Origin of the sequence: Pseudomonas sp. NFACC37-1 (genome assembly GCF_900101575.1) — a bacterium.
GTDB lineage: Bacteria > Pseudomonadota > Gammaproteobacteria > Pseudomonadales > Pseudomonadaceae > Aquipseudomonas > Aquipseudomonas fluorescens_AA.
Window position 1 is genome coordinate 111833 of record NZ_FMUZ01000008.1, and the last position, 56891, is coordinate 168723.

At 60.4% G+C, this 56891-nt stretch carries 53 protein-coding genes (2 of these 53 running past the window's edge); 26 read left to right on the plus strand and 27 right to left on the minus strand.

Features of this window, described 5'->3' with window-relative positions:
• Both BLP82_RS12095 and BLP82_RS12100 read left to right on the plus strand, forming a co-directional pair.
• Positions 1-493: the 3' portion of an MlaD family protein gene (locus BLP82_RS12095; protein WP_092167824.1), read on the plus strand. The gene continues 446 nt to the left of window position 1, outside the view; only the last 493 of its 939 coding nucleotides appear in the window; its start codon lies beyond the left edge, outside the window; it ends in the stop codon at positions 491-493.
• Entirely contained in the window at positions 490-1122 is a 633-nt protein-coding gene (locus tag BLP82_RS12100) for an ABC-type transport auxiliary lipoprotein family protein (protein ID WP_092167828.1), read from the plus strand. Before BLP82_RS12095 ends, BLP82_RS12100 begins: the two co-directional genes overlap by 4 nt.
• A gap of 5 nt (positions 1123-1127) precedes the next feature.
• Here the strand turns inward: BLP82_RS12100 and BLP82_RS12105 are convergent, their stop codons facing one another.
• From BLP82_RS12105 to BLP82_RS12125, 5 genes are all read right to left on the minus strand, one after another.
• The gene (locus BLP82_RS12105) at positions 1128-2357 is read right to left on the minus strand and encodes a nucleoside recognition domain-containing protein (RefSeq protein ID WP_092167832.1); all 1230 of its coding nucleotides are present in this window, start codon (positions 2355-2357) and stop codon (positions 1128-1130) included.
• A gap of 203 nt (positions 2358-2560) precedes the next feature.
• Positions 2561-3892: a glutamate/aspartate:proton symporter GltP gene (gene gltP, locus BLP82_RS12110; RefSeq protein ID WP_092167836.1), complete on the minus strand. Its 1332-nt coding sequence runs from the start codon at positions 3890-3892 to the stop codon at positions 2561-2563.
• Between the two features lie 703 nt (positions 3893-4595).
• Positions 4596-5060, minus strand: coding sequence for an inhibitor of vertebrate lysozyme family protein (locus tag BLP82_RS12115; RefSeq protein ID WP_092167840.1), 465 nt, complete (start codon positions 5058-5060; stop codon positions 4596-4598).
• A 2-nt stretch (positions 5061-5062) separates the two neighbouring features.
• Entirely contained in the window at positions 5063-5227 is a 165-nt protein-coding gene (locus tag BLP82_RS12120) for a DUF1328 domain-containing protein (protein WP_003177151.1), read from the minus strand.
• An 80-nt stretch (positions 5228-5307) separates the two neighbouring features.
• Positions 5308-5592 (minus strand): hypothetical protein, encoded by a 285-nt coding sequence (locus BLP82_RS12125; RefSeq protein WP_092167844.1) that lies wholly within the window; start codon positions 5590-5592, stop codon positions 5308-5310.
• Between the two features lie 436 nt (positions 5593-6028).
• Here BLP82_RS12125 and algB point away from each other — a divergent pair, with 436 nt between their 5' ends.
• Positions 6029-7375 carry a sigma-54-dependent response regulator transcription factor AlgB gene (gene algB, locus BLP82_RS12130; RefSeq protein ID WP_053126909.1) on the plus strand — a complete coding sequence of 449 codons (1347 nt, stop codon included), beginning with the start codon at positions 6029-6031 and terminating at the stop codon, positions 7373-7375.
• Positions 7376-7385: 10 nt separating this feature from the next.
• Positions 7386-9176, plus strand: a complete 1791-nt coding sequence (locus tag BLP82_RS12135; protein WP_092167849.1) for an ATP-binding protein — start codon at positions 7386-7388, stop codon at positions 9174-9176.
• 19 nt (positions 9177-9195) lie between these two features.
• Here BLP82_RS12135 and BLP82_RS12140 read toward each other — a convergent pair whose 3' ends face one another.
• The 7 genes from BLP82_RS12140 to BLP82_RS12170 all read right to left on the minus strand — a co-directional run bounded on the left by BLP82_RS12140 (position 9196) and on the right by BLP82_RS12170 (position 16498).
• A complete protein-coding gene (locus tag BLP82_RS12140; protein ID WP_092168011.1) occupies positions 9196-10809 on the minus strand; it encodes an EAL domain-containing protein in 1614 nt (537 codons plus the stop codon).
• A gap of 75 nt (positions 10810-10884) precedes the next feature.
• Entirely contained in the window at positions 10885-11664 is a 780-nt protein-coding gene (locus tag BLP82_RS12145; RefSeq protein WP_092167853.1) for an N-acetylmuramoyl-L-alanine amidase, read from the minus strand.
• A 103-nt stretch (positions 11665-11767) separates the two neighbouring features.
• Positions 11768-13831 carry a GGDEF domain-containing protein gene (locus BLP82_RS12150; RefSeq protein ID WP_092167858.1) on the minus strand — a complete coding sequence of 688 codons (2064 nt, stop codon included), beginning with the start codon at positions 13829-13831 and terminating at the stop codon, positions 11768-11770.
• Entirely contained in the window at positions 13828-14706 is an 879-nt protein-coding gene (locus tag BLP82_RS12155) for an endonuclease/exonuclease/phosphatase family protein (RefSeq protein ID WP_092167863.1), read from the minus strand. The genes BLP82_RS12150 and BLP82_RS12155 overlap by 4 nt, the downstream gene beginning before the upstream one ends.
• A 15-nt stretch (positions 14707-14721) precedes the next feature.
• Positions 14722-15363: a thiol:disulfide interchange protein DsbA/DsbL gene (locus BLP82_RS12160; RefSeq protein ID WP_092167867.1), complete on the minus strand. Its 642-nt coding sequence runs from the start codon at positions 15361-15363 to the stop codon at positions 14722-14724.
• A gap of 186 nt (positions 15364-15549) precedes the next feature.
• Positions 15550-16161 (minus strand): c-type cytochrome, encoded by a 612-nt coding sequence (locus BLP82_RS12165; RefSeq protein WP_060739880.1) that lies wholly within the window; start codon positions 16159-16161, stop codon positions 15550-15552.
• 46 nt (positions 16162-16207) lie between these two features.
• A complete protein-coding gene (locus BLP82_RS12170) occupies positions 16208-16498 on the minus strand; it encodes a c-type cytochrome (RefSeq protein WP_003196231.1) in 291 nt (96 codons plus the stop codon).
• 191 nt (positions 16499-16689) lie between these two features.
• Between BLP82_RS12170 and yihA the strand changes: the two genes are divergently transcribed.
• Complete coding sequence (yihA, locus tag BLP82_RS12175) at positions 16690-17331, plus strand: ribosome biogenesis GTP-binding protein YihA/YsxC (protein WP_003196227.1); 642 nt, start codon at positions 16690-16692, stop codon at positions 17329-17331.
• 424 nt (positions 17332-17755) lie between these two features.
• Here yihA and polA read toward each other — a convergent pair whose 3' ends face one another.
• Positions 17756-20524 carry a DNA polymerase I gene (gene polA / locus BLP82_RS12180; RefSeq protein ID WP_092167871.1) on the minus strand — a complete coding sequence of 923 codons (2769 nt, stop codon included), beginning with the start codon at positions 20522-20524 and terminating at the stop codon, positions 17756-17758.
• Between the two features lie 74 nt (positions 20525-20598).
• Here polA and BLP82_RS12185 point away from each other — a divergent pair, with 74 nt between their 5' ends.
• On the plus strand, positions 20599-20886 hold the full coding sequence (locus BLP82_RS12185) for a DUF2782 domain-containing protein (RefSeq protein WP_018602771.1): 288 nt from the start codon (positions 20599-20601) through the stop codon (positions 20884-20886).
• A gap of 59 nt (positions 20887-20945) precedes the next feature.
• Positions 20946-21896, plus strand: a complete 951-nt coding sequence (locus BLP82_RS12190; protein WP_092167876.1) for a homoserine kinase — start codon at positions 20946-20948, stop codon at positions 21894-21896.
• Positions 21897-22070: 174 nt separating this feature from the next.
• On the opposite strand, the gene znuA is transcribed toward BLP82_RS12190, so the two are convergent.
• On the minus strand, positions 22071-23000 hold the full coding sequence (gene znuA / locus BLP82_RS12195; RefSeq protein WP_092167880.1) for a zinc ABC transporter substrate-binding protein ZnuA: 930 nt from the start codon (positions 22998-23000) through the stop codon (positions 22071-22073).
• Positions 23001-23066: 66 nt separating this feature from the next.
• Here znuA and zur point away from each other — a divergent pair, with 66 nt between their 5' ends.
• The 4 genes from zur to BLP82_RS12215 are packed head-to-tail and all read left to right on the plus strand — an operon-like array spanning position 23067 to position 25863.
• Positions 23067-23549 carry a zinc uptake transcriptional repressor Zur gene (gene zur / locus BLP82_RS12200; protein WP_058544822.1) on the plus strand — a complete coding sequence of 161 codons (483 nt, stop codon included), beginning with the start codon at positions 23067-23069 and terminating at the stop codon, positions 23547-23549.
• Positions 23549-24331: a zinc ABC transporter ATP-binding protein ZnuC gene (gene znuC / locus BLP82_RS12205; protein WP_060739886.1), complete on the plus strand. Its 783-nt coding sequence runs from the start codon at positions 23549-23551 to the stop codon at positions 24329-24331. Before zur ends, znuC begins: the two co-directional genes overlap by 1 nt.
• Positions 24324-25112 carry a zinc ABC transporter permease subunit ZnuB gene (znuB, locus tag BLP82_RS12210; protein WP_092167885.1) on the plus strand — a complete coding sequence of 263 codons (789 nt, stop codon included), beginning with the start codon at positions 24324-24326 and terminating at the stop codon, positions 25110-25112. The genes znuC and znuB overlap by 8 nt, the downstream gene beginning before the upstream one ends.
• A gap of 37 nt (positions 25113-25149) precedes the next feature.
• On the plus strand, positions 25150-25863 hold the full coding sequence (locus tag BLP82_RS12215) for a PA5502 family lipoprotein (protein WP_092167889.1): 714 nt from the start codon (positions 25150-25152) through the stop codon (positions 25861-25863).
• A 147-nt stretch (positions 25864-26010) separates the two neighbouring features.
• On the opposite strand, the gene katE is transcribed toward BLP82_RS12215, so the two are convergent.
• A complete protein-coding gene (gene katE, locus BLP82_RS12220) occupies positions 26011-28149 on the minus strand; it encodes a catalase HPII (protein WP_092167893.1) in 2139 nt (712 codons plus the stop codon).
• 262 nt (positions 28150-28411) lie between these two features.
• Here katE and BLP82_RS12225 point away from each other — a divergent pair, with 262 nt between their 5' ends.
• The 3 genes from BLP82_RS12225 to BLP82_RS12235 all read left to right on the plus strand — a co-directional run bounded on the left by BLP82_RS12225 (position 28412) and on the right by BLP82_RS12235 (position 30946).
• Entirely contained in the window at positions 28412-29419 is a 1008-nt protein-coding gene (locus tag BLP82_RS12225; RefSeq protein ID WP_092167897.1) for a methionine ABC transporter ATP-binding protein, read from the plus strand.
• Complete coding sequence (locus tag BLP82_RS12230; RefSeq protein WP_003196204.1) at positions 29419-30093, plus strand: methionine ABC transporter permease; 675 nt, start codon at positions 29419-29421, stop codon at positions 30091-30093. The genes BLP82_RS12225 and BLP82_RS12230 overlap by 1 nt, the downstream gene beginning before the upstream one ends.
• 79 nt (positions 30094-30172) lie before the next feature.
• Positions 30173-30946 carry a MetQ/NlpA family ABC transporter substrate-binding protein gene (locus BLP82_RS12235; protein WP_092167902.1) on the plus strand — a complete coding sequence of 258 codons (774 nt, stop codon included), beginning with the start codon at positions 30173-30175 and terminating at the stop codon, positions 30944-30946.
• 493 nt (positions 30947-31439) lie between these two features.
• Here the strand turns inward: BLP82_RS12235 and BLP82_RS12240 are convergent, their stop codons facing one another.
• Positions 31440-31799, minus strand: a complete 360-nt coding sequence (locus BLP82_RS12240; protein ID WP_092167907.1) for a DUF6124 family protein — start codon at positions 31797-31799, stop codon at positions 31440-31442.
• 660 nt (positions 31800-32459) lie between these two features.
• Here BLP82_RS12240 and BLP82_RS12245 point away from each other — a divergent pair.
• The gene (locus BLP82_RS12245; RefSeq protein ID WP_092148941.1) at positions 32460-32834 is read left to right on the plus strand and encodes a lysozyme inhibitor LprI family protein; all 375 of its coding nucleotides are present in this window, start codon (positions 32460-32462) and stop codon (positions 32832-32834) included.
• Positions 32835-32918: 84 nt separating this feature from the next.
• Here BLP82_RS12245 and BLP82_RS12250 read toward each other — a convergent pair whose 3' ends face one another.
• The gene (locus BLP82_RS12250) at positions 32919-33614 is read right to left on the minus strand and encodes a glutathione S-transferase (RefSeq protein WP_092167910.1); all 696 of its coding nucleotides are present in this window, start codon (positions 33612-33614) and stop codon (positions 32919-32921) included.
• Between the two features lie 150 nt (positions 33615-33764).
• On the opposite strand from BLP82_RS12250, the gene BLP82_RS12255 reads away from it, so the two are divergent.
• The 4 genes from BLP82_RS12255 to BLP82_RS12270 all read left to right on the plus strand — a co-directional run bounded on the left by BLP82_RS12255 (position 33765) and on the right by BLP82_RS12270 (position 37012).
• On the plus strand, positions 33765-34328 hold the full coding sequence (locus BLP82_RS12255) for a TetR/AcrR family transcriptional regulator (RefSeq protein WP_092167914.1): 564 nt from the start codon (positions 33765-33767) through the stop codon (positions 34326-34328).
• 185 nt (positions 34329-34513) lie between these two features.
• Positions 34514-35638 carry a GGDEF domain-containing protein gene (locus BLP82_RS12260; protein ID WP_092167917.1) on the plus strand — a complete coding sequence of 375 codons (1125 nt, stop codon included), beginning with the start codon at positions 34514-34516 and terminating at the stop codon, positions 35636-35638.
• A gap of 398 nt (positions 35639-36036) precedes the next feature.
• Entirely contained in the window at positions 36037-36456 is a 420-nt protein-coding gene (locus BLP82_RS12265; RefSeq protein WP_003196182.1) for an organic hydroperoxide resistance protein, read from the plus strand.
• Between the two features lie 31 nt (positions 36457-36487).
• Positions 36488-37012, plus strand: a complete 525-nt coding sequence (locus BLP82_RS12270; RefSeq protein WP_092167922.1) for a phage infection protein — start codon at positions 36488-36490, stop codon at positions 37010-37012.
• A 115-nt stretch (positions 37013-37127) separates the two neighbouring features.
• Here the strand turns inward: BLP82_RS12270 and BLP82_RS12275 are convergent, their stop codons facing one another.
• The 4 genes from BLP82_RS12275 to BLP82_RS12290 all read right to left on the minus strand — a co-directional run bounded on the left by BLP82_RS12275 (position 37128) and on the right by BLP82_RS12290 (position 40581).
• Complete coding sequence (locus BLP82_RS12275; protein ID WP_092167925.1) at positions 37128-37916, minus strand: SDR family NAD(P)-dependent oxidoreductase; 789 nt, start codon at positions 37914-37916, stop codon at positions 37128-37130.
• Between the two features lie 271 nt (positions 37917-38187).
• Positions 38188-38913, minus strand: coding sequence for a hypothetical protein (locus BLP82_RS12280; protein WP_092167928.1), 726 nt, complete (start codon positions 38911-38913; stop codon positions 38188-38190).
• A 179-nt stretch (positions 38914-39092) separates the two neighbouring features.
• Entirely contained in the window at positions 39093-39980 is an 888-nt protein-coding gene (locus BLP82_RS12285; RefSeq protein ID WP_092167931.1) for a lysophospholipid acyltransferase, read from the minus strand.
• A gap of 43 nt (positions 39981-40023) precedes the next feature.
• Positions 40024-40581, minus strand: coding sequence for a DNA-3-methyladenine glycosylase I (locus BLP82_RS12290; protein WP_060739899.1), 558 nt, complete (start codon positions 40579-40581; stop codon positions 40024-40026).
• 81 nt (positions 40582-40662) lie between these two features.
• On the opposite strand from BLP82_RS12290, the gene glyQ reads away from it, so the two are divergent.
• From glyQ to BLP82_RS12310, 4 genes are all read left to right on the plus strand, one after another.
• Entirely contained in the window at positions 40663-41616 is a 954-nt protein-coding gene (gene glyQ, locus BLP82_RS12295; protein WP_003177094.1) for a glycine--tRNA ligase subunit alpha, read from the plus strand.
• A complete protein-coding gene (gene glyS / locus BLP82_RS12300; RefSeq protein ID WP_060739900.1) occupies positions 41613-43667 on the plus strand; it encodes a glycine--tRNA ligase subunit beta in 2055 nt (684 codons plus the stop codon). The genes glyQ and glyS overlap by 4 nt, the downstream gene beginning before the upstream one ends.
• 3 nt (positions 43668-43670) lie before the next feature.
• Positions 43671-44204, plus strand: a complete 534-nt coding sequence (gmhB, locus tag BLP82_RS12305; protein WP_060739901.1) for a D-glycero-beta-D-manno-heptose 1,7-bisphosphate 7-phosphatase — start codon at positions 43671-43673, stop codon at positions 44202-44204.
• Between the two features lie 80 nt (positions 44205-44284).
• Complete coding sequence (locus BLP82_RS12310) at positions 44285-45064, plus strand: lysophospholipid acyltransferase family protein (protein ID WP_092167935.1); 780 nt, start codon at positions 44285-44287, stop codon at positions 45062-45064.
• A gap of 190 nt (positions 45065-45254) precedes the next feature.
• Here the strand turns inward: BLP82_RS12310 and BLP82_RS12315 are convergent, their stop codons facing one another.
• On the minus strand, positions 45255-46769 hold the full coding sequence (locus tag BLP82_RS12315; protein ID WP_092167939.1) for a sensor histidine kinase: 1515 nt from the start codon (positions 46767-46769) through the stop codon (positions 45255-45257).
• Between the two features lie 233 nt (positions 46770-47002).
• Between BLP82_RS12315 and BLP82_RS12320 the strand changes: the two genes are divergently transcribed.
• Complete coding sequence (locus BLP82_RS12320; protein ID WP_092167944.1) at positions 47003-47737, plus strand: response regulator transcription factor; 735 nt, start codon at positions 47003-47005, stop codon at positions 47735-47737.
• Positions 47738-47892: 155 nt separating this feature from the next.
• Here the strand turns inward: BLP82_RS12320 and gabP are convergent, their stop codons facing one another.
• From gabP to dnaA, 5 genes are all read right to left on the minus strand, one after another.
• A complete protein-coding gene (gabP, locus tag BLP82_RS12325; protein ID WP_092167949.1) occupies positions 47893-49287 on the minus strand; it encodes a GABA permease in 1395 nt (464 codons plus the stop codon).
• Positions 49288-49585: 298 nt separating this feature from the next.
• Positions 49586-52003, minus strand: a complete 2418-nt coding sequence (gyrB, locus tag BLP82_RS12330; protein WP_060739906.1) for a DNA topoisomerase (ATP-hydrolyzing) subunit B — start codon at positions 52001-52003, stop codon at positions 49586-49588.
• 5 nt (positions 52004-52008) lie between these two features.
• Positions 52009-53112 (minus strand): DNA replication/repair protein RecF, encoded by a 1104-nt coding sequence (gene recF / locus BLP82_RS12335; RefSeq protein ID WP_092167953.1) that lies wholly within the window; start codon positions 53110-53112, stop codon positions 52009-52011.
• 20 nt (positions 53113-53132) lie between these two features.
• Complete coding sequence (dnaN, locus tag BLP82_RS12340) at positions 53133-54236, minus strand: DNA polymerase III subunit beta (protein WP_003196145.1); 1104 nt, start codon at positions 54234-54236, stop codon at positions 53133-53135.
• A 39-nt stretch (positions 54237-54275) separates the two neighbouring features.
• Positions 54276-55811 carry a chromosomal replication initiator protein DnaA gene (gene dnaA / locus BLP82_RS12345; protein ID WP_092167957.1) on the minus strand — a complete coding sequence of 512 codons (1536 nt, stop codon included), beginning with the start codon at positions 55809-55811 and terminating at the stop codon, positions 54276-54278.
• A 567-nt stretch (positions 55812-56378) separates the two neighbouring features.
• Between dnaA and rpmH the strand changes: the two genes are divergently transcribed.
• Together rpmH and rnpA are read left to right on the plus strand one after the other, a co-directional pair.
• Positions 56379-56513, plus strand: coding sequence for a 50S ribosomal protein L34 (gene rpmH / locus BLP82_RS12350; RefSeq protein ID WP_003213577.1), 135 nt, complete (start codon positions 56379-56381; stop codon positions 56511-56513).
• Between the two features lie 16 nt (positions 56514-56529).
• Positions 56530-56891, plus strand: partial view of a ribonuclease P protein component gene (gene rnpA, locus BLP82_RS12355; RefSeq protein WP_003207107.1) — the 5' portion only. 40 nt of this gene lie beyond the right edge of the window; only the first 362 of its 402 coding nucleotides appear in the window; it begins with the start codon at positions 56530-56532; the stop codon falls past the right edge of the window.

Consider the following 56891-nt stretch of genomic DNA (forward strand, 5'->3'; position numbering starts at 1 on the left):
CGTGATGACCAGCATCAACCTGCTGCTGCACAACGCCAACGAGGTGTTTTCCTCGGACAACGTCCAGCGCCTGAGCAATACCCTCGATCACCTGGAGCAAACCACCGGGGTCATCGCCGATCAACGTGGCGATATTCGCCAGGCCATGCAGCAATTGGCGGCCGTCGGCAAACAGGCCAGCGCCACGCTGGAACAGACCACGGCGTTGATGCGCAATGCCAATGGGCTGCTCAACGACCAAGGCAAACAGGCCTTCGGCAGTGCCGGCCAGGCCATGGACTCTCTGGCCCGCAGCACCGCGACCCTCGACAAACTGCTGAACGACAACCGCGACTCGCTGAACAACGGCATGCAGGGCCTCAACGCCCTGGCGCCAGCCGTGCGCGAGCTGCGCGAAACCCTGAGTGCCCTGCGCGGTATATCCCGACGCCTGGATGCCAACCCCAGCGGCTACTTGCTGGGCAATGACAAGGACAAGGAATTCACGCCATGAAACCGTTCCATCGATTCGTCTGTCCGGGCCTGGTGCTGGCGGGGTTTATCCTGTTGGCCGGTTGTTCGATCCTGCCCAAGGCCGAGCCTTCGGATATCTATCGCCTGCCCGCCGCCCAGGCACCGGCCTCCGCCGGCACGCCGGTGAGCTGGTCGTTGCGCCTGGCCAGCCCGCAGGCCAGCGAAGTGCTCAACAGCCCGAAAATCGCGGTCATTCCCCAAGGTAATCTGTTCAGCAGCTACGCCGCCTCGCGCTGGAGCGACCCTGCCCCGGTGTTACTGCGCAACCGCCTACTCGACGGCTTTGCCCAGGACGGACGGGTCAAACTGCTGAGTGTCGCCGACAGCAACCTGCAAGCAGACCTGGAGCTGGGCGGGCAATTGCAGGCCTTCCAGACCGAGTACCAAGGCAGCGCCGCCAGCGTGGTGGTCCGCCTGGACGCGTTGCTGGTGCGAGGGTTCGACCAGCGCATCCTGGCCAGCCGCCGTTTCGAAGTGCGCCAGCCATTGAACGATGTGAAGGTGCCGGCGGTGGTGGACGGCTTCGGCCGGGCCAGTGACCGGTTGACCGCCGAGGTGGTGAACTGGACGTTGGAGCAGGGCCAGCGTTTTGCAACGCCGGCCCCCTGAAGGCCTCAGCCAAAGAACCAGTAGCAGACCCCGATCGCCGACAGGACCCCCGCCAGTTCGGCCAACAGCGCGCAACCCACGGCGTGGCGCGCCCGCTGGATGCCGACGGCGCCGAAGTACACCGCCAGCACGTAGAACGTGGTCTCGGTGCTGCCCTGGATAGTCGCCGCCACCAGGGCCGGGAAGCTGTCCACGCCGGACGTCTTCATGGTCTCGATCAGCATCGCCCGGGCGGCGCTGCCGGAGAACGGCTTGACCATGGCGGTCGGCAAGGCATCGACGAACCGCGTATCCCAGCCGGCCCATTGCACCAGGTGGCGGATGCCGTCCAGGCCGAAATCCAGCGCCCCCGACGCCCGCAGCACGCCGACGGCGCAGAGCATCGCCACCAGGTACGGCAGCAGGTTCTTGGCAACGTCGAACCCTTCTTTCGCGCCTTCGACGAAGGCCTCGTACACCTTGACCTTGCGCAGCGCGCCCACCACCAGGAACAGGATGATCAGGCCAAACAGGGTCAGGTTGCCCAGGATCGATGACAACCCCGCCAGGGCCGTGGCCGAGAGCGTCGCCAACAACGCCATGAAGCCGCCCAGCGCCAGCGCCCCCGGGATCAGATAGGCCAGCACCACCGGGTCCCAGAGGCGCAGGCGCTGCATGAATGCCACGGACAACAACCCCATCAGGGTCGAGCCGCTGGTGGCGATCAGGATTGGCAGGAACACCAGGGTCGGGTCCGGCGCGCCTTGTTGGGCGCGGTACATGAAGATGGTCACCGGCAGCAGCGTCAGCGACGAGGCGTTGAGCACCAGGAACAGAATCTGCGCATTGCTGGCGATGGTCGGGCTGGGGTTGAGGTCTTGCAGGGCACGCATGGCCTTGAGGCCGATGGGGGTGGCCGCGTTGTCCAGCCCCAGGCCGTTGGCGGCGAAGTTGAGGGTGATCAGGCCGATCGCCGGATGGCCGGCGGGCACTTCCGGCATCAAGCGCAAGAACAGCGGGCCGAGGGCCTTGGCCAGCCAGTCGACGATGCCGGCCTTTTCGGCGATACGCAGGAAGCCCAGCCAGAGGGTCAGGGTGCCGAACAGCAGGACCATGACCTCCACCGACAGCTTGGCCATGGCGAAAATACTTTCCACCATGGCCGCGAAGATTCCGGCATTGCCACCGATCAGCCACTGCGCCAGCGCCGACACGGCTGCCACGATAAAGAAGCCAAGCCACAGGCCATTGAGCATCGGTTAAATCCCCCGGAAGATGCCGCGAATGATAGCGGGGCTGGCAGAAACGACAAACCCCGGATTTCTCCGGGGTTTGGTAGTCACTGTGCAGGCCTCCTGTGGGAGCGAGCTTGCTCGCGATGGCGTCGGCCCAGTCAGCATTGATGTTGGCTGATACACCGCCATCGCGAGCAAGCTCGCTCCCACAGAGGAGGTACGCATCAGCGGCTGGAGGTTTCTCCTACCGGCAACGGCTCCTTGCTGCGCCAGTGCGGCAGGGAGTTCCAGTAGCGCTGGCCCTTGGCATCGTCGTACATGCCTTCCCAGCGGGCGATGACCAGCACGGCCAGGGCGTTGCCGATGACGTTCAGCGCGGTACGGGCCATGTCCATGATCCGGTCAACACCGGCGATAAAGGCCAGGCCTTCCAGGGGAATGCCCACGCTGCCCAGGGTGGCCAGCAGCACCACGAACGACACGCCCGGTACGCCGGCGATGCCTTTGGAGGTGACCATCAGGGTCAGTACCAGCAGCAATTGTTGGCTGATGGACAGGTCGATGCCGTACAACTGGGCGATGAAAATCGCCGCGATGCTCTGGTACAGGGTCGAGCCGTCAAGGTTGAACGAATAACCGGTGGGCACCACGAAACTGCAGATGGCCTTCGGCGCGCCGTAGGCTTCCATCTTCTCGATCACCCGCGGCAGCACGGTTTCGGAGCTGGCGGTGGAGTAGGCCAGCACCAGCTCATCCTTGAAGATGCGCATCAGCTTGAGCACCGAGAAGCCGAACAGGCGGGCGATCAGGCCCAGCACCACGAAGGCGAAGAAGGCGATGGCGACGTAAACCAGGATCACCAGTTTCGCCAACGGCAGCAGGGATGCGAAGCCGAAGTTGGCGACCGTCACCGCGATCAGGGCGAACACACCGATTGGCGCGTATTGCATGATCATGTGGGTGACCTTGAACATGCTTTCCGACACGCCCTGGAACATCTTCACCAGCGGTTCGCGCAGGTCCGATTGCAGACTGGACAGACCCAGGCCGAACAATACGGAGAAGAAGATGATCGGCAGCATCTCGCCACGGGCGACCGCTGCGAAGATGTTCGACGGGATCAGGTTGAGAATGGTCTCGATGAACGCATGCTCATGCTGGACTTCAGCGGCGGTGGCCTGGTACTTGGAAATATCCACCGTGCCCAGGGTGCTCATGTCGATGCCGCTGCCCGGCTGGAAGAAATTGGCCAGCAGCAGGCCGACGACGATGGCGATGGTGGTGACGATTTCGAAGTAAAGGATGGTCTTGAGGCCGATACGCCCGAGCTTCTTGGCATCACCGACCCCGGCAATGCCGACGATCAGCGAGGAAATCACGATCGGGATCACGATCATCTTGATCAGACGGATAAAGATGTCGCCCGCCGGTTGCAGCACATTGCTGATCCACCAGGCTTTTTCGGCACTGAAATGGTTGAGCAGCGCGCCCAATGCAATGCCGAGCACCAGACCGATGAGGATCTGCCAGGCGAGGCTTAGTCGTGCCTTCTTCATATCGTTACCCTTACTTCAGTTGGACTCGGGCAGTGGCGCGAGCAGGCTCGTCGATGACGAAAAACGTTCGCGCCCCTGCCCCCGTATAAGGTCACCCCGAGCGCATTAGCGGCTTACTGGCAGGCGAAAAAAGGCGCAACTATTGCGATGCCAGGGGGGCTCGTCTAATGCCGTAAACGCCTACCCCATGCCGAATCGGCATGAGATTTTCCAAACGAAAGCCGCGTTGCAAGCGGTTCGAATGCGACATTTTTGCAGGCATAAGTGCCGTGAGCCGGCCATTTCAGCGTAGCTGGGCTTTTTCTTCCAAGCGTGAGGAATAGTTGAAACGGCAACGGATCGAGACGGGACCTTCGAGAGAAATCGTCTCGCTATTCTCCGATATACGGTCAGGGAAAGGGCAATAAATTGGCCGGAGGAGACAAAATGCCGCATCGCGGCCTGCTTGCGACGCCAGAATCGAGTAACCGCTCTGGCCCACGCAAGGTGCGACACGAAGCTCTACGCAAGTTCGCCAAGCCGTGAAGGCTTTGCGAACTTGCGTCACAGCTTTTACCTGACCCGGCCCTTTCGCAGGCACCCCTTGTGCCCGTAGGTCACTCCGACGCTCATCCGCCAGAGCATCCCGGCCCCCTGGTCATGCACCGGCCCTCCTCGGGCTGTGCAGCAGAGAAAAGCAGGGCTGCTTTTCTCGTTTTCAGAATCAGTACCAGTTCGGATCTTTCTTGAGTTGTTCCATTAACAGCTTTTGCATACCTTCATCGGGATCACCGAGGAAACGGTAGTCGGCATGGCGGGTCGGCGACTTGTCGGCCGGCAGTCCGGCAGGGACTTCCACCAACATGGCGTAGGCCTCGTCCTTGTCGAAACTGAAGGCGACGATAAGGCGCTTGCTGCGACACGTGGCCTGGGTTTCACACAGCGGTCCCACCAGGTACTTGTCGCCGTCCTCCTCGACAGCATTCATCTGTTCCGAATCGCCTGACAGGTTCATCACCCATTCGGGCAGGCGTTCTTCTTTTTTGACGACATGCTGCCAAGTCTCGCGGTATTGCGGGTCCGCCTCCAGCAACTGGTTGGCGCGCATCTGTCCGTCATTGGCAGCCATTGCCACGGCACTGCCGCCCAACAACAGGGCGGCGGCCAGTCCTTTGAATGAAACGTTCATGGTCAGCCTCGGCCACGACGGCCAAAGAAGAAGGAGGCGATGAACATCACCAGGAACACGACAAAGAGAATCTTGGCGATGCCCGTGGCGGTGCCTGCGATACCACCGAAGCCCAGTACGGCGGCGATGATGGCAATGATCAGGAAGGTAATTGCCCAGCTCAACATGGTGATTCTCCTTACGCTTTTCTATTTAGTGAGGGTCTCGCGGTGATGGTTCCGGCACAGTGGACGACCGGTACATCGGGTTAAAACACCCAGCGCTCTTCACGCGGCATGTCGGTCACTGGCTGAGCCTGATCGACATCCATCATGCGCATGGAAGCGGAAGCTTCTGCGACGCTGACGGCTTTGAAATGGGTTTGTGGGGCGCGGGAAATGGACACCTGTGGCGCTTCTGGCTGTTGACGCTCGTGCCAGAGCAACCATTGCTGGCCGATCACGAGCGTGACCAGCAATGCCAGGGCAGCCCATAAGCCCTGCTGAATGTTCAAGGAAGAGAGTCGAAACTGCGCGGCACATTGACGATTCATCCTGAAATTCCTCCCACCCGGGTGTGGTGATCTGGTTGAGGCGCTCTTACGCCACGTTGACCAGATCATTGCAGCCGGCGTGCCAGGATTTTTTGAGAGTTAAATCTCTTTAAAATCAATTAGTTAGTAAATGATTGCGAGGCGTGGGGAACGCATCCTGCACGATGACCCACGCGCACGTCGTGCGTATTGCACGAATGGGAAGGAAAAGGCGTAAGGTTGTTTTGGAATTTCCTGTCAGAGGCAGCCGTCAGAATCAGCGATGCGAACCGTCCGACCCTTACGAACAAGAAAAAAAGGAACTCAAATCAGTCTTTTAGGAGTCAGACGTCCACAGAGGCAGGTTCGGTGGGTAATATCCCCTCAGAATCGACCATGCAACTTGCCCGATTTTTCTGACACTAACCAACATCATTCATTAAGGAGCGTAGGAAAAATGGAATCCGCCACTGAGCACCAAGGCCGCATTCTGCTGGTAGACGATGAGTCCGCCATCCTGCGTACGTTCCGTTACTGCCTGGAAGACGAAGGCTATACCGTCGCCACCGCCAACAGCGCCGCCCAGGCCGACACACTGCTGCAACGCCAGGTGTTTGACTTGTGTTTCCTCGACCTGCGCCTGGGGGAGGACAACGGCCTGGATGTCCTGGCACAAATGCGTATTCAGGCGCCCTGGATGCGGGTCGTCATCGTCACCGCTCACTCGGCCGTCGACACCGCAGTCGATGCGATCCAGGCCGGGGCCGCCGACTACCTGGTCAAGCCTTGCAGCCCGGATCAACTGCGCCTGGCCACCGCCAAGCAATTGGAAGTGCGCCAGCTGTCGGCAAGGCTCGAAGCCCTGGAAGGGGAAGTGCGCAAACCCAAGGACGGCCTCGACTCCCATAGCCCGGCGATGAAGGTCGTCCTGGAGACCGCCCGCCAGGTCGCCAGCACCGACGCCAATATCCTGATCCTCGGCGAATCCGGTACCGGTAAAGGTGAGCTGGCCCGGGCGATCCATGGCTGGAGCAAGCGGGCGAAAAAGTCCTGCGTCACCATCAATTGCCCGTCGCTGACCGCCGAATTGATGGAAAGCGAATTGTTTGGCCACAGCCGCGGAGCCTTCACCGGCGCCAGCGAAAGCACCCTGGGACGGGTCAACCAAGCCGACGGCGGTACGCTGTTTCTCGACGAGATCGGCGATTTTCCCCTGACGTTGCAACCCAAGTTGTTGCGGTTCATCCAGGACAAGGAATATGAGCGGGTAGGGGACCCGGTCACCCGCCGCGCCGACGTGCGGATTCTCGCCGCCACCAACCTCAACCTCGAGGACATGGTGCGCGACGGGCGCTTTCGCGAAGACCTGCTGTATCGCCTGAATGTCATCACCCTGCATCTGCCACCGTTGCGTGAGCGCGCCGAAGACATCCTTACCCTGGCCGACCGCTTCCTGGCCCGCTTTGTCAAGGAGTACGCACGTCCGGCCCGGGGCTTCAGCGACGAGGCTCGCGAAGCGCTGCTAGGCTACCGATGGCCTGGCAACATTCGTGAACTGCGCAACGTGGTCGAGCGCGCCAGCATCATCTGCCCGCAGGAAAAAGTCGAAATCAGTCATCTGGGCATGGCCGAGCAGCCAGTCAACAATGCACCGCGCATCGGTGCCGCACTGAGCCTCGACGAGTTGGAAAAGGCCCACATCGGAGCAGTACTGGCCACGGCTGACACCCTCGACCAGGCGGCCAAGACCTTGGGTATCGATGCCTCCACGCTGTATCGCAAACGCAAGCAGTACAACCTGTGAGCGACACCTTATGAAACTGGCGATGAAGCTGCGCACACGGCTGTTTCTCAGTATCTCGGCCCTGATCACCGTGGCATTGCTGGGATTGGTGCTTGGCTTGGTCAGCGTCATGCAAATGGCCAACACCCAGGAACAATCGGTACGCGACAACTTCATCCTGCTGGACCTGGGCCTCAAGCTGCGCCAGACCCTCGGCGATCAGTTGATCATCATGCTCGACGACAAGCCCGACCTGGCCGCTCTGGAGGCATCCGAGCAGCAATACCTGGCGTTGATCGACCAAGGAATCGCCCACGAAAGAAAGCTGGACAACACGGCCGCCAGCTTCAGCAGGGCCAAAGCCGACTACGTTGAATTTCTCGAGGCCTTCACCGCGTCTCGCCAGCAACCGAGACAGCTCACGGGCATCAAGGACCTCACCGAAAAATTCAACGTGCTGCGCAATGGACTGATCGAAGGTTATCGCCAGGCCCTGACCAAGATCGGTGAAACCCAGGACCGCGCGCGCGAACGCGCCTTGTGGATTTCCGGGCTGCTGGGGCTGGTGGGGTTTGCGGTCCTGGTCATCGGTTTTATCACGGCCCATGGCCTTGCCCGGCGTTTCGGCGCACCGATCGAGGCGCTGGCCGCAGCGGCGGATGACATCGGCCAGGGCAATTTCGAGGTCACGCTGCCCGTTTCTTCCGCCGCCGAGTTGAATTTGCTGACCCGTCGTTTCGGGGTCATGGCCCAGGCACTGCGCGAACATCAGGCCACCAATGTCGATGAACTGCTCGCCGGCCAGCAGCGTTTGCAAGCGGTGCTCGACAGCATCGACGACGGCTTGCTGATGATCGATCGCCAAGGCCATCTGGAGCACCTCAATCCGGTGGCCCAGCGTCAACTGGGCTGGGATGAGGCGCGCCTGGGCCAGGGGCTCGGCGAGGCGCTGGGACGCCTGGAGCTGGATGAAGAATTGCACCTGGTACTGCGCGGTGGAACCCTTGAGCGGGCACCGGAAGACCTGAGCATCGAGGTCGACGGCGAGTCGCGGGTGCTGACCTACAGCCTCACGCCGGTCAGCCACACTCAGGGCCACATCCTTGGCGCGGTCATGGTGCTGCATGACGTCACCGAACAGCGCGCCTTCGAACGGGTGCGCAGCGAGTTCGTCTTGCGTGCTTCCCATGAGCTGCGCACGCCAGTGACGGGCATGCACATGGCATTCGGCCTGTTGCAGGAGCGGCTGCACTTCCCACCGGAGTCCCGCGAGGCGGACCTGCTCAACACCGTCACAGAAGAAATGCAGCGGCTGATGCAGCTGATCAATGACCTGCTGAATTTCTCTCGCTACCAGAATGGCCTGCAAAAGCTGACCCTGGCGCCTTGTTCCATCGACGACCTGTTGGAAGAGGCCCGCCTACGGTTCGCCGAACAGGCCCAAGCCAAGGGTATCGAGCTGCTCGTGGCGATCCAGGGCCCATTGCCACGGCTGCATGCCGACGCTGCGCAGTTGGAACGCGTGCTCGATAACCTGATCGACAACGCCATGCGCCACACCGGCGAAGACGGCCAGATCCGCTTGCAGGCCCGACGCCACGGCGAGCGGGTGATCATCAGTGTCGAAGACAACGGTGAAGGCATTGCCTACGGCCAACAGGGACGAATCTTCGAGCCTTTCGTCCAGGTCGGACGCAAGAAGGGCGGCGCCGGTCTCGGTCTGGCCCTGTGCAAGGAGATCGTCCAGCTCCACGGCGGACGCATGGGCGTTTACTCAAGGCCGGGGCAGGGCACGCAGTTCTACATGGCGCTGACGGTTTGAGCGCACGGCCTGGGGAGACCTAGGCTTCATCATCAAGACGACGTCCACGCAGGCGTCGGCCACGGGTAATCAATTCGATGAGCTGGACCGCGCTGAGGGCATGGGCGAACAGCCAGCCCTGGCCAAACCTCACCCCTTCGCTGCTCAAATAAGAGGCCTGGGCTTCATGCTCGATGCCTTCGGCGATCACCTTGAGCTGCAGCGCGTGGGCCATGCGGATGATGTGCGGGGCGACGCCGCTGCTAGCGGCATCGTGGCCCAAGGCGTCGATGAAGGCCTTGTCGATTTTCAGGCAGTCCACCGGCAGGGTTTGCAGGTAGGCCAGGCTGCAATAACCGGTTCCGAAATCGTCGATCAGCACCTGATGCCCCACGTCGCGCAGCGATTGCAGGTTATCCCGGGCAACCAACACGTCGATCAGCCCGCGCTCGGTCACTTCGAAGGCGATCTGGTGCGCCGAGACCCGATGCAACGCCAGCAGGCGAGCGATCACTTCGCCAATACGCGGCACCATCACATCGCAGGCCGCCAGGTTGACCGAGATGTACAGCTGCGGATTGGCTCGCAACAGCTGGCCCAATTGATCGAACAGCCGCTGCAGCACGAAGTCGGTGATCTGGCGGATCTGCCCGGTGTTCTCGGCCATCGGGATAAACAAGTCCGGGCTGGTCAGGGTGCCGTCCGGTCGGCGCCAACGCAGCAAGGCTTCGGCACCGACGCAGTTGCGGCTGTCCAGGTCGAAAATCGGCTGGTACAGCACCTGCAATTCACCGCGCCGGATGGCCCCGTGCAGTTCGGCGTCCATGGACTGGCGATGGCGCGCCAGCAGAAACACCTGGAAACCAATCCCCAGGCCCAGCACCAGGCTGATGGGCAGCATCCACCAGGCATTGGCCGGGATCTTGAAACCGTTGCGCTGGGCGATCAGCACCAGTTGATATTCCGGGCTGTCGGTGGGCATCCGATAAATCAGCCGGGTCTGCGTCACCTGCAAGGCATTCTGGCTTTTCGGTGGCCAAGGCTCTGTGGGCGGCCAGTATTGTTGGGTGCCCAACACGGGAATGGCCCGCGTGCCGTGGTCCAGGACCACCAGCAGGCTGCTGCCCGGTGGCAGGTCGACCACGTCGGCCAAGTGCCCCCGGGAGGTGGCGACTCGGAAATTGCCACGGCCCAGCATCAACGCAGCGCGGTCTTCGTTGGGTTCGGTGGTGGTATTGAGCCAATAGCTGTAGGTCGGGCCTCGAAGATCGGGCGGACGGGCCACCGACAACCCGCTTTGGCGCGGACGATTGGAACAGATGCCGCTGCCATCGATGTACACCGCTTCATAAACGAAACGGTAATTGAAGCTGACCTCTCGCAAGGTCGCGATCATGTCATCGTCGCAACCGCGCAACGGCTGGTTTTGCAGGTCGTCGAGGCTTTCCCGCAATTGCCCGAAAAGCTGTTCCAGCCGTTGCAGGAAGCGCTCGCCCTGGGCATTCATCTGATCACTTTCACGCTGCTGGATCTGCTGCACGACCACGAACAGACTGCCCGTCAGCAGTAGGAAGGTACTCAGGGCAGCCGCCATCATCGCCAGGAACAGGGGGCGATGGAGCCAGCTCTGTAAGGTTTCGCGGGCAGCCGTCATCATCGGTAATCCGAAAGTTACCAATGAGTTATAGCTTCTGATTTGAATTTGGCCCGATTCGTCGGACGGGCGTCATTATTTTGTCTGGTTGAGCACCTGCAGAATCGCCGCGCTTTGCGGGTCCGGCATGCCATCGAAGCGGGTCGGCCGGTAGTGCATCTGAAAAGCGGCCAGCACGTGGTGGGTGGCTACGTCCCATTCCCCGGTCTGGGGCGTCGGGTAGCCCAGGCGGGCCAGCTCGGCCTGGAACCAACTGGCAGGCGGTAGCTGCGTTGCGAAGAAAACCTGCTGGCGTGCGACGGCCTGCTCATCCGGCCACACCCCCAAGCCCGCTTGCGCCAGACGCTTCCAGGGGAACAGCGGCCCCGGATCGAGCTTGCGCAGGGGCGCGATGTCGCTGTGGCCGATGATGCTGCGCGGGCTGATCCCGTTGCGCTGGATGATGTCCTTGAGCAAGACGGTCAAGGCCTGGACCTGAGCTTCGCTGTAGGGATACCAGAGGCGCCCGGTGGGCGTGTCGACGAAACCCGGATTGACGATTTCGATACCGATGGAACTGGAATTGAGCCAGGTCCGGCCTTCCCATTCACTTTCCCCGGCGTGCCAGGCACGCCGGCTTTCGTCCACCAGCTTGTAGATGGTCGCGTCTTTATCGTCGCCAATCAGGTAATGGGCACTGACTTCGCCATGGGTCAGCAGGGCCAGTGAACGCTCCAGGGACGCCGAGGTGTAATGCACCACCACGAATTGGATGCGGTTGTCATGGTTGACGGAGGGGTGACTGGTGTCGAACCGAGGGCCGCTGGTGCAGCCGGCCAGGATAAATAAAGAAACAATGAGCGAGAAAAATTTCATGGCGGAGGGCATTACGCGCTGGAAGTAATGCAACAGTGTAACGTATCGCCCCGCGATGATCCGGTGCGCGGGACGATATTAAACAAATTGGAACAATTAGCCCTCAGCCCAGCTCTACCCGGTTGCGTCCGGCATTTTTGGCCCGGTAGAGCGCCTGATCGGCTCTTTTAAGCACCGAATCGCTGTGTTCGCCCGGCTTGAAAGCCGTCATGCCCACCGATACCGTTACCGTCACCGGTTCGCCCTTGAAATGAAACGGGCAGGCTTCGATAGCCAGACGCAGCGCCTCGGCCAGCTTGGCCCCAGCCGCCAGGGGGGTATCCGGCACCAGCAGGACAAACTCCTCGCCACCAAAACGCGCAATGAAATCGCCGCCACGCAGGCGTTTGCGCAGGACCGACGCGATCAGTTTCAACACCCGGTCACCGGCCAGATGGCCGTAGTTGTCATTGATGCGCTTGAAATGATCGAGATCGAGCATGGCCAGCAGCAAGCTGTTGCCGTGCTGTTGCCACTGGACGACTTCATGCTCCAGACGCTCGGACCAGGCGGCGCGATTGGGCAACCCGGTGAGCGGATCGACCAGTGCCTTTTGCCGCTGTTCCTCGAGATTTTCCCGCACGACCTGGGCGTCCTGCTCCATCAGCGCGACGCGATCGGCCAGGCTTTTGAGGCGCGCCGAGACCTCCTGCTCGCGTTGATCTCGTTGCCGGCGATGCTTGTCCATTGTCCCGAGCAAGCCTTCGAGGTGATTCTCGAGCACCTGCTTGAGGCCTTCCAAGTCATCGGCTTGTTGCACGCTGCTTTGCAGGCCGTCCACCTGTTCGCGAATCTGGGTGTCCATTTCCCGGGAGGCCGAGAGGTTGTCGGCGTGGTCTTCACTGGCGGCCTGCAGGCTGCTCTGGAAGGACTCGAGACGATCATTGAGGCGCTGCAGGTACGCTTCGAATTCATGCTGGCCGGTGTCGGTGATGGCCAGCATCAACACCGCCAGATCATCGAGGATCGGCAGCAATTCGTACCAGTTCAAGCCATTTCGCAGCCGCTCACCCATGGCTTCGGCTTGTGGCCGATGACGCTCGGGCAAGGTCAGGTCGCCCAACAGGCCCAGCAAAGTGTCTTCGATGTGCTTGGCGACCGAGCTGTAGGACGGTTCCGGCGAGTCGGGCAGGGCGTATTGGGCGTCAGCCAAGTCGGCGGCGGCCAAAGGCTCGTCTGGCTCGGCTTCAGCTGGAGGCGGCGAGGGGTCGGGGAGGGCCTTTGGCACCTCTTCGGACATCAGCTCATCGGGATTTTCCAGGGCGGGTGCCGCTACAGGGATTTCGTCGACGACCACCGCTTGCAAGGGGGCTGGCTCGGCGGCTTCGCCCGGCTCGCTGATCGGCTGAGCCACTTCGGCTGCTGGTGCCGGAGCGGGCGTCGGCGCGGGATCGGTCTGCGGTGTAATCTGGTCGACCGGTTCGGGCGTTGCCTCCAACGTGGGTGCTTGCTCCGCTACCGATGGTGCTGGTGCTGGTGCTGGTGCTGGTGCGACGGATGCTGTGTGGACTGCCGGCTCAACGACTACTGGCAAGGCCGTGTCTGCCGGGGGCGCCACGTTGGCCTGGGCTGGCTCGTGAGGCTGGGGCGGCACGCCCTCATGGCCTTGGCCACCAAACAGCCGTTGCAGCAATCCGGGGCGGCTCGGTTCGACAGGAGCGTCCAGGACCCTCAGTGCCTTGCCTTGCAAACCGCTCAATTCGCTGAGCAGCAGCGGAATCTCCCGGGCCTGGCCGACCCGCTCTTCCAACTGCTTGGAAAACTTCTTCAGGGGCCGGCTGACTTCTTTCGGCAGCGGCAGGCTTTGCAACTGGGCCACCAGGGCCGTCAATGCAGTGCTCATCTGCTCAATCCGGGTTTCGCGGCGCTGCTCGGAATCGAGTACGGCTTTCTCCAGGCGCGGCAGCAGGGCGGCGAGGCCGGCGTCAATGTCATCGGTGCGCACCACCTCGCGCATCTCTTTCATGCATTGGTCGACGACCCGATCAGTGCCCTCGGCGGCCAGGGTGCTGCGCACCAGGCCACGACGCAACAAGTCGAGCCGAGCATCCCAACGGCGCTCGAGCTTTTCCTGCTGTTCGATGCTCTTGAAGTATTTCTCTCTCCAGCGTTCGGCGTCGTCGCTCATTCATCGGATCCGCGAGGGGCAGTACTCAGCGTGGGGAGAGCATCGGCCGTGAGCGAACCCGGCAAACGAATTTCTACCGCGACCGGCAGGTGATCGGAAATGGGTTGGGCCAACACCTCGACGCGTTCGAGGGTCAGGGTCGGGCTCAACAGGATATGGTCCAGGCAGCGCTGGGGGCGCCAGCTGGGGAATGTCGCTTCCAGTTGTGGTGCGAGCAGACCGAGATCGCGCAGGGGCGAGGTCTGCAACAGGTCGGTGGCGTGGGTGTTCATGTCACCCATCAGTATCTGGTGCTTGTAGCCGCCGATCAGCTCGCGAATGTACGCCAGCTGCATCGTCCGGGTCCGCGCCCCGAGCGCCAGGTGCATCATGACCACGACCAGCGCTTCCGGACCTTCGCCGAAACGCGCAAGAATCGCCCCGCGCCCCTTGGGGCCCGGCAGCGGATGGTCCTCGATCGCCCAGGGACGCAAACGACTCAATACGCCATTGCTGTGCTGGCCGAGACGTCCGAGGTTGCGATTGAGTTGTTGGTACCAGTAGGGGAAGGCGCCCAATTGGGCCAGGTGTTCCACCTGATTGACGTAGCCTGACCGCAGGCTCCCGCCGTCGGCCTCTTGCAGGGCCACCAGGTCGAAGTCCTTGAGCAGGTCGCCGATTTTCTGCAGGTTGCCGGCACGCCCGGTATGCGGCAGCAGATGTTGCCAGCCGCGGGTCAGGTAATGCCGATAGCGTTCGGTGCTGATGCCCACCTGGATATTGAAGCTGAGCAGCCGCAAGCGGCTGTCGCCAGGCAGGCCCGTGGACGTGACATGATGCTCGTTGACCCGAGGTTCATGCAGGCCAACGATGCGTTCGGTACTCCAGCGGGCCATGGGCGTGGGCCGCGCTTAGTTGGCGGCAGCCTTGGTGGCCGCTCGCTCTTTGGCAATCAGTTGGTCGGCCAGTTGCAGCGCTTGTTCAGCACCGCCGGCAGAGCCGATGTCAAAGCGATACTTACCGTTGACGATCATGGTCGGTACGCCCGTGATCTCGTATTTCTTCGCCAGCTCACGGGCCTTCTTGATCTGGCCCTGGATGGCAAAGGAGTCGAAGGTGGCCAGGAACTTGTCCTTGTCTACGCCTTGGGTCGCCAGGAAGTCCGCCATGTCTTCTTTCTTGACCAGTTTCTTGCCTTCTTTCTGGATCGCGTTGAAAACGGCAGCGTGAACCTTGTGCTCGACGCCCATGGCTTCGAGGGTCAGGAACATCTGGCCGTGGGCGTCCCACGGGCCACCGAACATGGCGGGGATGCGCACGAAGTTGACGTCAGATGGCAGTTTCTCGACCCATGGGTTGATGACCGGCTCGAAAGCGTAGCAATGCGGGCAGCCGTACCAGAACAACTCCACGACTTCGATCTTGCCAGGCGCCGCCACCGCAACGGGGTTGGTCAATTCGACATAGGGTGCGGCGGGCTTTTCAGCCGCTTGGGCAGTCATGCCGAACAGGCTGGCGGCGACGAGCGCGGCGCTGATGATCAGATTACGCATGCTTTACTCCTGGACAATGAGGGGGCCTCGCAAGACCTGTTTCTAAGACAGACCGTGGCGGGTTCAAGTTCTCTAGTGTAACGGCAGCGGCCACAAAAAAGGGCGGCCAAAGCCACCCTTTTGATGCTCGCATCGACAGATTAATCGAGCGTTAACGTTGCAAGAGGTGTATCCCCCCCAACGGCCTTAGTGCAAGCCCTGGATGTAGGCGGAGACTGCCGCGATATCTTCGTCGCTCAGCTTCTTGGCAATGCTCTGCATGGGCTTGGTGTCGCCATCGTTGGTCCGGCCGCCTTCTTCTTTGCGGAAGTCGGCCAGTTGCTTGCCGACGTACTGGGCATGCTGGCCGCCCAGGTGTGGGAAACCGGCAGCGGCGTTGCCTTTGCCATCCGGGGAGTGGCAACCGGTGCAGGCTGGCAAGCCTTTGTCGAGGTTGCCGCCGCGGAACAGCGCTTCACCGCGAGCCACGAGTTTTGGATCGGCAGCACCGACGCTACCCTTCTGGCTGGCGAAATAGGCCGCGATGTCCGCCAGGTCCTGATCGCTCAGGTTGGTCAGCAGGCCGGTCATTTCCAGCACCGTGCGCTTGCCGGACTTGATGTCGTGCAGTTGCTTGTTCAGGTAACGCTCGCCCTGGCCCGCCAGTTTCGGAAAGTTGGGCGCCATGCTATTGCCATCCGGGCCGTGGCAGGCCCCGCATACGGCGGCCTTCGCCTGACCGGCAGCGGCATCGCCAGCGGCGTGGGCTACGCCGGATATCCCCAAGGTCAACAGCAGACTCACGATCAGTTTGTTCATCAGCTAATCCAACTACGGCTAAGGGTTAAAGAGTTATGGACCGGGTTTACTCGCTCATCCACTGGATGATGGCTCGGTAATCCTCGGCACTGCAGTCCATGCACAAACCACGCGGCGGCATCGCCTTGAAACCCTGGGTCACGTGTTGCACCAGCGTCTCCATACCTTTCGCCAACCTCGGCGTCCAAGCTTCCTGATCGCCCTTGCGGGGCGCCATGGGGAGTTGGCCGGAATGACAGGCACCACAAACACGGTTGTACACAGCTTCCGGATCCTGTGTAGCCTGAGCGCTGTAAAGCGGCATCAAGACACCGGCAGCTAGCAGCCATTTCGTCATAAAACGACCTTTTCAGGGTTGGGAACGAGCTGCGTTCTAATGCGCAATTTCGGTCGGTCGCTCCCGTGAGCTTCATCCTACGCTGGGACAAAGCGCACACAAAATCTGCGGCATTATATACTGGCGTCACTGAAACGGAAACGACACAGCTTGCCGCGTCCATTCCCGACGCCGCCCACATCGGAAATCCCATGCAACTGAAGAACCCCATCCTTGGCCTGTGCCAACAGTCCACCTTCATGCTCAGCGCCGCCAAAGTCGATCAATGCCCAGACGACGAAGGCTTCGAAGTGGCTTTTGCCGGGCGTTCCAACGCCGGCAAATCCAGCGCGCTGAACACCTTGACCCATGCGAGCCTGGCACGCACCTCGAAAACCCCGGGTCGCACGCAGCTCTTGAACTTCTTCAAGCTAGACGATGAACGGCGTTTGGTCGACCTGCCCGGCTACGGCTACGCCAAGGTCCCGATCCCGCTCAAGCAACACTGGCAGCGCCACCTGGAAGCGTACCTGGGCAGCCGCGAGAGTTTGAAAGGCCTGATCCTGATGATGGACATTCGCCATCCGATGACCGACTTCGACCTGTTGATGCTCGATTGGGCGGTCGCCAGCGGCATGCCGATGCACATCCTGCTGACCAAGGCCGACAAGCTCACCTACGGCGCGGCGAAAAATACCTTGCTCAAAGTGCAGTCGGAAATTCGCAAGGGCTGGGGCGACGCGATCACCATCCAACTGTTCTCGGCGCCCAAGCGCATGGGCCTGGAAGAAGCCTACACGGTGCTGGCCGACTGGATGGAATTGGCGGACAAGGGCAGCGAAGAGGCCGAATAAGCCAAATCGCAGGCAAAAAAAACCCCGGACTTCTTATGGGGAGGGGGAAGTTCGGGGTCCAAGTTCCGGACCGCTAGGGCGGGGTCCAGATATCTGCCAACACTTAACACAACATAGGAGCATTGAAGGGCTTCACCAGCCATTCAGAATCTCTGAGTGGCGATTCACGGGTTTAGTTCAGATTATTTTTGGAAATAGCCTTAGGAATTTTCCGAACTAACGAACCGGATGATCCGATGCGGCGAGGGAATTTATCCCCGTTGGGCTGCGCAGCAGCCCCAAAAAGGCTGAAAGCAATCAGCCTGACACACCACGGCCACGGGTCTTAGGGCCGCTGCGCAGCCCAGCGGGGATAAATCCCCTCGCCACAGGGTTCAACCTGTCCCCGCTCCAAACAGGTCCGTTCAATTCCAGTTGTTACGACTCAGTGCGCCTCATCCCAGTTATTGCCCACGCCCACTTCCACCAACAGCGGCACGTCCAGCGTGGCCGCGGTGCTCATGTGCTGGCGGATTTCTTCGCGTACCTGATCGACCAGGTCTTCACGTACTTCCAGCACCAGTTCGTCGTGGACCTGCAGGATGACCTTCGCATCCAGCCCGGACGTCGTCAGCCAACGATCCACAGCCACCATGGCTTTCTTGATGATGTCAGCCGCCGTGCCCTGCATCGGCGCGTTGATGGCGGTGCGCTCGGCACCTTTGCGCAGGGCCGGGTTTTTCGCGTTGATGTCCGGCAGGTACAACCGGCGACCGAAAATGGTTTCGACAAAACCTTGCTCGGCCGCCTGGGCGCGAGTGCGCTCCATGTATGCCAGCACACCCGGGTAGCGAGTGAAGTAGCGGTCGATGTAGGCCTGGGACTGCTTGCGATCGACGCCGATCTGCTTGGCCAGGCCGAACGCGCTCATGCCGTAGATCAAACCGAAGTTGATCGCCTTGGCGCTGCGGCGCTGGTCATGGGTAACCGCGTCCAAATCGACGCCGAACACCTCGGCGGCTGTGGCCCGGTGCACGTCCAGGTCATTACGAAATGCATGAAGCAACCCTTCGTCCTTGGCCAGGTGCGCCATGATCCGCAGTTCGATTTGCGAATAGTCCGCCGCCAGCAGCTTGTAGCCTTTCGGCGCGACGAACGCCTGGCGGATGCGTCGGCCTTCGGCCGTGCGAATCGGGATGTTCTGCAGGTTCGGGTCGATGGATGACAGGCGCCCGGTCGCGGCGACGGCCTGCTGGTAATTGGTGTGGACGCGGCCGGTGCGGCTGTTGATCTGTTCCGGCAGGCGATCGGTGTAGGTGCTCTTGAGCTTGCTCAGGGAGCGATACTGCATCAATACCTTGGGCAGCGGGTAATCCTGCTCCGCCAGCTCGGCAAGCACCGCTTCGGCGGTGGACGCCTGGCCCTTGGCGGTTTTGCTGAGCACCGGCAAGCCGAGCTTTTCGTACAGGATCACGCCCAATTGCTTCGGCGAACCCAGGTTGAATTCCTCGCCGGCGATGGCAAACGCCTCACGCTCCAGTGCCACCAGTTTTTCCCCCAGCTCGACACTCTGTACACCCAGCAGGTTGGCATCGACCAACGCCCCCTGGCGCTCGATGCGCGCCAGGACCGGCATCAGCGGCATTTCGATGTCGTTGAGCACCGTGCCCAGGCTTGGCGTGGCCGCCAGTTTTTCCTGCAGGGCCTGGTGCAGGCGGAAGGTCACGTCGGCGTCTTCGGCGGCGTAAGGGCCGGCCAGTTCCAGGGAGATCTGGTCGAAGGTCAGTTGCTTGACCCCTTTGCCAGCGATGTCCTGGAAATCGGTCTTGCTCTGGCCCAGGTACTTGAGCGCCAGGCTGTCCATGTCGTGGCGGGTCGCGGTGGAGTCCAGCACGTAGGATTCGAGCATGGTGTCGAAGGCGATGCCCTGGACCAGGATGCCGTTATTCTGATCGCCACCGATGGCGCAGTTGGCCAGGATGTTGGTTTCGAACTTGGCGTGCTGGCCGATCTTGAGCTTGTTCGGGTTTTCCAACAGCGGTTTGAGCGCCGTGAGCACCGTGTCGCGGTCCAGTTGTTCCGGCACGCCCATGTAGGAGTGGGTCAGCGGGATGTAGGCCGCTTCAAACGGGGCAACGGCGAACGACAAGCCCACCAGTTGCGAATGCTGGGCATCGCCGCCGTTGGTTTCGGTGACGAAGGCAAACAGCGGTGCCTTGTCCAGTTTCGCCAGCAACGCCTCGAAGCGCGCCTGATCGAGGATGACCTCGTACTTGGCCTCGGCCGCGCCAGGCTGTTCTTCGGCCACTTCGACGATCTCCTGGCCGGCACGCTTGGCGTCCCGCTGGTTTTCCTCGAACCAGCTCTTGAACTCCAGCAGGGTGTACAGCTCGGCGAGTTTCTCGTGATCCGGCGCGCCCATCTGCAGGTCGTCGAGACCGACATCCAACGGCACGTCGGTCTTGATGGTCGCCAGCTCGTAGGAAAGAAACGCCATTTCCTTGTGCTCTTCAAGCTTGGCGGCCAGGGTCTTGGCGCCACGGATCGGCAAGGTGGCGACGATGTCCAGTTGCGCGTACAGCTCGGTCAGGCCGCCATTGACGCCCACCAGCAGGCCGGAAGCGGTCTTCGGTCCGATACCCGGAACACCCGGGATGTTGTCGGACGAATCGCCCATCAGCGCCAGATAATCGATGATCTGCTCTGGAGCGACGCCAAACTTCTCCTTCACGCCAGCCACGTCCAGGGCGCTACCGGTCATGGTATTGACCAAGGTAATGTGCCCGTCGACCAACTGCGCCATGTCCTTGTCACCGGTGGAAATCACCACCGGACGGTCGGCCGCCGCGCTGCTGCGGGCCAGAGTGCCGATCACGTCATCGGCTTCGACGTTGTCCACGCACAGCAGCGGGAAGCCCAGGGCCTTGACGCTGGCATGCAGCGGCTCGATCTGCACGCGCATGTCATCGGGCATGCTCGGGCGGTTGGCCTTGTATTCAGCGTACAGCGCATCGCGAAATGTCCCACCCTTGGCGTCGAACACCACGGCGAACGGACTGTCCGGATACTGCTTGCGCAGGCTCTTGAGCATGTTCAACACGCCTTTGACCGCACCGGTCGGCAGGCCTTTGGACGTGGTCAGCGGTGGCAGCGCGTGGAAGGCGCGGTACAGATAAGAAGAACCGTCCACCAGGACGAGGGGGGCTTGGCTCATGAGCAGGATCAACCTTTTCGGCGGGTCCGGGGCTAGAATAGCGGGACCGTTGACGACAAAGGGACAAGGTTATCATGCGTACACTAAATCGCCTGTTACTGGCTGGCTTGTTTGCAATCACCCCGTTGGCCGTCATGGCGGCGGACGACGCACCCTCGGCGGACCCGGATGTCACCATCCGCACCGAAGGCGATAAAACCATTCAGGAGTACCGGCAAAACGGATTTTTGTACGCGATCAAGGTCACGCCCAAGAACGGCAAGCCTTATTTCCTGGTACGCGCCGATGGCACTGATGCAAACTTCATCCGCTCGGACCAGCCGGATATGCTGATCCCTTCGTGGAAAATCTTTGAGTGGTAGCCCCACTCTGCACTTCAACCGGCGCCCGCTGAAGGGCGCCCGTACTGGCAGTTTTAACCATGTCTGTGTTCACGCCCCTGGCTCGGCCCGAGCTGGAAACCTTTCTCGCCCCTTACGGGCTTGGCCGTCTGCTTGATTTCCAGGGGATCGCCGCCGGCAGCGAAAACACCAATTTCTTCATCAGCCTGGAGCAGGGCGAATTCGTCCTGACCCTGGTCGAGCGCGGCCCGGTGCAGGAAATGCCGTTCTTCATCGAACTGCTGGACGTGCTGCATGACGCCGACCTGCCGGTGCCTTACGCCTTGCGCACCACCGACGGCGTCGCGCTGCGGGAGCTGGCGGGCAAGCCGGCGCTGCTGCAACCGCGCCTGGCGGGCAAGCACATCAAGCAGGCCAACGCGCAGCATTGCGCCCAGGTCGGGGAGCTGCTGGCGCATCTACACTTGGCGACCCGCGACAATATGATCAAGCGCAAGACCGATCGTGGCCTGGACTGGATGCAGGAGGAGGGCGCCAAGTTGCTCTCGCACCTCGACGCCGAGCCGCGTCGGCTGCTCGAAACGGCGCTGGATGAAATCGCGCAGCAGAAGGTTGGCATCCTGGCGCTGCCGCGCGCCAACATCCATGCCGATCTGTTCCGCGACAATGCGATGTTCGAAGGCACGCACCTGACCGGGCTGATCGACTTCTACAACGCCTGCTCCGGGCCGATGCTGTATGACGTCGCCATCGCCTTGAATGACTGGTGCTCGGATGACAACGGTGTGCTCGATGGCCCGCGGGCGCGGGCATTGCTGGGTGCCTATGCGGCGCTGCGGCCATTCACCGCCGCCGAGGCCCAGCTATGGCCAACCATGCTGCGCGTGGCGTGCGTGCGGTTCTGGCTGTCGCGGTTGATCGCCGCCGAGTCGTTCGCCGGGCAGGATGTGTTGATTCACGATCCGATGGAGTTCCAGCAGCGCTTGGCGCAGCGGCAGACGGTTCACGCGTTGTTGCCGTTCGCCCTGTAACAGCAGGCAAGCGCGAAGCGGCTGCTCTTGTGGCGAGGGGATTTATCCCCGTTGGGCTGCGAAGCAGCCCCATGCTTTGGATCTGACGGACCGCGGCGGAAGTTGCTTCTTGGGGGCCGCTGCGCGCCCCAGCGGGGATCAATCCCCTCGCCACAAGCTTGTGCATCGACGGGGTTATAGCGACTCCAGGCATCCCGCCAGATCATTGCCCAACTTCTCCAACAACTGCTCATACCCTTGCGCCGTCGCCGAGGTATAGCCGCCCAGTGCATCCAGCTCCGCCAGTTTCACCGGCAACCCGGCCACCAGGGTTTCGGCCAGGCGCGGGCGCAACGGCGGTTCGCTGAAGACGCAGGTCTTGCCCACCGCTTGCAAGCGCGTGCGCATCGCCGCCACATGCTGGGCGCCGGGCTGGACTTCGGCGGCCACGGCGAACACCCCGGCGTGCTTGAGGCCGTAGTTGTCTTCGAAATAGTCGAACGCTTCGTGGAACACGAAATACGGTTTGCCCGCCACCCCGGCCAGACGCGTCTTGAGGCGCGCGTCCAAGGCGTCGAGACGCTGGTTGAAACCCGTGAGGTTGCTCTGGTAGCGGGCCGCATTCGTCGGATCCGCCGCGCTCAGGTCAGCGGCCATTTTCGCGGCGATCACCCGCGCATTGTGCGGCGATAGCCACAGGTGGGCATCCACGGAGCCGGGGCGGTGGTCGTGATCGTGCTCATCGCCGTCATGGTCATGGTCCTCGTGGGACGCGCTGTCCTGGGCGAAGTGACGCAACTTGAGCCCCGGCAGTGCCTGCACCGCGACCGACGGCAGCGTACGACCGTTCAACACGCGCGGCAGGAAACCTTCCATGTCCGGCCCAATCCAGTACAGCAGGTCCACCGACTGCACCTTGCGCACGTCCGATGGGCGCAACGCATAGTGATGCGGCGAAGCCCCTGGCGGCAGCAACACCTCCGGAACGGCCACGCCGTCCTGCACGGCGGCGGCAATCAACTGCAACGGCTTGATGCTGGTGAGGACCTTGACCTCGGCCTGGGCCGGGCCAATCAGTAGAAAACTTGCGATAAAAGCGACAAAGAGCGAAAAAAATCGGGACACGATGACCACTCGAAGAGGCGAGAACGGGTAACATAATAACGTCTCTCACTAAACTCGTCGCTGCCCATGCCTATTACACCCCTTGCCAGTCGTCCCCACGATCACTCCCACTGCGTGCACACCGCGCTGTCCGAGGCCGACGCCATCTGCGCGCGCCAAGGGTTGCGCCTGACCGCGCTGCGTCGGCGTGTGCTGGAATTGGTCTGGCAGAGCCACAAGCCGCTGGGCGCCTACGACATCCTGGCCGTGCTCAGCGAACAGGACGGCCGCCGTGCCGCGCCGCCAACGGTCTATCGGGCGCTGGATTTCCTCTTGGAAAATGGCCTGGTGCATCGCATTTCGTCGCTGAACGCCTTCGTCGGCTGCAACCATCCAGAGCACGCCCACCAAGGCCAGTTCCTGATCTGCCGCGAATGCCACGCCGCCATCGAGCTGGAACAGAAGTCCATCAGCGATGCCATCATCGCCAGCGCCAAGGAAGTCGGCTTCGTGGTCGACACCCAGACCGTCGAGGTGGTCGGTCTCTGCTCCGGCTGCCAGGGGGCCTGATGAGCAATGCGTTGATCCGCCTCGAGCAGGTGGCCGTGACGTTCGCCGGGCAGAACGTGCTGGACAACATTCACCTGAGCGTCGAGCCGGGGCAGATCGTGACCCTGATCGGCCCCAACGGCGCCGGCAAGACCACCCTGGTGCGCGCCGTGTTGGGTTTGCTCAAGCCCGACAGCGGCAGCGTCTGGCGCAAGCCCAGGTTGCGCGTCGGCTATATGCCGCAAAAACTTCACGTCGATCCGACGCTGCCACTGTCCGTGCTGCGCTTCCTGCGCCTGGTGCCGGGCGTGGACCGCGCACGGGCCTTGGCCGCGCTCAACGAAGTCGGCGCCGAACAGGTGATCGACAGCCCGGTGCAAAGTGTCTCCGGGGGCGAGATGCAACGCGTGCTGCTGGCCCGCGCCCTGCTGCGCGAGCCTGAATTGTTGGTGCTCGACGAGCCGGTGCAAGGGGTCGATGTGGCGGGGCAGGCCGAGCTGTACAGCCTGATCACGCGCCTGCGCGACCGCCATGGCTGCGGCGTGCTGATGGTGTCCCACGACTTGCACCTGGTAATGAGCACCACCGATCAGGTGGTCTGCCTCAACCGCCACGTCTGCTGTTCCGGGCATCCCGAGCAGGTCAGCGGCGATCCGGCCTTTGTCGAGCTGTTCGGAAAAAACGCACAAAGCCTGGCGATTTATCACCACCACCATGACCACGCTCATGACCTGCATGGCTCGGTGGTCAGCGCCCCTTCCGCTTCCAATCATGTTCATGGAGATGGCTGCAAGCATGGCTGATTTTCTGTTGTACGCCCTGCTCGCAGGCCTGGCACTCGCCCTGGTCGCCGGCCCCCTGGGTTCGTTCGTGGTCTGGCGGCGCATGGCCTATTTCGGCGATACCTTGTCCCACGCCGCCTTGCTCGGCGTGGCCCTGGGGTTTCTGCTGGATGTCAGCCCGGCGGTAGCAGTGACCGTTGGTTGCCTGTTACTGGCGGTGGTCCTGGTGACCCTGCAACACCGCCAGCCACTGGCGTCCGACACGTTGTTGGGCATCCTCGCGCCGAGCACCTTGTCCCTCGGACTGGTGGTGCTGAGCTTCATGCATGACGTGCGCATCGACCTGATGGCCTATCTGTTCGGCGACCTGCTGGCGATCAGTCCGACGGACCTGTCGTGGATCCTGGGCGGTAGCGCGGCGGTGCTGCTGTTGCTGGTGGCGCTCTGGCGACCATTGCTGGCCGTCACCGTGCACGAAGAGCTGGCCCGGGTCGAAGGCTTGCCTGTGCTGGGTTTGCGACTGGCGCTGATGCTGCTGATTGCGGTGGTCATCGCCGTGGCGATGAAAATCGTCGGTGTGTTGCTGATTACGTCATTGCTGATCATCCCGGCGGCTGCGGCACAGCGTCACGCCCGCTCGCCCGAGCAGATGGCGCTCGGCGCGAGCGTGCTGGGCATGCTCGCGGTGTGTGGCGGCTTGGCACTTTCCTGGTTCAAGGACACCCCGGCCGGCCCGTCGATCGTGGTCAGCGCCGCCTCGTTGTTTCTGCTGAGTTTTGTCCTGCCTCGTCGAGGGGTGTAGACTTGCTCGCTTTTTGCGCAAATAGAGAGTCGCAGGAATGAAGCCGTTCGCCTCCCGTTATCTGCTCCTTGTCGCATTTTCCCTGCTGCTGGGCGCTTGCCAGAGTACACCGCCGGTCACCCAGGCTCCCGATACACGGGGCCCGGCCATCGCGCAGCTCGAGCAAAGCCTGGCCAGCAATGAACTGGCCACCGCTGAAGACCAGCTGGCGACCTTGCAAGCCCAGTCGCCCGAAGACCGGTCGCTGGAACCCTACCAGCGGCAATTGGCCGAGGCGTATTTGCGCCGCAGCCAGATCGACTTGCAAAAAGGCGACGTAAACGCCGCCGCCACCGCCCTGAGCCGTGCCCGGGCGTTGATGCCCAAGGCCCCGGCCCTTACCGGCGAGGTCAACAGCGCCATCGCCGAAGCCCGCAAGGCCGACCTGGAAAAAGCCGAGGCCGACCTCAAGGCCGCCGAAGCCAAACCGGTCGCCAAAGTCATCGACCCGAGCGCCGCGAGCACCACCGTTGCGCTTAATATCGGCGATATCCAGAAAATGCGGCGCCAACTGGACGCCATTGCCGCTGATGTGGTGAATTATCAGTGTGATGTCAGCATCCAGGCGCCGCGCACCGATGATTATCCTTGGCTGGCGACTTTGCTGACCAAGCGGGTTAAAAAGCTTGATCCGGGGTTTGAACTGAATCTACGCAAGCAGACCCTGCGCAATGTGCCGGCGCAGATGGTGCTGACACCGCGCAAGCCTTAACAGCATCGTCGGAACGCCGCCCGGAGCAAGCTCGCTCCCACATTGGATCTAGGGTGATCACAGTTTAGTGATCGACACCTAACCCTGTGGGAGCGAGCTCGCTCGCGATAGCGCCCTACCAGACAACAAGTCTCTTTCAGACACTCATCAAGCCGGAATCGCCTTCGCCTTAGGTTCCCGCGCCCACACCCGATGCTGGGCAATCGCATCGAAGAACGCCTGGAACTTGCCAGCATCCGCGTCAGGAATCAGCCCCGCATCCGCCTCCAGCTTCAACAACACCAACAATTGCCGGGCTTCGCCATTCAGCGCGATGGCCTTCAGGTGCTTGTAGGCTTCCAGCAGGTAATGCAACGCCACACCATCGCCGCTCAAGGCCTTGATCGACTCCGCGCCACCCGGCACGAACACCGCATCAAAGGCAATAGACGGCAACCCTTCCATGGACGCATCCACCGGTAGTGTTTTCCCATCAGCGGTGGTCACTGGCGCAGAAGTCGGCCCCAGCACCTTGGCGTGGGCGCCCTTCGCTTTCAAAGCCTTCTTGAGCGCATCGATGATCGCCCCATCGACACCGTTGGCCACCAACACCGCCACTTTGCGCGTCTTGATGTCGCCGGACAGCAGGTTCGCCTGGCTCAAGGCCGGGGACTCCTCCAACGATGGCGTCGGAACATCGACAGTGCCCGCGGTCGGTGCAGGCAAGCCGAGGTTTTTCGCTACCCGCCCGGCCAGTTCCAAGTCGATGTTGGCGAGAATCTCATTGACCTGCCGCGCCCGGATGAACTCCCGCTCCACCTTGCCCAGCTCGAAGCTGTAGGCCGCGATGATGTGCTCTTTTTCGTGGGGGCTCATGCTCTTGTAGAACAACCGCGCCTGGGAGAAATGGTCGGCGAACGAATCGCTGCGTTGGCGGATCTTGTAGGCATCGATACGCTCTGGATAACTTTCGAAGCCGCCGTCTTCCGGGCCGGGCGGGGTTTCCTTCGGCCAACCGCCGTCGATGGAGTTCGGCTCGTAGGACGCACGCCCCTTATCGATGGTGGTGCGGTGCATGGCATCGCGCTGACCGTTGTGTACGGGCGTGATGGCCCGGTTGATCGGCAGCTCATGAAAATTCGGCCCACCGAGTCGACTGATCTGCGTATCGGTGTAGGAAAACAGCCGACCTTGCAGCAATGGGTCGTTGGAAAAGTCGATGCCCGGCACGATATGCCCGGGGCAGAACGCAACCTGTTCGACCTCGGCGAAGAAGTTGTCCGGGTTACGGTTGAGCACCATCTTGCCCAGGGGCGTGATGGGCACCAGCTCTTCAGGGATGATCTTGGTCGGGTCGAGCAGGTCGAAGTCGAACTTATGCTCGTCTTCCTCGGCGACGATCTGCACGCCGAACTCCCATTCTGGGTAGTCGCCCATCTCGATCGACTCCCAGAGATCGCGACGGTGGTAGTCGGTATCTTTACCCGCCAGTTTCTGGGCTTCGTCCCACACCAATGAACACGTCCCGGCTGTAGGGCGCCAGTGGAATTTGACGAAGCTGCTTTTGCCTTCGGCGTTGATCATGCGGAAGGTGTGCACCCCAAAACCCTGCATGGTGCGTAGGCTTTTTGGAATGGCCCGATCAGACATCGCCCAGATCACCATGTGCGCCGATTCCGGCACCAGCGAGACAAAATCCCAGAACGTGTCGTGGGCCGAGCCGCCTGTAGGAATTTCGTTATGGGGCTCGGGTTTTACCGCGTGGACAAAGTCCGGAAACTTCACCGCGTCCTGAATGAAAAACACCGGCATGTTGTTGCCCACCAGGTCGAAGTTGCCTTCGTCGGTGAAGAACTTCACCGCGAAGCCGCGCACGTCCCGCACGGTGTCGCCGGAACCCCGTGGACCTTGCACGGTGGAAAAGCGCACGAACACCGGGGTTTTCTTGCTCGGGTCCTGTAGGAAACCAGCCTTGGTCAGCGCCGAATGCGCTTCATAGCTCTGGAAGTAGCCATGGGCGCCGGTCCCACGGGCGTGAACGATGCGTTCCGGGATGCGTTCATGGTCAAAATGCGTGATTTTTTCACGCATGATGAAGTCTTCCAGCAGCGACGGCCCCCGGGCGCCGGCCCGGAGGGTGTTCTGGTTATCGGCGATCTTCACGCCCTGGTTGGTGCGCAACGCCTGTTCAGTGGCGTCGGAGCGAAACTGTTCCAGGCTCTCGAGCTTGGCGTTGGTGTTGCCGCGATCCAGGGTGTCGGTCCCGGCCAGTTGGCTCTTGTTGACCGTGGGCTTTTTGGTACTCATCAGGCATAACTCCTCTTTGCGATCCCGGAGGCCAGGACTCTTGAGTTCGATACCGCAGGTTCCGTACCCGGGCATTTTCGAGTGGCTTAATGAGTGACCGATGCCGTTTGGCCGTGTTCCTTTTTTATGGCCTTTGATCGCGTTATTGCCAAATGACTGGTCCGATCGCAAATAAATGCTAAGAACCTCTATACGGACAGGCTAAAATGCGCGCCCGGCTAACCGCTGATCCTTTTCCAACGCGCCCCACAAGGTTCGCTACGTGATCGAGTTTCAAGACGTCCATAAAACCTACCGGGTCGCCGGTAGGGATATCCCCGCCCTGCATCCGACCAGTCTGACGATTGAGAACGGTCAGGTCTTCGGCCTGATTGGCCATTCCGGTGCGGGAAAAAGTACCCTGCTGCGCCTGATCAATCGCCTGGAAGATTCCACTGGCGGCAAGATCATCGTCGACGGCGAGGAAGTCACCGCCCTGGACGCCAGCGGTCTGCGCCGCTTCCGCCAGCAAGTCGGGATGATCTTCCAGCACTTCAACCTGCTGGCGTCCAAGACCGTGGCCGACAACGTGGCGCTGCCGCTGACGCTGGCGGGTGAATTGTCCCGCAGCGAAATCGACCAGCGCGTCGCCGAGCTGCTCGCCCGCGTCGGCTTGTCCGACCACGCCAAGAAGTACCCGGCGCAGTTGTCCGGCGGCCAGAAGCAGCGCGTCGGCATCGCTCGCGCCCTGGCGACCAAACCCAAGATCCTGCTGTGCGACGAGGCCACCAGCGCCCTCGACCCGCAGACCACCGCCTCGGTCCTGCAACTGCTGGCGGAAATCAACCGCGAGCTGAAGCTGACCATCGTGCTGATCACCCATGAAATGGACGTGATCCGCCGGGTTTGCGATCAAGTGGCGGTGATGGACGCCGGCGTGATCGTCGAGCAAGGCCCGGTGGCCGAGGTGTTCCTGCACCCCAAGCACTCGACCACCAAGCGTTTTGTCCAGGAGGACGAGCAGATCGACGAAAGCGAACAGCGCGACGATTTTGCCCACGTGCCCGGACGCATCGTGCGTCTGACATTCCAGGGCGACGCGACCTACGCGCCATTGCTCGGCACCGTAGCCCGGGAAACCGGTGTGGACTACAGCATCCTGGCCGGTCGCATCGACCGCATCAAAGACACCCCCTACGGGCAACTGACCCTCGCCATCACCGGCGGTGACATGGAGGCGGCGTTCGCCCGCTTCACCGCGGCCGATGTCCACATGGAGGTGCTGCGCTAATGGAACTGTTGAGTTCGTTCTTCTCCAACATCGACTGGCTGGAAATCTGGCTGGCCACCGGCGACACCTTCCTGATGCTGTTCGGTTCGCTGTTGTTCACCGTGCTGCTCGGCCTGCCCCTGGGTGTGTTGCTGTTCCTCTGCAGCCCGCGCCAGTTGCTCGAAGCCCGGGGTGTGTATGCGCTGCTGTCGCTGATCGTGAACATCCTGCGTTCGCTGCCGTTCATCATCCTGTTGATCGTGATGATCCCGTTCACGGTATTGATCACCGGCACCTCCCTGGGCGTGGCAGGCGCGATCCCACCGCTGGTGGTCGGCGCGACACCGTTCTTCGCCCGCCTGGTGGAAACGGCCCTGCGCGAAGTCGACCGCGGCATCATTGAAGCGACCCAGGCCATGGGCGCCACCACGCGGCAGATCATCGTCAATGCCTTGCTGCCGGAGGCCCGTCCAGGCATTTTTGCCGCGATTACGGTGACAGCGATTACGCTGGTGTCCTACACGGCCATGGCCGGTGTGGTCGGCGCCGGTGGCTTGGGCGACCTGGCGATCCGTTTCGGTTACCAGCGTTTCCAGACCGATGTGATGGTGGTCACGGTGGTGTTGCTGCTGGTGCTGGTCCAGGTGCTGCAAACCGTGGGCGACAAACTGGTTGTGCATTTCTCTAGAAAATAAGGCCTCGCGGCCAATAAACCATGAGCCGGCCATTCGCTGGCAGGCGCCAAGAGCAGGCGCCTCAAAAGGAGTTAGCTGAATGAAGAAACTACTGGTTGCCTTCGCTGCCGCCGCAGCGTTTTCCGCCCACGCCGCCGACACCCTGACCGTCGCCGCAACGCCGGTGCCGCACGCGGAAATCCTCGAATTCGTCAAACCGGCCCTGGCCAAAGAAGGCGTCGACCTGAAGGTCAAAGTCTTCACCGACTACATCCAGCCGAACGTACAGGTCGCGGAAAAGCGCCTGGACGCCAACTTCTTCCAGCACCAGCCGTACCTGGATGAGTTCAACAAGGCCAAGGGCACGCACCTGGTAAGCGTGGCCGGTGTGCACCTGGAACCCCTGGGCGCGTACTCCAGCAAGTACAAGAAGCTCGACGAACTGCCAGGCGGCGCCAACGTGGTAATCCCGAACGACGCCACCAACGGCGGCCGTGCGCTGTTGCTGCTGGCGAAGGCTGGGGTGATCAAGTTGAAGGATTCGAACAACATCCTGTCGACCACCAAAGACATCACCGAGAACACCAAGGATCTGAAATTCCGTGAGCTGGAAGCGGCGACCATTCCGCGGGTGCTGACCCAGGTGGATCTGGCGTTGATCAATACCAACTATGCGTTGGAGGCGAAGCTGGATCCTTCCAAGGATGCGTTGGTTATCGAAGGTAACGACTCGCCGTATGTGAACATCCTGGTGGCTCGTGAGGATGACAAGGACAGTGAGGCGATGAAGAAGCTGGTTGCGGCGCTGCACACGCCGGAAGTGAAGGCTTTTATTCTTGAGAAGTACAAAGGCGCGGTTTTGCCGGCGTTTTGAGCTGATTAGGTGGTGAAAAAACGGGGCTGTGTGGGAATGCAGGCCCGTTTTTTTTGCTCGGAAGTATGCGGCGTTAAGGAAAGGCCCTCAAGATCATGGGCATCCATCACCGTGATTGACATAGCGATTGTTCCGCAATAATGATTGTCCCAACGCATGAGGGTGTGACTCTCGTGCCTACCTTCCGAGGCCCGCTTGAGAGAAATCTCTGCGGGCTTTCGTGTTTCTATGACAAGGAATCTGGTCGCTATGACGCATTACGTCGCGTACCTGGACAAATTCGGGCACCTCGGCCAGTACGTCTCACGCCACCATCCAAGGTACAAAACGCCTCCCGCTTTCGGGTTTGCGGGCCTGATTCTGCCGGCTACCGAAGTCCGCAAGTTCGCAATCTACTAATGCCCCTCATGATTTTTGTTCCCTTGAAACGAGCACAAATAAAGCACACCCAACATAGGATGCCGGGTGTGCTTTTTGAGAGGACGTTTATCTGCTATCGCGGATCAACGTTATCCAACACCCGATTCGCCAACAATGAACTCAATTCGATCAATTGCTGGATACCGAGAGCAATATGACGGCGGGGGCCTTCCAGGTCGAAGGCTAGGTTGCTGACCATCGCGTCGGCTGCCGCCAAGGTTTCGCTGAGGTTGGCGAGGAGGGATTCGTTGTCGGCGTTTTTGGCGACGGTGAAGAGCTGGCCCGGTTGGGACGCATCTTCTGATTTTTCCGGTTTTGGTAGCAGGTAGTAATCCAAGGCGCGATTGGTGGCTTCGTCGTGCTTTTTGGCCTTGGATTTGGTGTGCGGGGAAGTGCGGTCCGCCTCTGGCGGATTCGGTGTAGGTTTGAACATGTACTAAGTCCTATAGGTGAAGCCGCAGCCCTCTAGCTACTAAACAAGGGGAGGCAGCTGTACGCAGGTTAGTAGACCGGGGACTTAGCAAGCCGGCGCGCCCGAGGGCGCCCTGCGCACAGCCGCCATCAAATACAGGCATGGAGACACCTGTCTGACGGAGCTAATGCACCTACTAAGTACCTCGGGCTACTAAACCCGACCACTGATGGGCAGTGGCAGGAAAACGATAGAACCCGGGGACAAGGCGCACAAGCGGGCGGATTCTGGCGTAGTTGTAGGTAATGGCGCAAGGATGTGTAGCTTGATGGAGGGATCACGCCAGCGGAATAAACAGGGCTTGGTTTTGGCCCGTAAATTGGGGCTAGACGGGTTTGCGGTTGGGGTTTGAAGTGGTGATGCGGTTTTGTCTGTAGGCGTTTTTCGGGGTGGAGATGCCCGCTTGCTCGATACGTGAATGGTTGCTTGTCTTTCGGTCCGAAAAGGTGGGGAACGACGACGCAGCCTTTTTCAGCAATCACTTGCTCCCGAACCCTGTCAGGATTCGCCCATTGTCCGGGCCGAATGAACCATAGGATCTGCTTCATTGTTCAACAACCCTCATGATAAATTCCCCGCCGCGACCTCTAATCAATAGAGGGCATTCAGGGAGAGAAGTAAGTGATCAAGTCTTTGTTGGTTGGGGCATTGCTGGCAATGGCATCAGCATCGGCATCTGCGATGAGTTGCGATAATCCTAGAAACGCCTATGACAGGACCTATTGCGCGTCGCTGAAAATGGTTCAGTCGGATCAGGAAATCAACGAGCAGTACAAGAAGACCATGAGTGCCCTGAACCCGGATCAAAAGAAAAAAGTGAAAGCTGCTCAGATCCAGTGGATCAAAAATCGTGACAGCGCCTGTTCCAACGATGGCCTGCTCTACCTGGACTGTGCCAATGAGAAGACCGAGGCGCGTATCGTCATACTCAAAGCTGTCGAGCGTGAGTGCCGTGCTGCCGGTTGCGACGACGCCAAGCTGTCGCAAGTCGAGTAACCCGTAAACGATAAGCACGTCGGGCTTGCAGTCGCACCCCACGAAAAACCCGACGTAAAGCGTCGGGTTTTTTCATTATTAGCGCTACGCAGCGCCACGCTCGACCATGGCACGCCATGTCTGGACGCTGGAGCGCTCCTGCATCCTGGCGTGCCATGCTCGAAGCGCCACGCACTCTTCAGGCACGGGGAGTTGTACCAGCGAGGCGAAGATCATGCCGCCCAGTACCGCAATGTCGGCCATCGAAAACTTGTCGCCCGCCACAAAGGGCTGGTTTTTGAGCAGGTTGTCGAAATAGCGCATGCCCCTGATCGCCTTATCGCCCATCCGGGCGCCCCACTCGGCATTCTGGTACAACTCGACATCGGGGCCGAGGCCAGGCGTGGCATGGTGGAAGTACGCGCTGACGGCGTCGAGAAACTCGATCTCGGCACGTTTGGTCATCATATGGATGATGCCTTTTTCAACAGGCGTTTCGCCCGTCAGCGTCGGATGACCGTCCAGGCTATCCAGGTACTGGGTGATCGCCGTGCACTCGGCGATCCGCGTCCCATCGTTCAGCTCCAGCACGGGCAGTGTCCCGGAGTAATTGATGGCCAGGAACTCGGCTTTCTTGTGCTCACCGGCCCAGAGATTCACCGGTACGAATTCGATGTTCGGCAGCAATCCTTTTTCCGCCAGCGCAATGCGGACTCGGGCGGGGTAGGGGCCGTTGAACCAATCGTAGATTTTCATCGTAGGAACAGTGGAAACATCAACGCGCTGTTGTGGGGAAGTCATGATTCGAGCACCTGCCTGTCAATTGGTAGGCAAAGATTGAGCCGCCGATTCAGCGCTGTCAATCCCCTACCTGACAATTGGCAGGTAAACAGATCTGCGCGTAGAATTGCGGTTACCTGAGTGAGTCGAATCTCGAAACGAGGCTGCAACGTGAACGAAAATGCTCGAGAAGCCATCTTGGCGGCCGCGAAAGCCGCTGCCCAACTGCACGGTTACAGCGGTATCAATTTCCGTAGCATTGCCGACCAGGTGGGCATCAAGAACGCCAGCATTTACTACCACTTTCCGAGCAAGGCAGGCCTGGCTGCGGCGGTTGCTGAACGCTATTGGCAGGACGCGCTGCGCATGCTCGAAGAGATACGCGCCGCCAATACCGATCCGAAGGCGTGCGTGCGGCTGTACCCCTCCATTTTTCGAAAGTCGCTCGAGGACGGCAACAGGCTTTGTCTGTCCAGCTTCATGGCAGCCGAATACGAAGACCTTCCCGATGAAGTGTCGCGAGAGATCAGGGCTTTTGCGGACGTCAACGTGGCGTGGCTCGCCCAGGTACTGGCAGATGCTGGAACAGGTAGCGCAGAAGAATGTGAACGCCGAGCCCGCGCCATTTACACCGCTGTTGCGGGTGCCCAGTTAATCGCACGGACGCGGGCGGATGTCGGCCTGTTCGATGATCTGATTTTGAGCTACCGGCAAGCAGGGTTGATTCCAGCCTGATCCTGTAAAGCGGATGATGCCGTTTGGCTGTAGGAATGGTGGGCGCTACTTCGCAGCCCAGCGGGAGCAAGCTCCCTCGCCACGGGGTTTTGTTCAATCGGGGCCGTGGGTGTAATTCAGTTGTTTGCATTGGTGGCCGGGTGCCACAATCGCCATTTTAGTTGCATCACGATCAGGTGGATCAAATGGATGGCCCAAGATCTCGGAACGGCCAAGCTTTTTTCATAGCCGAACAGGTGCGAACTGACCGATTGCAGCAACTGTTTCGCCAATCCGTTTCTGCGGTTTTTGGCAGTTACCTGGCTGCCATCATGTTGAGCTGGCTGTGTTGGGATCGGTTTGAGCACAGCGCTATTCTTTGGTGGCTGGGCATCCTGACCGCATCGACGCTGTTGCGTATCGCGATGTTCGTCGCCTATTTTCGCAGCCCCGAAAGTGAGCGTACGCCTCAACGCTGGGAGCGCCGATACTGGATCACGCTGGTGTTATCCGCCAGCATCTGGGGCGGTGGGGCGTTTGTGGTCATGCCGGCAGACGATCTGTTGTCCCAGGCGTTGGTCATGCTCTTTACCGTCGGCATGACCGTCAGCGCGGTGTCCTGCTATTCGGCCTACCGCGATATGACGCTGGTCTCCATTGGCCTGGTGCTGTTTCCATGCACCGTCTGGCTGCTGTTTCAACCGTCCCCGATCCAAGTCGGCATGGCCCTTTCGATCGTGGTGTTCGCGGCATTTGCGGCCCGCGCCACGCACAAAATGTCCCAGGCACTGGAAATCGCCTTCCGTCTTACCCGTGAAATGGAACAGGCGAACAGCATTTCAACCCGCGCCGCACAAACCGATGAACTGACCGGCCTGAAGAGTCGGCGGGCTTTTTTCGAGCATGCCCAGCAGCTTTATGACGAATGCAAGACCAACCGGTTAGGGTTGTGCGCCGTCATGTTGGACATGGATCACTTCAAGCACATCAACGACACCTACGGCCATCAGGTCGGGGATCAGGTTTTGCGCGAGATGGGGCTGGTCATCAGTTCGTCGTTTCGGGCGACGGACATTCACGGCCGGCTGGGTGGGGAAGAGTTCGCCATTCTGCTTCCGGACACGTCCATCGAAGTCGCCACTCAGATTGCGGAGCAGCTCATCGATACGATTGCGAGGTTGATGATCGAGCCTGTTCACTGCATAACCGCCAGCCTTGGCGTCGCGTCGGCGGAGGCCTGTAACAAGGATCTGCACAGCTTGATGAACGATGCGGATAAGGCCCTGTATCGGGCGAAGGCGTTGGGGCGCAATCGGGTCGCTGTTGCTTAGTCGGGTTGGCTTTGCATCATTAGCCGGAATTTGATCGCCCCACGCTACATCACATTCCAGAAGCGGAACGCTGAGCGTCCCTGGCGGCGTTCCCACGCGGGAGCGTGGGAGCGATCGAGAAACCCTGAACGCCCTCTCTTCAAAGGCCTGCAACTACGCAGGCACTGACCCCTGGCACCTCCTTCTCCTTCGCTCACCTCGCGGCGGGTGATACTGCGCGGCCCGGAAAATAAATTCCTTTTTAGATCAATTAGTTAATTAAAAATTGATAATTTTTTGAAAATTTATCTTGCGCGCAAAGTATTTGAGCGTTAACTTTATCCCAACTGGTTAGCGCACAAACATTTAGCGCAGACCAAACCCGAACTCGATCAGCCCATTCAGTAAGAGGAAACACCATGAACGTTCTCTATACCGCAGTCGCAACCTCCACCGGTGGCCGTGATGGCCGCGCTGTTTCCAGCGACAAGATTCTCGACGTGAAACTGGCCACGCCAAAAGCCTTGGGTGGTGCCGGTGGTGAAGCCACCAACCCTGAGCAACTGTTCGCAGCCGGCTACTCGGCCTGCTTCATCGGCGCACTGAAGTTTGTCGCCAGCCAGAGCAAACGCAGCATTCCTGCCGACGCCTCGATCACGGCACACGTTGGCATCGGCCAGATCCCTGGTGGTTTCGGTCTGGACATCGACCTGCACATCAACCTGCCAGGTCTGGATCAAGCCGACGCCCAAGCGTTGGTCGACGCGGCTCACCAGGTTTGCCCGTACTCCAACGCGACACGCGGCAACGTCGACGTCCGTTTGCACGTCACCGTCTAACTCACTCACATACGAATAAAAGGATCAGGACATGAACACTTTCCACAAAACTCTCGTTGGCTCGCTTCTGGCACTGTCCCTCGGCAATGCGTTCGCGACTTCTTTTGTTCAACCTACGTTCGCTGAGGGTGGCTCGGATCGACTGATCGAAAAACGTGTAGCTGAAGGCGGCTCGGATCGTCTGATCGAAAAACGTGTAGCTGAAGGCGGCTCGGATCGTCTGATCGAAAAACGCGTAGCTGAAGGCGGTTCGGATCGACTGATCGAAAAACGCGTAGCCGAAGGTGGCTCGGATCGGTTGATAGAAAAACGCGTAGCTGAAGGCGGCTCGGATCGACTGATCGAAAAACGCGTAGCTGAAGGCGGCTCGGATCGTCTGATCGAAAAACGCGTAGCTGAAGGTGGCTCGGATCGACTGATCGAAAAACGCGTAGCTGAAGGCGGCTCGGATCGACTGATCGAAAAACGCGTAGCTGAAGGCGGTTCGGATCGGTTGATAGAAAACCGTGTGGCCGAAGGTGGCTCGGATCGACTGATGGAAAACAGAGTGGGCTGAACCATCCCTTCACCACTCCAACGCCGGTCGAATCAACCCATGTTGCTTCCAAAACAAAAAACGCCGCTTATCTCTCATGAGGAAGCGGCGTTTTTTTGCAACGTGTCATAGCCCTCTAAACGATGCTATCCACCACACCACCATCGACACGCAGCGCCGCCCCCGTAGTGGCCGAGGCCTGCTCCGAGCTGGCGTAGATGATCATGTTGGCAACTTCCTCGACGCGTGCCGCGCGCTGGATGATCGAGGAGCTGCGGTGCTCGTTGACGAAATCCGCCGCGACCTTTTCCAGGCTTTCTCCACTGCGCTCGACGTCTGCCTGGAGCATCTGGGCAACCCCTTCGGAAAGCGTCGGCCCAGGCAGCACCGAGTTCACCGTCACGCCCGTGCCGGCGAGGCGCTTGGCCAAGCCGCGAGCGATGGACAGTTGGGCGGTCTTGGTGAAGCCGTAGTGGATCATGTCGGCAGGAATGTTCACGCCCGATTCCGACGAAACAAACACAATCCGCCCCCAACCGCGCTCGACCATGCCTTGCGCGTAGGCCCTGGAAACACGCACGCCTGACATCACGTTGGTTTCGAAGAACCGCTGCCATTCGCTGTCCGGCGTTTCGAAGAAATCCTCCTGTTTGAAAATGCCCAGGTTGTTGATGACGATATCGAAGCTGGGGTGCTTGGCGATCAGTGCCTGGCAGCCTGATTCATTGCTCAGGTCGCCAACGAAACCGACGGCATTTGAAGCAAGGGCACCCAGGCGCTGCAATGCGTCGTCCACGCTGCTCTGGCTGCGACCGTTGATGACTACATGAGCGCCGGCTTCGAGAAAACCTTTGGCTGTGGCAAAACCGATACCGCTGGTGGACCCAGTGACCAGGACCTGACGTCCGGTGAAAACGATGTTCATGAGGGGACTCCTTGATTAATGAACCAGAGGAAGTGCGATATTCCTGACTGGACGGTAGTCCGACGGATTTAGAGATGGCTTTGCCATCCCAACGTCGCCGATATCGCAGGCCCTTAATCATGGACACGATTGAGGCTTTGCGCCTCCTCGTGGTCAAACAACCATCAGGAAGCCGACCACACCGCCAGCTCATAGCTGATCATGGGGAAGGGCCGCTGCGCAGCCCGGCGGGAGCAAGCTCCCTCGCCACACGGTTCGGTAGACCCGGCTTTCAGGCCTGCGCGCTGAATCGCTGCGCAGCACGCCGTTCAAGCATCGCGGCTTCCGTCTCTCGCGTCGCCCGTTCACCTTTGTACGCCAGCTGGTTGAAAAACAGCCCGTCCGAAAATTCCTGGGGCGGCACCGAGCCGGCGCGCTTGAGCATCGGCGCCAGGTCGATGGTACTGGCGAAGTTTTCCTTGGTCAGGTTGTAGAGACCCAGATAGCTGCCGGACCATGGCGAGTCGGCGTCGACCATGTCGATGGAGGCGTCGCGGAACGCAACGGCTGCGGCTTTCAGATCGGTGGATTCGTTGAGCAGATCCGTCAGCCGCTGGGCGTCCGAGCTGCTGAGCTGGCCAGCCGAGTTGAGCACTTTCAGCTTGCCGTCGGCCTCGACGGTGAAGCCGTATTTCTTGCTGGCCAAATCCGGGTGGGTCGCTGACAACGTTGACTGGAATGTCTCGAAGGAGGTGGTCAGCGTGCTTTTCGCTCCCGCGGTGATCGCGGCATATCGCGGAAAATCTGGCGATTGGGGTCGACCGATCCAGGTGACGGTAAACACTGGTGTTCCCACCGTGGTTTGAGTCTCCTCACTGGGGTGGTAGATGGCTGCTGGGCCGCCGTTTGCCAGTTCCTTTACGGAGCCTGCTGGAGGATTGGTGACCAACTTCTGCTCGGAACGGGTGAGGTTGGTGTTGGCTGGAGGGATAGAGGCAGTGCTAAGGGAGAGTTCCATTTCATCGGTCCATGATTGGCGGATACATCGGGTTATCGACAGCCGGGGACCGAGCTTTAGGAGGGGAGATGGCGTGGGGTGAAGTCCGTTAGTTATGTGGCGGCTGTTAGTTATGTGGCGGCTGTTAGGGCGCTATCGCGAGCAAGCCCGCTCCCACAGGGGGAGCGGTGTGCGGCAGGTCAGTACCAGCGCGCTTCGCCCGGCGGGCGCTTCTTGAAGCGTTTCATGCTCCACATGTACTGGCTTGGGTAGGCCCGCACGTAGCGCTCCACCACTTGGCTCATGGCCGCGCAGGCGGTTTCGGTGTCGGTGCTGTACATCGCCTCTGGCGCGGCTTCGAGGATGACTTTGTAGCCCGAACCGTCCGGCAGGCGCAGGGCGTGGAGGAAGACGCCAACCGCCTTGCCGCCGGCGAGCATGTTCGGCACGAACTTGCTGGTCAGGGCCTGGGTGGCGAAGAAGGGCACGAAGATGCCGGCGGATTCGGCCGGTTCCGGGTCGGCGGGGATGCCCACCTGGCCGCCCTTGCGCACTTCCTTGATGACGCTGAGGATGCCTTCCTTGGTGGATGCGGCGACTTTGTTGCCCAACTGGACGCGCTGCTTTTGCAGCAATTCATCCACTGCCTTGAGCTTGGGCGGGCGGTAGAAAATGATCGGTTTGCACTGGCTGCAATAGAAGTGGTTGAGCACTTCCCAGTTGCCCAGGTGGCTGGTGATACCCACCACGCCTTTGCCGGAGGCCAGGGCTTCTTTCAGCACGTCCAGGCCTTGGACTTCGCGCACCAGGTCGATGGAGCGCTGGGCCGGCCAGATCCAGGCGCAGGCGCTTTCGGTCAGGGATTTGCCGATGTCCTTGAGGCTCTGGCCCACCAGCCGCTCGCGCTCGGCCGGGTCCATCTCGGGAAAGCACTTGGCGAGGTTGATCCGCACCACGTCGCGGGAACGGTTGGGAAATTTCCACATGAGCCAGCCAATCGCCGAGCCCACCGCCTGCACCGCTCGCCAGGGCAGCAGCGCAAACAACCGCAGAGCGCCGACCAGCAAGGCGCCTTTCAACTTATCCACAGGTCACTCCTGAATGTATGGGCCGTGTTGCGAGCCGGCTATTCTAACCGCCGTTTACCAACTCGGCGTAGCGGTCGCAGTCTTGGGTGTGATCCATGACCATGCCCGAGGCCTGCATCAAGGCGTAGCAAATGGTCGGCCCGACGAAAGTGAACCCGGCTTTTTTCAGGCCTTTGCTCATCGCCAGTGCCTCGGGCGTGATGGCCGGCACTTCGCTGCGATCCTTGAAATGGTTGATGATGGGTTTGCCGCCCACGAACGACCAGAGGAACGCCACCGGGTCTTCCAGCGCCAGCCACGCCTGGGCATTGCGACGGGCGGCCTTGAGTTTGAGGCGGTTGCGGATGATGCCCGGGTCGAGCATCAGCTCATCGATTTCCGCGTCGCTCATCTGCGCCACGCGCTGCACATCGAAGCCGTACAACACTTCCCGGTAACGCTCGCGTTTGCGCAAAACGGTGATCCAGGACAGCCCCGCCTGGAACCCTTCGAGCAAAAGCAACTCGAACAAACCCTGCGCATCGCGCAGCGGCGTGCCCCACTCCTGATCGTGATAAGCCATGTACAACGGATCGTCAGAACACCAAAAGCAGCGTGGCATAAGGCTCCAGGGGGCGTGCGCACGAACGAATCGGGTATACTCCCGCTCTTTAAATCGCAGCCCAAGAAACAGGTGAATTTCGTGAGCCAGCCTACGCCAGCCGTGCGTACCTTCCAAGACTTGATCCTCGCCCTCCAGCAATACTGGGCCGAGCAAGGTTGCGTGGTACTTCAGCCCTACGATATGGAAGTAGGCGCCGGCACTTTCCACACTGCCACGTTTCTGCGCGCCATCGGCCCGGAAACCTGGAACGCCGCTTATGTGCAGCCCAGCCGCCGCCCGACTGACGGCCGCTACGGCGAAAACCCGAACCGCCTGCAGCACTACTACCAGTTCCAGGTGGTCCTGAAGCCGAACCCGGAAAACTTCCAGGAACTGTACCTGGGCTCCCTCAAGCACGTCGGCCTCGACCCACTGGTGCACGACATTCGTTTCGTCGAAGACAACTGGGAGTCGCCGACCCTGGGCGCCTGGGGCCTGGGCTGGGAAGTCTGGCTCAATGGCATGGAAGTGACCCAGTTCACCTACTTCCAGCAAGCGGGCGGCATCGAGTGCTACCCGGTCACCGGCGAGATCACCTACGGCCTGGAACGCCTGGCCATGTACCTGCAGGGGGTGGATTCGGTCTACGACCTGGTATGGGCCGACGGCCCGTTCGGCAAAGTGACCTATGGCGACGTGTTCCACCAGAACGAAGTGGAGCAGTCGACCTACAACTTCGAACACGCCAACGTCGAGAAGCTGTTCGAGCTGTTCGATTTCTACGAGAGCGAAGCCAAGCGCCTGATCGAACTGGATCAACCGCTGCCGTTGCCGAGCTATGAAATGGTGTTGAAGGCGTCCCATACCTTCAACCTGCTGGACGCACGCCGGGCGATTTCCGTGACCGCGCGCCAGCAATACATCCTGCGTGTACGCACCCTGGCGCGTTCCGTTGCGCAAGCCTACCTGCTGGCCCGTGCCAAGCTGGGCTTCCCGATGGCGACCCCGGACCTGCGTGATGAAGTGTTGGCTAAGCTGGAGGCTGCACAATGAGTGCTCAAGATTTTCTGGTTGAACTGGGCACCGAAGAACTGCCACCCAAAGCCCTGAATACCTTGGCCGATGCGTTCCTGGCCGGTATCGACAAAGGCCTGCAAGCCGCTGGCCTGAGCTACGAAGCCAAACAAGTGTACGCCGCGCCGCGCCGCCTGGCCGTGCTGATCACCGCCCTGGCGACCCAGCAGCCGGACCGCAGCATCAACCTCGACGGCCCGCCACGCCAGGCCGCGTTCGATGCCGACGGCAACCCGACCCAGGCCGCCCTGGGCTTCGCCAAGAAGTGCGGCGTGGACCTGAGCGAAATCGACCAGAGCGGCCCGAAGCTGCGCTACAGCCAGAGCATCAAGGGCAAGCCGACCGCCAGCCTGTTGCCGACCATCGTCGAAGACTCCCTCAATGACTTGCCGATCCCCAAGCGCATGCGCTGGGCCGCGCGCAAGGAAGAATTCGTACGTCCAACCCAGTGGCTGGTGATGTTACTCGGTGACCAGGTCATCGATTGCACGATCCTGGCCCAGAAAGCCGGTCGCGACTCCCGCGGTCACCGCTTCCATCATCCACAGAGCGTGCGCATCACCTCGCCGGCCAACTACCTGGCCGACCTGCGTGCCGCCTACGTACTGGCCGACGCCAACGAGCGGCGCGAGCTGATCAGCAAGCGCACCGAAGAGCTGGCCACCCTGCAGGAAGGCACCGCCATCGTGCCGGCCAACCTGTTGGACGAAGTGACCGCGCTGGTGGAATGGCCAGTGCCGCTGGTGTGCTCGTTCGAGGAACGTTTCCTTGAAGTGCCGCAGGAAGCGCTGATCACCACCATGCAGGACAACCAGAAGTACTTCTGCCTGCTGGACGCCGAAGGCAAGTTGCTGCCGCGCTTTATCACGGTTGCCAACATCGAAAGCACGGACCCGCAACAGATCATCGCTGGTAACGAAAAAGTCGTTCGCCCGCGCCTGACCGATGCCGAGTTCTTCTTCAAGCAAGATAAGAAACAGCCTCTGGAAAGCTTCAACGAGCGCCTGCGCAACGTGGTGTTCCAGGAAAAACTCGGCAGCGTCTACGACAAGGCCGAGCGCGTTTCGAAACTGGCGGCATTCATCGCCCCACGCATCGGCGGCGACGCCCAGCGCGCGGCCCGTGCCGGCATCCTGTCCAAATGCGACCTGTCCACCGAAATGGTCGGTGAGTTCCCGGAGATGCAAGGCGTCGCCGGTTACTACTACGCCCTCAACGATGGCGAACCGCAGGACGTGGCCCTGGCCCTGAACGAGCAGTACATGCCCCGCGGTGCTGGCGCTGAACTGCCAACCACCCTGACCGGTGCGGCCGTGGCGATCGCCGACAAGCTCGACACCCTGGTCGGCATCTTCGGCATTGGCATGCTGCCCACCGGCAGCAAAGACCCGTATGCCTTGCGTCGTGCGGCCCTGGGTGTGTTGCGGATCCTGATCGACAAGCAACTGGACCTGGACCTGAACGACGCCGTGGCATTCGCCGTCAACGCGTTCGGCAGCAAGGTCAAGGCTGCCGGCCTGGCCGATGCGGTGCTGGAATTCATCTTCGACCGCCTGCGTGCGCGTTATGAAGATGAAGGCGTCGACGTCGCCACCTACCTGTCGGTGCGAGCCCTGAAACCGGGTTCGGCCCTGGACTTCGACCAGCGCGTACAAGCGGTGCAAGCCTTCCGCAAACTACCGGAAGCCGCCGCACTGGCCGCGGTGAACAAGCGGGTATCGAACCTGTTGGGCAAGGCCGAAGGCAACATCGCGGCCACCGTCGAAGCCAAGTATTTCGACAACGCCAACGAGTTTTCCCTGTACTCGGCGATCCAGCAGGCGGACCAGGCGGTCCAGCCAATGGCGGCGGCGCGTCAGTACAGCGAAACCCTGGCGCGCCTGGCGGCACTGCGCGAACCGGTGGATGCGTTTTTCGAGGCGGTGATGGTCAACGCCGAAGATGCCAAAGTACGGGCCAACCGTTACGCGCTGCTGGCGCGTCTGCGTGGGCTGTTCCTCGGCGTCGCCGATATTTCGTTGCTGGGGTAACGCTTGAAACTGCTGATTCTCGATCGGGACGGGGTGATCAATCACGACTCCGACGCTTACATCAAATCGGTGGAGGAGTGGTTGCCGCTGCCCGGTTCGATCGAAGCCATCGCGCAGTTGAGCAAGGCCGGCTGGACGGTGGCGGTCGCCACCAACCAGTCGGGCATTGCCCGCGGTTATTATGACCTCACCGTCCTGGACGCCATGCATGAGCGCCTGCGCGCCCTGGTGGCGGAGCAGGGCGGGGAAGTCGGCTTGATCGTCTATTGCCCGCATGGGCCGGACGACGGCTGCGATTGCCGCAAGCCCAAGCCGGGCATGTTGAAAACCATTGCCGCGCATTACGATGTGGCCTTGGCAGGTGTGTGGTTCGTCGGTGACAGTCTCGGTGACCTGGAGGCGGCCAAGGCCGTCGATTGTCAGCCAGTTTTGGTAAAGACCGGGAAAGGCGAGAAGACTCTGGGCAAGACCCTGCCGGTGGGCACCTTGATTTTTGACGACCTGGCGGCGATTGCCGCTGAACTTATCCACAATTAGAGCTCCCAACACATCCTGATCAAGGACTGTTCGGGAAGCGCTTGAACAGGCGGGCATTGCCCGCAACGGTAAACGCCGCTATGTCGATATTGCAGGCCATCAGAAGCTTTCTCTTTTACCTGCTGCTGGGCACCAGCTCCTTGCTGTGGTGCACCCTGAGTTTTTTTATCGCGCCCTTCCTGCCGTTCAGGGCGCGCTACCGTTTCATCAACGTGTACTGGTGCCGCTGCGCACTGTGGCTGAGCAAGGTGTTCCTGGGCATTCGCTATGAAGTGAAAGGCGCCGAGAACGTGCCGGACCGGCCCTGCGTGATCCAGTCCAACCACCAGAGCACCTGGGAGACGTTCTTTCTCTCGGCCTATTTCGAGCCGTTGAGCCAGGTCCTCAAGCGTGAGCTGCTGTTCGTACCGTTCTTTGGCTGGGCCATGGCCATGCTGCGCCCGATTGCCATCGATCGCGACAATCCCAAAGTGGCGCTCAAGCAAGTGGCGAAAAAGGGCGACGAACTGCTCAAGGACAATACCTGGGTGCTGATCTTCCCCGAAGGCACTCGTGTTCCTTACGGGACGATTGGCAAGTTCTCCCGCAGCGGTTCCGCATTGGCGGTGAACGCGAACCTGCCGGTGCTGCCGATTGCACACAATGCCGGCAAATTCTGGCCCAAGGCAGGTTGGATAAGAACACCAGGCGTCATCACCGTGGTGATCGGCGCACCGATGTATGCCGAAGGCACTGGGCCCCGCGCCATCGCCGAGCTCAATGACCGCGTACAAGCCTGGAATGAACAGGCTCAACGGGAAATGGGCTCGCTTCCTCCAGGCCCTGTTGCGGAAGTTTCCACGGAACAAGCTGCTGTTTGAGATCTGTGGATAACCTGTGTACCGTTTTTTCGAAATCCGTTGATTTTATGTGGTAAGCCTATGTTTTTAATACATATTTCCTAAACACATAAAACCCACGTTCAGGTGCATAAGTTTTTATAGCAGCAAAAAATCGTAGCCTTCGGGGATTGGATACGTCCTGTAGGAGCTGCCGAAGGCTGCGATCTGTTCAATCTTCCAATAACGGGAAGCGCAGGCTGAACGTCGTGCCTTTACCCACCACGCTACGACACTCGATTTTCCCCTCGTGATGGTCGACCACGGCCTTGACCATCGATAATCCCAGGCCAATTCCATCGACCCCTTGGGCCGAGGAAAACCGCCGGTACTGACTGAACAGGTCCGGCAGTTCTTCGGCGCTGATGCCCTTGCCTTGGTCGGCGACATTGCAGATCAACCAACCCGAGATGCAATGAACCTGCAGGGAAATGCAGGCATCGGGCGGACTGTACTTGATGGCATTTTCCAGCAGATTGAACAGGGCACGGGTCAATAACGATTGATCCGCCCGCACCATCGCGTCTTCATCCTCTATTTCGTGAACCAACCGAATACGCTTTGCCTGGGCAATGGGCAGCGCCTGATCGAGCACGTCCAACACCAGCATGGCGAACAGCGTTGGCCGGAATTGATAGGCCTCGGATTCGGCCTTGGCCAGTTGTACGAAGCCCTCGGTCAGGTCCAGGGCGCGCCGTACCTGGCGCTCGATCTGGTCGAACAGCGGATGATCGCCACCCACCTGATGCCGCTGCACATCGAGCAGCGCAAGGATTGCCGAGTGAGGGGCGCGCAAGTCATGGGAGAGGAACCGCAACATGACACTGCGCTGTTCTTCCGCCTCACGTTCGGCGCTCAGGTCCGTGAGGCTCAGCAACCAGCCAATCGGCGCATCGCCATCCACCGGCAACAGCGCAGCCCGTTCCAGGCGCAAGCTGCGCTCGCGCATGTCGCGAAACTCCACCAAGGGCAATGTGGATAAACGGTGATGCGTCCCGTGTTCCAGCCCCGGATAACCCAATTGCCCAAGATGCTCCAGCACATCGCCGCCCGCCAAGCCATGGCCGAACAGCTCGCGCGCCTTTCGATTACCCAGCAGCAACTTGCCTTGGGGATCGCTGATCATGGTTGCCACCGGCAAGTATTCCAAGCCGTCGGCAATGAAGCGCCGGGTGTCGCGGGTTCGGCTCATGGCTTGTTCCAGGGCCATGATCTGGCCCTGTAAACGGTCACTACCGGTATAGGAGGCGCGGCGACGCTCCGGGAAGACCTTGGGCTCGGCGTCCAGGCGTGCCAGCTCCCAACCGAAATAGGCCAACACCACGCTAAGCCGTCGCCAATTCCAGATCAGGTAGCCGAACATGATCCCCAGCACACTCGCCATGGGCGACCACCACCACCCCCGCGCGCCGAGCATGGCACTGATCAACAGGGCCAGGCTCATGCCACCCACCGTTGTCCACAGGGCCAGGCGTGGGCGCAACAGCAGCAAGCCCAATACACAACCCACCAGGCACACCGACAGCAATGCGGCGCCTGAATGGCCTGTGGATTGGCTGCTCAATGACAGCAAGGCCGTCATCGGCAACAGCAGCAGACTTATCCACAACCACTCCCGCACCAACTGTCGAAACAACCGCTGAACCTGGGTGGGTTCACGACTTTCACGGCGCCGCTGGTTACTCATAGGCCTCCTGGCCGAACTCAAGGACGGTGGATATCTTCACTGGCCTGCCTCAGTCGACAGGCTTGAAAGCCCACGACTATAACGGACTCGATAGGTGGTGCGCTGCTGCCTTTCCCTCTGTGTCGCGAGCCGGTATTGTCGCAGCCAGCGACAGGTCAATGAATCAGCCACTGGCTGCCTTTCATTGCCACCTGAAGATGTCCGTTACTCTCGAGATCAAGGAATCGCATTCCATGCGTGTCGCCATACTGGACGATGAACCGGCCGAGTTGCGCCGGGTAGAACAGACGCTGCAACAAATCCCCGGCAGAGGCGAGCAAGCCTGGATCCTGCACAGTTTTGAACGAGGGGAAGCCTTGTTGCGACAACTGCGGCGGGAAACCTTCGACTTGTTGATCCTCGACTGGCAACTGCCAGACATCAGCGGGCTTTCATTGCTGCGCTGGACCCGCGAGCACATGGATTCGCCACCGGCCGCCATCATGCTGACCAGCCGCGACGGTGAGCACGACATCGTCCAGGCCCTCAACGCCGGCGCCGACGACTACGTGAGCAAACCCTTCAGGCCTAACGAGCTCAAGGCCCGGGTCACGGCCGTGCTACGCCGTCACAACCTGCAACGCGCGCCCGCCAGCGACATACTGGTGTTCAACGACCTGGCGTTCGACGACGCCGAACTGACCATCACCCGCGCCGGCATTCCCATCAGCCTGACCGAACGGGAATACCGCCTGGCCCGATGCCTGTTCGCCAACCTGGGCCGGCCGCTGTCCCGGGAATATTTCTATGAACGCTTCTGGACCCACGAGGAAATGACCTCGTCGCGGCCACTCGACACCCATATCTATCGCCTGCGCAACAAGCTCGGGCTGACGGCGGATCGCGGTTGGCAGTTGCTGACGATCTACGGGTATGGGTATCGGTTGGAGAGTGTGGCGGCGGGGAGTGAGGCGTCTGTCGCGAGCTAGATATTGGATGCATCCGTGGCGAGGGGATTTATCCCCGCTGGGCTGCGCAGCAGCCCCCCAACCAGGCACCTCAGTGTGCCTGGAAGATTGAATTCACTGCTTTAGGGCTGCTGCGCAGCCCAACGGGGATAAATCCCCTCGCCACACAATGGATATCACCCGATCGTCGGTACCAGGCTTCCTGTTTTTGCGATCCGACGACGCTGGATCAGCACACCGGAGATCACCACCAAGACACTCAGCAGACCCGTCGCGAGGATCTCCACGCGATGGGCTTCCTGGAACAGCATGATGGTCAAGGCTCCGACGATGAAGACAATCACCGCGTAGGTCAGGCCGGGAAACAGCCACATGCTGAAAGCGATTTTTTCCCCGCGAGCCATGCGTTGTTTGCGCATACGCAATTGCGAAACCGCAATGACCAGGTACACCAGCAACGCAATGGCGCCAGAGCTGGCCAGCAGGAACTCGAAGACCGCCGCCGGTGCCACGTAGTTGGCGAACACCGCCAAAAAGGCCGCGCCGGTCGACAGCATCACTGCCCAGTGAGGCGTGCCGCTCTTGTTGGTGCGCTGGGAAACGGCCGGTGCATCACCGCGCTTGCCCAACGAGAACATCATGCGCGAAGCCGTGTACAGCGCCGAGTTCAGGCAACTGGTGACCGCCACCAGGACCACGATATCGACGATCAGCTTGGCATTGGGGATACCCATGCGCTCCAGCACCGTCTGGTAGGAGCCAACACTGGCCAGAAGCGGGTCGTTCCAGGGCACCAGGGCGACGACGATGAAAATGGAAACGAGATAGAACAAGCCAATCCGCCAGATCACCGAGTTGGTCGCCTTGGAAATCTGCTGGCCAGGATTCTTCGATTCGGCCGCCGCGATGGTCACGATCTCGGTGCCCATGAACGAAAACATAGTGGTCAGGATCGCCCCCAACACCGCGCCCATGCCATTGGGCAGGAAGCCCTGGGTGTCGAACAGGTGCGAAACACCGCTGACCTGGCTGGTTGGCAGAACACCGAATATCGCCATCACACCGAGCCCGATGAAGCCGATGATCGCCACCACCTTGACCAGGGCGAACCAGAATTCGAACTCTCCGTAATTCTTCACACTGAACAGGTTGGTGACCGTCAGCAGCAGGGTGATGACCAATGTGAAGACCCAGATCGCCACGTTCGGGAACCAGGCGTGCAGGATCGTTGCAGCAGCGTTGGCCTCCAGCGGAATCACCAGGACCCAGAACCACCAGTAGAGCCAGCCGATGGTGAACCCCGCCCAATGACCAATCGCCCGATCCGCATACGTCGAGAAGGAACCCGTGTCCGGCGACGCCACCGCCATTTCCCCCAGCATCCGCATCACCAGCACCACCAAGGCACCTGCGGCAGCGTAGGCAAACAACACGGCCGGACCAGCTGCTGCGATCGCATGGCCGGAACCGACGAACAGACCGGCGCCAATCACACCGGCGATGGAAAGCATCGTCACATGACGGGGCTTGAGCCCTTGGGCCAGATTATCGGAAGTTTGCGTACCGCTCATTGAGACTACCCTTGGCATTTGGATTTATTCGTACCATCTCGACACATCGCTTCTGTAAATTTAAAAAAACGGTGTGTAAGTTATTAAACACGCAAGTTTTGCGCCAGGAAATCCAAGCCCCCGGTATCCGGGGTCTTCACCCGATTCTAACCCATTGAGAATGAAGGCTTTATGCCAGGGTGTTACCCAGTTACACCCTTTTTGACCAATGGGTCTTAGAAGGAGTGGGTATTTTCGGTGTAAAAAAAAGCCAACGCATGTGCGTTGGCTTTTTGTCGGAGCGGGGTTTGCAGAAGGATCAGAAATCCAGGTTGGACACCGCCAACGCATTGCTCTCGATGAAGTCACGGCGAGGCTCGACCGCATCACCCATCAGGGTGTTGAAGATCTGGTCCGCGCCAATGGCGTCTTCGATGGTGACTTTCAGCATCCGGCGCGAGCTTGGGTCCATGGTGGTTTCCCACAGCTGATCCGGGTTCATTTCACCCAGACCTTTGTATCGCTGGATGGTGTGGCGCTTGGTGCTTTCCGCCATCAGCCATTCAAGGGCTTCCTTGAACTCGGTCACGGCTTTCTTGCGTTCACCCCGTTGGATGTACGCACCTTCGTCCAGCAGCGTGCTCAGTTGCGCGCCAAGGGATACGACGGTCTTGTAGTCGTTGCTGCCGAAGAAGTCGCGGTTGAAGGTGACGTAGTTCGACAGGCCGTGGGAGATCAGTTCGACCTCCGGCAGCCAGACGTTACGCTCACGGTCTTCGCGCAGGCTGGCTTTGTAGACCAGGCCGGATTTTTCCACGGTGCGCAGGCGTACTTCATACTGGGCCAGCCAATCCTGCATCGCTGCGTGATCGGACAGTTGCTCCAGACTCACGGCTGGCAGGTAGATGAAGTGCTCGGTCAGTTCCTGTGGGTACAGGCGCGACAGGCGCTTGAGGGTCTTCATTACCAGGCGGAAGTCGTTGACCAGGCGCTCGAGGGCTTCACCGGAAATACCCGGGGCATCTTCGTTCAGGTGCAGGCTCGCGTCTTCCAGGGCCGACTGCGTCATGTACTCTTCCATGGCGTCGTCGTCTTTGATGTATTGCTCTTGCTTGCCTTTCTTGACCTTGTACAGCGGCGGCTGGGCGATGTAGATGTAGCCGCGCTCAATCAGCTCCGGCAACTGGCGGAAGAAGAACGTCAGCAACAGGGTGCGGATGTGCGAACCGTCGACGTCAGCATCGGTCATGATGATGATGTTGTGATAGCGCAACTTGTCGATGTTGTACTCTTCGCGGCCAATGCCGCAGCCCAGCGCGGTGATCAAGGTGCCGACTTCCTGGGAGGAAATCATCTTGTCGAAGCGCGCCTTCTCGACGTTGAGGATCTTGCCCTTGAGTGGCAGGATGGCCTGGGTGCGACGGTTGCGGCCCTGCTTGGCGGAACCGCCAGCAGAGTCACCTTCCACCAGGTACAGCTCGGACAGGGCAGGGTCCTTTTCCTGGCAGTCGGCCAGTTTGCCCGGCAGGCCGGCGATGTCCAGGGCGCCTTTGCGGCGAGTCATCTCTCGGGCCTTGCGCGCGGCTTCACGGGCACGGGCGGCGTCGATCATCTTGCCGACCACCAGCTTGGCTTCGTTCGGGTTCTCCAGCAGGAAGTCGGAGAAATACTTGCCCATTTCCTGTTCGACCGCGGTCTTCACTTCGGAAGACACCAGCTTGTCTTTAGTCTGGGAGCTGAACTTCGGATCCGGCACCTTCACCGAAATGATCGCCGTCAGGCCTTCGCGGGCATCGTCACCGGTGGTGGCGACTTTATGCTTCTTCGCCAGGCCTTCCTGTTCGATGTAGTTGTTCAGGTTGCGGGTCAGCGCCGAACGGAAGCCCACCAGGTGGGTACCGCCGTCGCGCTGCGGAATGTTGTTGGTGAAGCACAACAGGTTCTCGTTGAAGCTGTCGTTCCACTGCAGGGCGATTTCCACGCCGATGCCGTCTTCACGCTGGATGTTGAAGTGGAACACCTGGTTGACCGCGGTCTTGTTGGTGTTCAGGTACTCGACGAACGCCCGCAGGCCACCTTCGTACTTGAACAACTCTTCCTTGCCACTGCGCTCGTCCTTGAGGACGATGCCGACACCGGAGTTGAGGAAGGACAGTTCGCGAATCCGCTTGGCCAGGATGTCCCAGCTGAAGTGGATGTTCTTGAAGGTTTCGCTCGACGCCTTGAAGTGAATCTGGGTGCCGGTGGACTCGCTGTCGCCAACGATCGCCATGGGTGCCTGAGGCACGCCATGGACGTAGGTCTGTTCCCAGATCTTGCCACTGCGGCGCACCGTGAGCACAAGCTGTTCGGACAGCGCGTTCACCACCGATACACCTACGCCGTGCAGACCGCCGGAGACCTTGTAGGAGTTATCGTCGAACTTACCGCCAGCGTGGAGGACGGTCATGATGACCTCGGCGGCGGAAACGCCTTCCTCTTTGTGCACGTCTACCGGGATGCCACGGCCGTTATCGCGAACGGTGATGGACTCATCCGGATGGATGATGATGCTGATGTCGTCGCAATGGCCGGCGAGGGCTTCGTCGATGGAGTTGTCGACCACCTCGAACACCATGTGGTGCAGACCGCTGCCATCGTCGGTGTCACCAATGTACATACCGGGACGTTTGCGTACGGCATCCAGGCCTTTCAGCACTTTAATGCTCGTTGAGTCGTACGTATTTTCTTCGCTCAATGCCTTCACTCCCGATGGTCGTGGGTCTGGGTGATACGGCCCTGTTCCACGTGGAACAGGGCGACTGGCGTTTCCGTCTGCCAGCCTTCCCTCAATAATTCGTGGTCTACACAGGTGATGAACACCTGGCAGCGTAAGTCTTCCAGCAAGCGGCACAACGCGCGGCGGTGGGCTTCGTCCAGCTCGGACGGCAAGTCATCCACCAGATAAATACACTGACCGCGCCGGGCCTGGCTGACCAGATGCCCCTGGGCGATACGCAAGGCACACACCACTAGCTTCTGCTGCCCCCGGGACAAGATGTCCGCGGCGTTATGTGCACCCAATCTGAGGCGCAAGTCAGCGCGTTGTGGTCCAGCCTGGGTATGGCCCATCTGCTGGTCCCGCTGCAGCGAGCCAGCCAGCACGGTGCTCAGTTCCCGGTCCTTGTCCCAGCCTCGGTAATAGCTGAGCGTCAGGCCCTCAAGCTCAACCAGTTCGCTCAAGGTCTGCTCGAAGACCGGTTTCAAGGCTTTGATGTAAGCGCGGCGGTATTCATCGATTTCAGCGCTGGCCTGGCACAGTTCCCTGTCCCAAACCGCTTGCGAAACGGCGTCAAGTGTACCATGTCGCAGCCAAGAGTTTCTCTGGCGCAGCGCCTTCTGCAAGCGCTGCCAAGTGCTCATGAAGCGCGGTTCCACGTGGAACACGCCCCAGTCGAGAAATTGCCGGCGAATCTTCGGCGCGCCTTCCAAAAGGCGGAAACTGTCCGGGTTGATCAGCTGCAATGGCAGGATCTCGGCCAGTTGCGCCGCACTGCGAGCGTTTTGCCCATCGATGCGGATCTGGAATTCCCCTTGCCGGTCCCGCGAGATCCCCAAGGCGCTATGGCCACCTTCCGCCAGTTCCACCTGCCCGAACACCGTGCACGCCAGTTGATCGTACTGGATGACCGGTAACAGCCGGGTGCTGCGGAACGAACGGGCAAGGCCGAGCAGGTGCACGGCTTCCAGGACGCTGGTTTTGCCGCTGCCGTTGGCGCCGTAAAGGATATTGATGCGGGGGGAGGGGGAGAAGGTCACCGGGTGCAGATTGCGCACCGCGGTGACCGAGACGCGACTTAAGGACATCTAGCTTCTGCTGGGCATGATTACAGACGCATCGGCATGACAACGTAGGCCGAATCGTCGTTGTCGGACTCTTGCACCAGCGCACTGCTGTTGGAGTCAGACAGGATCAGACGCACTTGCTCGGTGGTCATCACGCCCAGCACGTCGAGCAGGTAACTGACGTTGAAGCCGATTTCCAGGGAGCCGCCGTTGTACTCAACGCCTACTTCTTCTTCCGCTTCTTCCTGCTCCGGGTTATTCGCCTGGATCTTCAACTGCCCGTTGGCCAGTTGCAGACGAATGCCTCGGTACTTCTCGTTGGACAGGATCGCGGTACGGCTGAAGGCTTCGCGCAGGGCCTGGCGATCGCCCAGGACCAGCTTGTCACCGCCTTTTGGCAGCACGCGCTCGTAATCTGGGAACTTGCCGTCCACCAGCTTCGACGTGAAGGTGAACTCACCGGTGGTAGCGCGGATATGGTGTTGGCCCAACACGATGCTGACGTTGCCGTCGGGCTCGGTCAGCAGGCGGGCCAGCTCCAGGATGCCTTTACGCGGCACGATCACCTGGTGGCGATCCGGCTGACCGATATCGGCCTGCATCGAGCACATCGCCAGGCGGTGACCGTCGGTGGCGACGGCGCGGATAACGCCGGCCGACACTTCCAGGAGCATGCCGTTGAGGTAATAACGCACGTCCTGCTGGGCCATGGCGAAACTGGTGCGCTCGATCAGGCGACGCAATTTGCTCTGGTCCAGGCTGCAGGTCAGCGAACCCGGGCCTTCTTCGACGGTCGGGAAATCGTTGGCGGGCAGTGTGGACAAGGTAAAGCGGCTGCGACCGGCCTTGACCACGAGCTTCTGCTCATCGACCTTGATGTCGATCAGCGCGTCGTTGGGCAGGCTCTTGCAGATGTCCATCAGCTTGCGCGCCGGCACGGTGATGGAACCCGGATCGGCCGGTTCCTCAAGTTGCACACGACCGACCAGCTCGACTTCCAGGTCGGTACCGGTCAGCGACAATTGCTGGCCTTCGACAACCAGCAGCACGTTGGAAAGTACCGGCAAGGTCTGGCGGCGTTCGACGACGCCTGCGACCAGTTGCAGGGGTTTCAACAGGGCTTCGCGTTGAATGGTGAAATGCATGGTCTAGTCCCTTGCCTTAATAAGCTGCGCTGGTGGTCATCAAGTGGTCAGTGTACGCAGCAGGTTCTTGTAGTCCTCGCGGATGTCCGCGTCGGATTCCTTAAGTTCGTTGATCTTGCGGCACGCGTGCAACACGGTGGTGTGATCGCGTCCGCCAAACACATCGCCGATTTCCGGCAGGCTGTGGTTGGTCAGTTCCTTGGACAGGGCCATGGCCACCTGGCGCGGACGTGCCACCGAACGGGAACGGCGTTTGGACAGCAGGTCGGAAATCTTGATTTTGTAGTATTCAGCAACCGTTCGCTGAATGTTATCCACAGAAACCAATTTGTCCTGGAGCGCCAACAGGTCCTTCAAGGATTCGCGAATCAACTCGATGGTGATATCGCGGCCCATGAAGTGCGAATGGGCGATCACCCGCTTGAGGGCACCTTCGAGCTCACGCACGTTCGAGCGGATACGCTGGGCGATGAAGAATGCGGCGTCGTGAGGCAGCTCGACCTTGGCCTGGTCGGCCTTCTTCATCAGGATCGCAACCCGGGTCTCCAGCTCCGGCGGCTCGACGGCCACCGTCAGGCCCCAGCCGAAACGCGACTTGAGACGTTCCTCGAGGCCTTCGATCTCTTTCGGGTAGCGGTCACTGGTGAGAATGACCTGCTGCCCGCCTTCAAGCAATGCGTTGAAGGTGTGGAAAAACTCTTCCTGGGAGCGTTCCTTGCGAGCGAAGAACTGAATGTCGTCGATCAGCAAGGCGTCCACCGAACGGTAGAAGCGCTTGAACTCGTTGATGGCGTTCAGTTGCAGCGCCTTGACCATGTCGGCCACGAAACGCTCGGAATGCAGGTACACGACCTTGGCATTCGGGTTCTTCTTTAATAGATGATTGCCCACCGCGTGCATCAAGTGGGTCTTACCCAAGCCGACACCGCCATAAAGGAAGAGCGGGTTGTAACCATGCTTGGGGTTGTCCGCGACCTGCCAGGCTGCCGCGCGGGCCAGTTGGTTGGATTTACCTTCGACGAAATTCTCGAAGGTAAAGGTCCGATTCAGGTAGCTGGTGTGCTTGAGCGCGCCTTCGACCTGGACGGTGCGCTGTTCGGCCCGCACCGGAGCCTGCTGGGAGCTGGCACCGGCCATGGGGTCGAAGCTGTCCCGGGAAGGCTCTTCGCTGACTTCGGCGACTTTTTGCGTGTTGCGTTTGCTCGGGGCAGGCGCGGGTGCCGGGGCGGCATGGTTGTTCACAGGCGCAGGGGCAGGGGCAGCAGCCTGCTGAGCCTGTGACGCTGCGGCGGCCAGCGGCGCATTGGGCGCGGCGCGGGGGGCCGAACTGCGTTTGCTGCCTATTAATAAGGACAACGCAGGCGCCATGCCATTGCCATGCTCGTCAAGCAGTTCCATGACCCGGCCCAGGTACTTTTCGTTGACCCAGTCGAGAACGAAACGGTTCGGTGCATAGACACGCAACTCGTCGCCTTCGGCTTCGACCTGTAGTGGACGGATCCAAGTGTTGAATTGTTGGGCAGGCAGCTCATCGCGCAAAAGCTCCACGCATTGCTGCCAAAGTTCCACTGACACGGATATCCCCTAAGTTGAAAGCCGGTGAGGCAAAAACAAGCGGCCATTGTAGCGAGCAGACGTGCACTTATCCACACGCAGGTTGCTCATCGCCCATGATTTATCAATGCGTTAACCGCGAGAAAGACGACCGACGGTCGGTGGATAAGCTCTGTGGATAACCGAGCCTGAGGTCGTTGCACAAGTGGGGGCGAAACTCGGTGGATAACCGCCCTGTGGATAACCAGCCATTCCACCCACAGCTTATCCGACAGCGCAGCACAGGCTGGCCACCGCTTTCCCCTGTAGTTGTCATTCTCTGTACATGGCGAATTACAAGGCTCCGACATGGTTATCCACAGACAGGTGGCGACCTTGCTTTTATAAGCTTTACAGAAAAGCTTTAAATAATTCCCTTCTTTATTTCTATATCTAGCGCTGTGTGATGAATCCGCCGAAAGCGGCTGGATATCTATTTAAAGGAAACGCTGGTTGGAAATTGACCTAGAGGCTTGCTTTCTCTAGAATCCCCGGTCTCTTAAAACGGGGGCCATTCCGGCCCGTTGTGGACGAACCAGGTAACACGACATGAAACGTACTTTCCAACCAAGCACTATCAAACGCGCTCGTACCCACGGTTTCCGTGCTCGCATGGCTACCAAGAACGGTCGTGCCGTCCTGTCGCGTCGTCGCGCCAAAGGTCGTGCGCGTCTGGCAGTTTGATAATCCGGCACTGGAGGTGAGTCAGGACTTCAGTCGGGAAAAGCGTCTGCTTACACCCCGGCATTTCAAGGCAGTCTTTGACTCCCCTACCGGCAAGGTTCCGGGGAAAAATCTCCTGCTCCTTGCGCGCAGCAACGATCTCGATCACCCCCGACTAGGGCTGGTTATCGGGAAAAAGAGCGTCAAGCTCTCCGTTCAGCGCAATCGCCTCAAACGTCTGATGCGCGAATCGTTTCGCCTGAACCAGGATTCACTGGTTGGATGGGACATCGTTATCGTCGCGCGCAAAGGTTTGGGTGACGTAGAAAACCCCGAATTGATTCAGCATTTCGGCAAGCTCTGGAAACGTCTGGCACGCAACAAGCCAGTACCAGCGGT

Coding starts and splice junctions, on each gene's coding strand:
- BLP82_RS12190 (WP_092167876.1), top strand. CDS start 20,946: ATGTCTGTGTTCACGCCCCTGGCTCGGCCCGAGCTGGAAACCTTTCTC.
- glyS (WP_060739900.1), top strand. CDS start 41,613: ATGAGTGCTCAAGATTTTCTGGTTGAACTGGGCACCGAAGAACTGCCA.
- algB (WP_053126909.1), top strand. CDS start 6,029: ATGGAATCCGCCACTGAGCACCAAGGCCGCATTCTGCTGGTAGACGAT.
- BLP82_RS12265 (WP_003196182.1), top strand. CDS start 36,037: ATGAACGTTCTCTATACCGCAGTCGCAACCTCCACCGGTGGCCGTGAT.
- BLP82_RS12260 (WP_092167917.1), top strand. CDS start 34,514: ATGGATGGCCCAAGATCTCGGAACGGCCAAGCTTTTTTCATAGCCGAA.
- BLP82_RS12275 (WP_092167925.1), bottom strand. CDS start 37,916: ATGAACATCGTTTTCACCGGACGTCAGGTCCTGGTCACTGGGTCCACC.
- BLP82_RS12165 (WP_060739880.1), bottom strand. CDS start 16,161: ATGAACAAACTGATCGTGAGTCTGCTGTTGACCTTGGGGATATCCGGC.
- BLP82_RS12315 (WP_092167939.1), bottom strand. CDS start 46,769: ATGAGTAACCAGCGGCGCCGTGAAAGTCGTGAACCCACCCAGGTTCAG.
- rpmH (WP_003213577.1), top strand. CDS start 56,379: ATGAAACGTACTTTCCAACCAAGCACTATCAAACGCGCTCGTACCCAC.
- BLP82_RS12310 (WP_092167935.1), top strand. CDS start 44,285: ATGTCGATATTGCAGGCCATCAGAAGCTTTCTCTTTTACCTGCTGCTG.
- BLP82_RS12270 (WP_092167922.1), top strand. CDS start 36,488: ATGAACACTTTCCACAAAACTCTCGTTGGCTCGCTTCTGGCACTGTCC.
- polA (WP_092167871.1), bottom strand. CDS start 20,524: ATGAGCCAAGCCCCCCTCGTCCTGGTGGACGGTTCTTCTTATCTGTAC.
- znuC (WP_060739886.1), top strand. CDS start 23,549: ATGAGCAATGCGTTGATCCGCCTCGAGCAGGTGGCCGTGACGTTCGCC.
- zur (WP_058544822.1), top strand. CDS start 23,067: ATGCCTATTACACCCCTTGCCAGTCGTCCCCACGATCACTCCCACTGC.
- recF (WP_092167953.1), bottom strand. CDS start 53,112: ATGTCCTTAAGTCGCGTCTCGGTCACCGCGGTGCGCAATCTGCACCCG.
- BLP82_RS12115 (WP_092167840.1), bottom strand. CDS start 5,060: ATGAACGTTTCATTCAAAGGACTGGCCGCCGCCCTGTTGTTGGGCGGC.
- gabP (WP_092167949.1), bottom strand. CDS start 49,287: ATGAGCGGTACGCAAACTTCCGATAATCTGGCCCAAGGGCTCAAGCCC.
- BLP82_RS12170 (WP_003196231.1), bottom strand. CDS start 16,498: ATGACGAAATGGCTGCTAGCTGCCGGTGTCTTGATGCCGCTTTACAGC.
- BLP82_RS12320 (WP_092167944.1), top strand. CDS start 47,003: ATGCGTGTCGCCATACTGGACGATGAACCGGCCGAGTTGCGCCGGGTA.
- BLP82_RS12250 (WP_092167910.1), bottom strand. CDS start 33,614: ATGACTTCCCCACAACAGCGCGTTGATGTTTCCACTGTTCCTACGATG.
- BLP82_RS12125 (WP_092167844.1), bottom strand. CDS start 5,592: ATGAATCGTCAATGTGCCGCGCAGTTTCGACTCTCTTCCTTGAACATT.
- BLP82_RS12135 (WP_092167849.1), top strand. CDS start 7,386: ATGAAACTGGCGATGAAGCTGCGCACACGGCTGTTTCTCAGTATCTCG.
- znuB (WP_092167885.1), top strand. CDS start 24,324: ATGGCTGATTTTCTGTTGTACGCCCTGCTCGCAGGCCTGGCACTCGCC.
- BLP82_RS12160 (WP_092167867.1), bottom strand. CDS start 15,363: ATGCGTAATCTGATCATCAGCGCCGCGCTCGTCGCCGCCAGCCTGTTC.
- BLP82_RS12280 (WP_092167928.1), bottom strand. CDS start 38,913: ATGGAACTCTCCCTTAGCACTGCCTCTATCCCTCCAGCCAACACCAAC.
- BLP82_RS12235 (WP_092167902.1), top strand. CDS start 30,173: ATGAAGAAACTACTGGTTGCCTTCGCTGCCGCCGCAGCGTTTTCCGCC.
- BLP82_RS12155 (WP_092167863.1), bottom strand. CDS start 14,706: ATGGCCCGCTGGAGTACCGAACGCATCGTTGGCCTGCATGAACCTCGG.
- katE (WP_092167893.1), bottom strand. CDS start 28,149: ATGAGTACCAAAAAGCCCACGGTCAACAAGAGCCAACTGGCCGGGACC.
- BLP82_RS12100 (WP_092167828.1), top strand. CDS start 490: ATGAAACCGTTCCATCGATTCGTCTGTCCGGGCCTGGTGCTGGCGGGG.
- BLP82_RS12145 (WP_092167853.1), bottom strand. CDS start 11,664: ATGAAATTTTTCTCGCTCATTGTTTCTTTATTTATCCTGGCCGGCTGC.
- dnaN (WP_003196145.1), bottom strand. CDS start 54,236: ATGCATTTCACCATTCAACGCGAAGCCCTGTTGAAACCCCTGCAACTG.
- BLP82_RS12290 (WP_060739899.1), bottom strand. CDS start 40,581: ATGCCACGCTGCTTTTGGTGTTCTGACGATCCGTTGTACATGGCTTAT.
- BLP82_RS12215 (WP_092167889.1), top strand. CDS start 25,150: ATGAAGCCGTTCGCCTCCCGTTATCTGCTCCTTGTCGCATTTTCCCTG.
- BLP82_RS12230 (WP_003196204.1), top strand. CDS start 29,419: ATGGAACTGTTGAGTTCGTTCTTCTCCAACATCGACTGGCTGGAAATC.
- BLP82_RS12120 (WP_003177151.1), bottom strand. CDS start 5,227: ATGTTGAGCTGGGCAATTACCTTCCTGATCATTGCCATCATCGCCGCC.
- yihA (WP_003196227.1), top strand. CDS start 16,690: ATGCAACTGAAGAACCCCATCCTTGGCCTGTGCCAACAGTCCACCTTC.
- BLP82_RS12240 (WP_092167907.1), bottom strand. CDS start 31,799: ATGTTCAAACCTACACCGAATCCGCCAGAGGCGGACCGCACTTCCCCG.
- BLP82_RS12185 (WP_018602771.1), top strand. CDS start 20,599: ATGCGTACACTAAATCGCCTGTTACTGGCTGGCTTGTTTGCAATCACC.
- gltP (WP_092167836.1), bottom strand. CDS start 3,892: ATGAAGAAGGCACGACTAAGCCTCGCCTGGCAGATCCTCATCGGTCTG.
- BLP82_RS12140 (WP_092168011.1), bottom strand. CDS start 10,809: ATGACGGCTGCCCGCGAAACCTTACAGAGCTGGCTCCATCGCCCCCTG.
- BLP82_RS12150 (WP_092167858.1), bottom strand. CDS start 13,831: ATGAGCGACGACGCCGAACGCTGGAGAGAGAAATACTTCAAGAGCATC.
- BLP82_RS12105 (WP_092167832.1), bottom strand. CDS start 2,357: ATGCTCAATGGCCTGTGGCTTGGCTTCTTTATCGTGGCAGCCGTGTCG.